Source organism: Aeromonas cavernicola (genome assembly GCF_002795305.1).
Taxonomy (GTDB): Bacteria; Pseudomonadota; Gammaproteobacteria; order Enterobacterales; family Aeromonadaceae; genus Aeromonas; species Aeromonas cavernicola.
Genome location: NZ_PGGC01000060.1, coordinates 1 through 57,293 on the forward strand (window position 1 = coordinate 1; position 57,293 = coordinate 57,293).

General features: G+C 56.7%; 51 protein-coding genes (1 of these 51 running past the window's edge). 17 read left to right on the forward strand and 34 right to left on the reverse strand.

The genetic code is table 11. The annotated features are described in order from the left end of the window. On the reverse strand, positions 1-734 hold a 734-nt coding region (locus CUC53_RS06675), incomplete at its 3' end, for a helix-turn-helix transcriptional regulator (RefSeq protein WP_167386709.1). A 118-nt stretch (positions 735-852) separates the two neighbouring features. Between CUC53_RS06675 and CUC53_RS06680 the strand changes: the two genes are divergently transcribed. Together CUC53_RS06680 and CUC53_RS06685 are read left to right on the forward strand one after the other, a co-directional pair. After that, positions 853-2,232, forward strand: coding sequence for an MATE family efflux transporter (locus CUC53_RS06680; RefSeq protein ID WP_100293432.1), 1,380 nt, complete (start codon positions 853-855; stop codon positions 2,230-2,232). 141 nt (positions 2,233-2,373) lie between these two features. Next, entirely contained in the window at positions 2,374-2,622 is a 249-nt protein-coding gene (locus CUC53_RS06685) for a DUF2498 family protein (protein ID WP_100293433.1), read from the forward strand. Between the two features lie 56 nt (positions 2,623-2,678). Here the strand turns inward: CUC53_RS06685 and gshB are convergent, their stop codons facing one another. The 5 genes from gshB to metK all read right to left on the reverse strand — a co-directional run bounded on the left by gshB (position 2,679) and on the right by metK (position 7,236). Continuing rightward, positions 2,679-3,632 (reverse strand): glutathione synthase, encoded by a 954-nt coding sequence (gshB, locus tag CUC53_RS06690; RefSeq protein ID WP_100293434.1) that lies wholly within the window; start codon positions 3,630-3,632, stop codon positions 2,679-2,681. A 197-nt stretch (positions 3,633-3,829) separates the two neighbouring features. After that, positions 3,830-4,561 (reverse strand): 16S rRNA (uracil(1498)-N(3))-methyltransferase, encoded by a 732-nt coding sequence (gene rsmE / locus CUC53_RS06695; RefSeq protein ID WP_100293435.1) that lies wholly within the window; start codon positions 4,559-4,561, stop codon positions 3,830-3,832. Positions 4,562-4,624: 63 nt separating this feature from the next. Next, on the reverse strand, positions 4,625-5,317 hold the full coding sequence (locus tag CUC53_RS06700) for an endonuclease (RefSeq protein WP_100293436.1): 693 nt from the start codon (positions 5,315-5,317) through the stop codon (positions 4,625-4,627). 76 nt (positions 5,318-5,393) lie between these two features. Next, positions 5,394-5,939, reverse strand: a complete 546-nt coding sequence (locus tag CUC53_RS06705; protein WP_100293437.1) for a SprT family zinc-dependent metalloprotease — start codon at positions 5,937-5,939, stop codon at positions 5,394-5,396. A gap of 145 nt (positions 5,940-6,084) precedes the next feature. After that, positions 6,085-7,236 carry a methionine adenosyltransferase gene (gene metK, locus CUC53_RS06710; RefSeq protein WP_100293438.1) on the reverse strand — a complete coding sequence of 384 codons (1,152 nt, stop codon included), beginning with the start codon at positions 7,234-7,236 and terminating at the stop codon, positions 6,085-6,087. 361 nt (positions 7,237-7,597) lie between these two features. Between metK and tkt the strand changes: the two genes are divergently transcribed. Next, positions 7,598-9,589, forward strand: a complete 1,992-nt coding sequence (gene tkt / locus CUC53_RS06715) for a transketolase (RefSeq protein ID WP_100293439.1) — start codon at positions 7,598-7,600, stop codon at positions 9,587-9,589. 275 nt (positions 9,590-9,864) lie between these two features. Beyond that, the gene (locus CUC53_RS06720) at positions 9,865-10,374 is read left to right on the forward strand and encodes a hypothetical protein (RefSeq protein WP_100293440.1); all 510 of its coding nucleotides are present in this window, start codon (positions 9,865-9,867) and stop codon (positions 10,372-10,374) included. A 104-nt stretch (positions 10,375-10,478) separates the two neighbouring features. Here CUC53_RS06720 and CUC53_RS06725 read toward each other — a convergent pair whose 3' ends face one another. From CUC53_RS06725 to CUC53_RS06745, 5 genes are all read right to left on the reverse strand, one after another. Beyond that, positions 10,479-10,829, reverse strand: coding sequence for a DUF3147 family protein (locus CUC53_RS06725; RefSeq protein ID WP_100293489.1), 351 nt, complete (start codon positions 10,827-10,829; stop codon positions 10,479-10,481). 250 nt (positions 10,830-11,079) lie between these two features. Continuing rightward, positions 11,080-12,240, reverse strand: a complete 1,161-nt coding sequence (locus CUC53_RS06730; RefSeq protein WP_100293441.1) for a hypothetical protein — start codon at positions 12,238-12,240, stop codon at positions 11,080-11,082. Then, positions 12,240-12,611 carry a GtrA family protein gene (locus tag CUC53_RS06735; RefSeq protein WP_100293442.1) on the reverse strand — a complete coding sequence of 124 codons (372 nt, stop codon included), beginning with the start codon at positions 12,609-12,611 and terminating at the stop codon, positions 12,240-12,242. The genes CUC53_RS06730 and CUC53_RS06735 overlap by 1 nt, the downstream gene beginning before the upstream one ends. After that, complete coding sequence (locus tag CUC53_RS06740; RefSeq protein WP_100293443.1) at positions 12,608-13,624, reverse strand: glycosyltransferase family 2 protein; 1,017 nt, start codon at positions 13,622-13,624, stop codon at positions 12,608-12,610. Before CUC53_RS06740 ends, CUC53_RS06735 begins: the two co-directional genes overlap by 4 nt. A 58-nt stretch (positions 13,625-13,682) precedes the next feature. After that, the gene (locus CUC53_RS06745) at positions 13,683-14,228 is read right to left on the reverse strand and encodes a hypothetical protein (RefSeq protein WP_100293444.1); all 546 of its coding nucleotides are present in this window, start codon (positions 14,226-14,228) and stop codon (positions 13,683-13,685) included. A 298-nt stretch (positions 14,229-14,526) separates the two neighbouring features. Between CUC53_RS06745 and CUC53_RS06750 the strand changes: the two genes are divergently transcribed. Next, complete coding sequence (locus CUC53_RS06750; RefSeq protein ID WP_100293445.1) at positions 14,527-15,303, forward strand: substrate-binding periplasmic protein; 777 nt, start codon at positions 14,527-14,529, stop codon at positions 15,301-15,303. Between the two features lie 65 nt (positions 15,304-15,368). Continuing rightward, positions 15,369-16,847, forward strand: coding sequence for a L,D-transpeptidase family protein (locus tag CUC53_RS06755; protein ID WP_100293446.1), 1,479 nt, complete (start codon positions 15,369-15,371; stop codon positions 16,845-16,847). 266 nt (positions 16,848-17,113) lie between these two features. Here the strand turns inward: CUC53_RS06755 and CUC53_RS06760 are convergent, their stop codons facing one another. Continuing rightward, on the reverse strand, positions 17,114-18,070 hold the full coding sequence (locus CUC53_RS06760; protein ID WP_100293447.1) for a GGDEF domain-containing protein: 957 nt from the start codon (positions 18,068-18,070) through the stop codon (positions 17,114-17,116). Positions 18,071-18,252: 182 nt separating this feature from the next. Here CUC53_RS06760 and yjeH point away from each other — a divergent pair, with 182 nt between their 5' ends. Continuing rightward, positions 18,253-19,530, forward strand: a complete 1,278-nt coding sequence (gene yjeH / locus CUC53_RS06765) for an L-methionine/branched-chain amino acid transporter (protein ID WP_100293490.1) — start codon at positions 18,253-18,255, stop codon at positions 19,528-19,530. A 63-nt stretch (positions 19,531-19,593) separates the two neighbouring features. Here yjeH and CUC53_RS06770 read toward each other — a convergent pair whose 3' ends face one another. Then, positions 19,594-21,627 carry a M13 family metallopeptidase gene (locus CUC53_RS06770; RefSeq protein ID WP_100293448.1) on the reverse strand — a complete coding sequence of 678 codons (2,034 nt, stop codon included), beginning with the start codon at positions 21,625-21,627 and terminating at the stop codon, positions 19,594-19,596. 181 nt (positions 21,628-21,808) lie between these two features. On the opposite strand from CUC53_RS06770, the gene tilS reads away from it, so the two are divergent. Next, entirely contained in the window at positions 21,809-23,179 is a 1,371-nt protein-coding gene (gene tilS / locus CUC53_RS06775) for a tRNA lysidine(34) synthetase TilS (RefSeq protein ID WP_100293449.1), read from the forward strand. A gap of 20 nt (positions 23,180-23,199) precedes the next feature. Here the strand turns inward: tilS and CUC53_RS06780 are convergent, their stop codons facing one another. Together CUC53_RS06780 and CUC53_RS06785 are read right to left on the reverse strand one after the other, a co-directional pair. Further along, complete coding sequence (locus tag CUC53_RS06780; protein ID WP_100293450.1) at positions 23,200-24,087, reverse strand: DMT family transporter; 888 nt, start codon at positions 24,085-24,087, stop codon at positions 23,200-23,202. Positions 24,088-24,301: 214 nt separating this feature from the next. Further along, a complete protein-coding gene (locus CUC53_RS06785) occupies positions 24,302-24,673 on the reverse strand; it encodes a DUF1622 domain-containing protein (RefSeq protein WP_157798211.1) in 372 nt (123 codons plus the stop codon). A gap of 386 nt (positions 24,674-25,059) precedes the next feature. Between CUC53_RS06785 and azu the strand changes: the two genes are divergently transcribed. Then, positions 25,060-25,500, forward strand: coding sequence for an azurin (gene azu / locus CUC53_RS06790; RefSeq protein ID WP_100293451.1), 441 nt, complete (start codon positions 25,060-25,062; stop codon positions 25,498-25,500). Positions 25,501-25,584: 84 nt separating this feature from the next. Here azu and CUC53_RS06795 read toward each other — a convergent pair whose 3' ends face one another. The 9 genes from CUC53_RS06795 to CUC53_RS06835 all read right to left on the reverse strand — a co-directional run bounded on the left by CUC53_RS06795 (position 25,585) and on the right by CUC53_RS06835 (position 34,178). After that, positions 25,585-26,142, reverse strand: a complete 558-nt coding sequence (locus CUC53_RS06795) for a HutD family protein (RefSeq protein WP_100293452.1) — start codon at positions 26,140-26,142, stop codon at positions 25,585-25,587. 102 nt (positions 26,143-26,244) lie between these two features. Further along, positions 26,245-26,889 (reverse strand): YceH family protein, encoded by a 645-nt coding sequence (locus CUC53_RS06800; protein WP_100293453.1) that lies wholly within the window; start codon positions 26,887-26,889, stop codon positions 26,245-26,247. Positions 26,890-27,139: 250 nt separating this feature from the next. Beyond that, positions 27,140-27,355, reverse strand: coding sequence for an HP1242/YdcH family protein (locus tag CUC53_RS06805; protein WP_100293454.1), 216 nt, complete (start codon positions 27,353-27,355; stop codon positions 27,140-27,142). Between the two features lie 268 nt (positions 27,356-27,623). Further along, positions 27,624-28,229 (reverse strand): hypothetical protein, encoded by a 606-nt coding sequence (locus CUC53_RS06810; RefSeq protein WP_100293455.1) that lies wholly within the window; start codon positions 28,227-28,229, stop codon positions 27,624-27,626. Positions 28,230-28,240: 11 nt separating this feature from the next. Further along, the gene (locus CUC53_RS06815; RefSeq protein ID WP_100293456.1) at positions 28,241-29,587 is read right to left on the reverse strand and encodes an MATE family efflux transporter; all 1,347 of its coding nucleotides are present in this window, start codon (positions 29,585-29,587) and stop codon (positions 28,241-28,243) included. 107 nt (positions 29,588-29,694) lie between these two features. Further along, positions 29,695-31,518, reverse strand: coding sequence for a SulP family inorganic anion transporter (locus CUC53_RS06820; protein WP_100293457.1), 1,824 nt, complete (start codon positions 31,516-31,518; stop codon positions 29,695-29,697). Between the two features lie 129 nt (positions 31,519-31,647). Further along, positions 31,648-31,908, reverse strand: coding sequence for a GNAT family N-acetyltransferase (locus tag CUC53_RS06825; protein WP_100293458.1), 261 nt, complete (start codon positions 31,906-31,908; stop codon positions 31,648-31,650). 192 nt (positions 31,909-32,100) lie between these two features. Beyond that, positions 32,101-32,718, reverse strand: a complete 618-nt coding sequence (locus CUC53_RS06830; RefSeq protein WP_236757883.1) for a TetR/AcrR family transcriptional regulator — start codon at positions 32,716-32,718, stop codon at positions 32,101-32,103. 14 nt (positions 32,719-32,732) lie between these two features. Beyond that, positions 32,733-34,178, reverse strand: a complete 1,446-nt coding sequence (locus CUC53_RS06835) for a coniferyl aldehyde dehydrogenase (protein WP_100293459.1) — start codon at positions 34,176-34,178, stop codon at positions 32,733-32,735. 200 nt (positions 34,179-34,378) lie between these two features. Between CUC53_RS06835 and CUC53_RS06840 the strand changes: the two genes are divergently transcribed. Beyond that, positions 34,379-34,672 (forward strand): hypothetical protein, encoded by a 294-nt coding sequence (locus CUC53_RS06840; protein WP_100293460.1) that lies wholly within the window; start codon positions 34,379-34,381, stop codon positions 34,670-34,672. 207 nt (positions 34,673-34,879) lie between these two features. Beyond that, positions 34,880-36,592 (forward strand): amidohydrolase, encoded by a 1,713-nt coding sequence (locus CUC53_RS06845; protein WP_201796729.1) that lies wholly within the window; start codon positions 34,880-34,882, stop codon positions 36,590-36,592. A gap of 225 nt (positions 36,593-36,817) precedes the next feature. Here the strand turns inward: CUC53_RS06845 and CUC53_RS06850 are convergent, their stop codons facing one another. From CUC53_RS06850 to CUC53_RS06870, 5 genes are all read right to left on the reverse strand, one after another. Next, entirely contained in the window at positions 36,818-37,921 is a 1,104-nt protein-coding gene (locus tag CUC53_RS06850; protein ID WP_100293461.1) for an ElyC/SanA/YdcF family protein, read from the reverse strand. 330 nt (positions 37,922-38,251) lie between these two features. Then, positions 38,252-38,647, reverse strand: a complete 396-nt coding sequence (gene rnk, locus CUC53_RS06855; protein WP_100293494.1) for a nucleoside diphosphate kinase regulator — start codon at positions 38,645-38,647, stop codon at positions 38,252-38,254. A 356-nt stretch (positions 38,648-39,003) separates the two neighbouring features. Then, the gene (locus tag CUC53_RS06860) at positions 39,004-39,690 is read right to left on the reverse strand and encodes a hypothetical protein (RefSeq protein WP_100293495.1); all 687 of its coding nucleotides are present in this window, start codon (positions 39,688-39,690) and stop codon (positions 39,004-39,006) included. 58 nt (positions 39,691-39,748) lie between these two features. Continuing rightward, positions 39,749-41,140 carry an alkaline phosphatase gene (locus CUC53_RS06865; RefSeq protein ID WP_100293462.1) on the reverse strand — a complete coding sequence of 464 codons (1,392 nt, stop codon included), beginning with the start codon at positions 41,138-41,140 and terminating at the stop codon, positions 39,749-39,751. An 11-nt stretch (positions 41,141-41,151) separates the two neighbouring features. Then, the gene (locus CUC53_RS06870) at positions 41,152-42,552 is read right to left on the reverse strand and encodes an alkaline phosphatase (RefSeq protein WP_100293463.1); all 1,401 of its coding nucleotides are present in this window, start codon (positions 42,550-42,552) and stop codon (positions 41,152-41,154) included. 378 nt (positions 42,553-42,930) lie between these two features. Between CUC53_RS06870 and ylqF the strand changes: the two genes are divergently transcribed. Further along, the gene (ylqF, locus tag CUC53_RS06875; RefSeq protein ID WP_100293464.1) at positions 42,931-43,875 is read left to right on the forward strand and encodes a ribosome biogenesis GTPase YlqF; all 945 of its coding nucleotides are present in this window, start codon (positions 42,931-42,933) and stop codon (positions 43,873-43,875) included. Between the two features lie 196 nt (positions 43,876-44,071). Here ylqF and serA read toward each other — a convergent pair whose 3' ends face one another. The 3 genes from serA to CUC53_RS06890 all read right to left on the reverse strand — a co-directional run bounded on the left by serA (position 44,072) and on the right by CUC53_RS06890 (position 46,893). Then, on the reverse strand, positions 44,072-45,304 hold the full coding sequence (gene serA, locus CUC53_RS06880; protein ID WP_100293465.1) for a phosphoglycerate dehydrogenase: 1,233 nt from the start codon (positions 45,302-45,304) through the stop codon (positions 44,072-44,074). Between the two features lie 206 nt (positions 45,305-45,510). Next, positions 45,511-46,164 carry a ribose-5-phosphate isomerase RpiA gene (gene rpiA / locus CUC53_RS06885; protein WP_100293466.1) on the reverse strand — a complete coding sequence of 218 codons (654 nt, stop codon included), beginning with the start codon at positions 46,162-46,164 and terminating at the stop codon, positions 45,511-45,513. Between the two features lie 132 nt (positions 46,165-46,296). Further along, positions 46,297-46,893 (reverse strand): 5-formyltetrahydrofolate cyclo-ligase, encoded by a 597-nt coding sequence (locus CUC53_RS06890; RefSeq protein WP_100293467.1) that lies wholly within the window; start codon positions 46,891-46,893, stop codon positions 46,297-46,299. A gap of 304 nt (positions 46,894-47,197) precedes the next feature. Between CUC53_RS06890 and dapB the strand changes: the two genes are divergently transcribed. The 5 genes from dapB to CUC53_RS06915 all read left to right on the forward strand — a co-directional run bounded on the left by dapB (position 47,198) and on the right by CUC53_RS06915 (position 56,616). Then, positions 47,198-48,010 (forward strand): 4-hydroxy-tetrahydrodipicolinate reductase, encoded by an 813-nt coding sequence (gene dapB, locus CUC53_RS06895; protein ID WP_100293468.1) that lies wholly within the window; start codon positions 47,198-47,200, stop codon positions 48,008-48,010. A 653-nt stretch (positions 48,011-48,663) separates the two neighbouring features. Next, positions 48,664-49,815, forward strand: a complete 1,152-nt coding sequence (gene carA / locus CUC53_RS06900; protein WP_100293469.1) for a glutamine-hydrolyzing carbamoyl-phosphate synthase small subunit — start codon at positions 48,664-48,666, stop codon at positions 49,813-49,815. Between the two features lie 16 nt (positions 49,816-49,831). Continuing rightward, positions 49,832-53,056 carry a carbamoyl-phosphate synthase large subunit gene (carB, locus tag CUC53_RS06905; protein ID WP_100293470.1) on the forward strand — a complete coding sequence of 1,075 codons (3,225 nt, stop codon included), beginning with the start codon at positions 49,832-49,834 and terminating at the stop codon, positions 53,054-53,056. A gap of 537 nt (positions 53,057-53,593) precedes the next feature. Then, a complete protein-coding gene (gene leuA / locus CUC53_RS06910; RefSeq protein ID WP_100293471.1) occupies positions 53,594-55,252 on the forward strand; it encodes a 2-isopropylmalate synthase in 1,659 nt (552 codons plus the stop codon). Positions 55,253-55,428: 176 nt separating this feature from the next. Next, positions 55,429-56,616 (forward strand): DUF1615 domain-containing protein, encoded by a 1,188-nt coding sequence (locus CUC53_RS06915; protein ID WP_100293472.1) that lies wholly within the window; start codon positions 55,429-55,431, stop codon positions 56,614-56,616. Positions 56,617-56,838: 222 nt separating this feature from the next. Here CUC53_RS06915 and CUC53_RS18830 read toward each other — a convergent pair whose 3' ends face one another. After that, positions 56,839-57,231, reverse strand: coding sequence for a hypothetical protein (locus CUC53_RS18830; protein WP_157798212.1), 393 nt, complete (start codon positions 57,229-57,231; stop codon positions 56,839-56,841). Continuing rightward, positions 57,206-57,293 carry the 3' portion of a hypothetical protein gene (locus tag CUC53_RS06920; RefSeq protein ID WP_100293473.1) on the reverse strand. Its footprint extends 734 nt past the window's final position, so 88 of the gene's 822 nt are visible here — the last part of the coding sequence; its start codon lies off the right edge, out of view — the gene reads right to left on this strand; it ends in the stop codon at positions 57,206-57,208. The genes CUC53_RS18830 and CUC53_RS06920 overlap by 26 nt, the downstream gene beginning before the upstream one ends.

Below are 57,293 nucleotides of genomic sequence, written 5' to 3' on the forward strand. Positions count from 1 at the left end.
GCCGCCAGCTCGCTAAGTGGCCAGTTGGTGTAGAGCAATAATTGGCGGGCCTTGTTCATTCTCAGCTCGGTCACCTTTGCCATTGGCCCCATGCCAAGGCATTGCTGACAGAGTCGGTGCAGATGGGGCACCGAGCAGGCCATTTGGCTGGCCAGTCGGGCCACACACCAAGGCTCATCGAGCCGCGCCTCGACTTTGCGAAACAGCGCCTGCAGGCGCCGCGTTGGGGTACCGCGCACCTCTCCTTGTAGGGTGCGCTCTAGCAGCGCCAACAACAGGCTGAGCAGTTGCGGCTGCAGGGGCGAGCGTCCCCCCTCTGCGTGTATCAGGCTGAGCAGGTGGTAGAGCTGATCGCCCTCATCCCCTTGCCAGATCCGATGCCCCAAGCGGTGCAGATGGCGCCAGCGTGGCACATCGTCCAGCAGTACCCAACTAATCTGCCACTGATCACCCACCAACGTGAGCCCACCGGGCACCGCTGCGGGCAGAAACACCAGCGATTTGGCGGCAATCGGCAGCTCCCCACTCTCCGTGAGCAGCGCCCCACCTTGGTCATGGCTCATCAGCAGAATGTGAAACTCGGGGCGGTTACGGCGGATCAGGTAGTGATCGCGTAAGGTCGACAGCCCAGTGAGAAAAATACCCGCCTCACCGAGCAGCGGCAGCCCTTCGCGCCCGAGCATCCGCTCCTCGCAGGTGGGGGCAATCTCTAGGCATTCACTGATAAACGCCATAGCACCTCAATAAGATAGTTTTGCACAATAAAGTCGAGATCCACTCACAGCGAAGCCTACTGCTATTTCCCCTATCATAGCGATGAAAACTCAATTTTTATCCATTCGGTTAACAGAAATGAATTATTGGCAGGCGATTTTAAAACAAACCACCGATCGCGAGTTCATGGCCCGTTTGTGGCGGCTGGCGCTGCCAGTGTCATTGCAGTCCATGATGTTTTCGCTGCTTGGCCTTATCGACATCATGATGGTGAGCCAGCTCGGCACCACTGAGGTGGCGGCGGTCGGGCTGGGTAACCGGGTGTTCTTCTTTAACCTGCTGGTGATCGCTGGGTTGGCTGGCGGGGTCTCGGTGTTGGCGGCGCAATACTTCGGGCGGGGCGAACTGGCTGGGGTGCGCCGCTCGTTGGCGTTGGCACTGGTGGGCGCGCTGCTGGTCAGCCTACCCTTTGCGCTGCTCTATGTGCTGGCGCCGGGCAGCGTGCTCGGCTTTGCCAGTGACGATCCGGCGCTGCGACTGCTGGCGGATCAATTCTTGATGATCACCGGCGCCACCATCCTCTGTACCGCCATCGTGGTGCCGCTAGAGTCAGCCCTGCGCTCGGTCGGCAATGCCGCGGCGCCAACCCGCATCGGTGTTATCGCCATCATCGCTAACGTCATCCTCAACTATGCCCTGATCTTCGGCCACTTCGGCTGCGAGGCGATGGGGGTCGCCGGTTCGGCGTGGGGCACGACGCTGTCACGTTTGCTGCAAACCGTCCTGTTGCTGATCTACGTGCAGCGTTATGAGGCGCGCCTGATCCCGCGTAAGGCTGACTGGTTGGCCGCTTTTCGGGGCAAGGAGGTGAAGCGCTTTACCCTGATTGCCCTGCCGCTGCTGTTTCATGATGGGCTCTGGGCTTTCGGCATGTTGATCTATGGCTTTCTGTTTGCCCATTTAGGCACCGATTCGCTTGCCATCATGACCACCCTAGGCACCCTTGAGAGCATCTTGATTTCGCTCTTCTTCGGGCTGGCGGTCGCCTGCTCCACCCTGCTGGGTCATCGGCTCGGGGCCGAGGAGTACGACGCCGCGTGGCAACACTCCCAGCTCTTTTTGCTGCTCGCCCCCATCGGCGCCCTGCTGGTGGGGATCGCGGTCTGGCTGCTGCAAACCAACCTGTTGCAGTGGGTCGGCAATTTGCCCGCCGAGCTGATGACCGAAGCGGGACAGGTGCTCGCTATCATGTGCCTTGGCATGTTGCTCAAGGTGTTCAATATGGTGGGGATTGTCGGGGTGCTGCGCTCTGGTGGCGATGTCAACTACACCATTTTTATCGACATCGTGGGCATGTGGTGCATCGGCTTGCCCCTTGCTTGGGGCGCGGTCAGCGTGCTTGGCTGGCCACTCTCTTGGGTGGTGGCGGTGGTGCTATTAGAGGAGCTGAGCAAGCTGCTGCTGGTGCAGCGCCGGATCCGGCAACGGCGCTGGTTGAAAAACCTGGTGATGGGCTAATGGCCGTTAACATGGCGTCATATCAATGACAGCAAATCCTCTCCTGCAGTATGCTAGCCCTCTACTCAAGCAGAGCCCATGAGTTCAAGTAGAGCCCATGAGCCCGCCTTGGCTCAGTTGTGGATTAAAAAGGAGCCACCGATGCAACCACAAAAAACCGTGATCAGCGAAACCGCCCTGCTGGCGATCGCCAACCAGATCATCACCGAACATGAGGACTTCATCCATGGGATGCGGGCCGATTCGGTGGTGCAAAAGGGCGATATTTTGGTGTTTAAAGGGGAGTTTTTCTTGGCCGAAGATGGTACCCCGACCGGCAAGACCATGGCGGTCTTCAATATGTTTAAACTGTTGGCCCAGCAGCTCTCTGGCACCTATCAACTCAGCTGATGTGCCCGCCACTGCCGCCCCAATTAGGCGAGCGGCAGTGGCAGTGATCGCGTCGCTTACCCTTTGGCCAGCCGCCGCTCAATGGCATCCATCAACATGCCAGTGATGTGCACGTCAAAGGCCGCTTCAATCTCGCGGATGCAGGTCGGGCTGGTGACGTTAATCTCGGTCAGCCGATCGCCGATGATGTCGAGACCGACGAAGATGAGCCCCTTCGCTTTCAGGGTCGGGCCCACCGCACGGGCGATGGCCCAGTCGGCTTCGCTCAGGGGGCGCGCTTCACCACGGCCACCGGCCGCCAGATTGCCACGGGTCTCCCCCTGCGCCGGAATGCGGGCGAGGCAGTAGGGAACCGGTTCACCGTCCACCACCAGCACCCGCTTGTCGCCCTCCTTGATGGCGGGCAGATAGGTCTGCGCCATGCAGTACTGGCTGCCGTGGGCTGTCAGGGTCTCGATAATCACGCCGACGTTGGCGTCATCCTCCTTCATGCGGAAGATGGAGGCGCCGCCCATGCCGTCCAGCGGCTTGAGGATCACATCCTTATGCTGGGCGTGGAAGGCGCGCAGTTTGTCGGCGCGGCGGGTCACCAGCGTGGTCGGGGTGTGCTCGGCAAACCAAGCGGTGTAGAGCTTCTCGTTGGCGTCGCGCAGGCTCTGCGGCTTGTTGACGATAAGGCAACCCTCATCTTCGGCCCGCTCCAGCATGTAGGTGGCGTAGATAAATTCGGTGTCGAACGGCGGATCCTTGCGCATCAGGATCACATCCAGCTCAGAGAGCGGCTGATCCACCACCTCGCCTAGGGTGAACCAGTTGGAATAGTCCTGCTTGACGGTGAGCGGGCGCATGGTGCCAAAGGCGCGACCAGCTTCCATGTAGAGATCCTGCATCTCCAAATAGAACAGCTCATAGCCGCGCTGTTGCGCCTCTTCGAGCATGGCAAAGCTGGAATCTTTCTTAATGTTGATGGTCGAGATGGGGTCCATCACGATGCCGAGTTTAATGGTCATCCGAATATCCTTCTGGTAGCTCGATTGCGAGTGAGATTCTTAAAACCTGTTCAAAGTCTGTTGCGAGAGGTCATCAGCAAGGTAAAGAGCAGCGCAGGAACCGGAGCGTATAGACATACGTGAGACCTCCCGGTTACCAATAAGCGAGCAGCGCATGAGCCTTGATCACGACCTGGCAGTAAGACATTGGACTGGTTTCAAGCGAGATCGCCAAAGCGGCACTGCAGCGCAGTTATCGCAGTCAGGGCGGCGGTTTCGGTGCGCAGCACCCGCGGCCCCAGCAGCATCTCTTTAAACTCTTCCTGCACGGTACGGGCGATCTCATCGCCGGACAATCCCCCTTCCGGGCCAATCAGCAGCCGTACCCCATGCTCGGGAACGGGCAGGGTGTTGATGCTGTACGGGGCGCGTGGGTGCAGATTGAGCTTGAGCTCTTGGGTCGGTTCGGCCAACCAAGCATCCAGCTCCATCGGCATGCGCACCTCGGGCACCACGTTGCGGCCGCACTGTTCGCAGGCGCTGATCACCACTTTTTGCCACTGCTCGCGTTTTTTCTCCAGCCGATCGGCCGGCAGCTTGACGCCGCAGCGCTCGGAGAAGAGTGGGGTGATGCAGGTGACGCCCAGTTCCACCGATTTCTGGATGGTGAAGTCCATCTTGTCGCCACGGCTGATCACCTGACCGAGGTGGATGGCCAGCGGTGACTCCACCGATTGGGTATCGCAGCTATCGATGGTCACTTCCACCGACTTTTTGCCCACATTAGCGATGGTTGCGGGGTACTGGTTGCCGTCGCCGTTGAACAGCTCAAGCTGCTGGCCCGGCTGCATCCGCAGTACTCGGCCGATATGGTTGGCGCCGTCTTCCGACAGGGCGAGGGTTTGGCCCACCTGCAGAGTGGCCGGTTCATAGATACGTGGAATGCGCATGGCTCAGTGTCAGTCTCTGGTTCAAGAGGAGGGATTTTAAATCCCTTGTGTCCATAGATGGGGTTATCGGCACTGCTTTTCAATAAAGGGGTTGCTATTGCCCTGCAGTTTAGTGATGCGGCGGTTGCGCTCGCACTCCCAACCCTCTGCCGGGTACTGTCTGTCCCAAGCGTCGAACAGTTTACGCTGTTGCGCCGCCAGACGCAGCCCATACTGCTGGCTCATATAGAGATAGGCGCGGGCAATCTGGCCCCGCACAGGCCCCTTGGGCGGCTGCACTCGGCGATCCTTGAAATCCACCAGCATCTGGCACTGGCCGTACTGATCGGGGGTGCCATTCCAGTCGGAGAAGCGGTAGTTGGCCCGATCGCCATTCACTTCGCCGATGGCGGGGAACAGGTTGTGCATGTCCCCCTCCATCTGGTTGAACTCCGGGCTCACCTTCTCGCAGTTCTTGCGACCTCCATCCTGCCAGCATTGGAGCTGGTGGCCGAACTCCCAAGCGGGCACTACGTGTTCCCACTCGATGCGGGCGGCGCGTTTGGCTTGTTTGCGCGGCTGATAGCCGCAGCTGGCGAGATCCGGGCTCATCTGTTTGCCCTGATAGTCAATGTCGCAGCCGCAGTAGAAGCTGGTGACGGTGGGCTGGCTGCGATAGAGCTTAACGAGCTCTTGCTTGGCTTCACGAAAGGTCTGGGCATGGAGGGGGAGGCTAACCAGCAGGGTTAATGCAATAGATGATAACGGGCGAAACATGACAATCCTTGATAATCAGAGCGTGGCGAATAAACGAAGGTGCGCACCCTAGCACAAGGGTGCGACACCGCGTGACTTAATCGAGCGAGGGGGCAGCGAGATCGATGGGCTCCAGTGCCGCTTGGCAGCGGCGACAGTGATAGCGGGCCTCGCCACGGGCCACCTTGTTGTGGCGGCGCAGCGACAGTTGATGCTGTTGGCAGAGGCAGCGATAGGGCATGGTTGGCTGGGCCAGTACCGCCAGATCGAAGCGATGGGTGGTGTTGGGCTCAAGGCCAAATACCTCCCGCATTACCGACTGCCACTGACGGCCATGGGGCAAGACCCGAACCCTGCTACGCCCTTGTCCCTGATATTCCCCCCACAGGGCATGCACCAGCAGATGGGCTACTTCATGGGGCACCACTTCGGCCAAAAACGCCTGCTGATTAGCCTGATAGAGGGTGGGATTAAAGCGCAGCTCCCAGGTTTGTAGCCGCGCCGCACCTGCTGCCCGACCCCGCATATTGCAGTAGATTTTCGGGCGGGCAAAGGTGCGGCCAAGGCGCGCCTGCGCTTGGACAAAACAGGCGTCAACGCGCTGCACGAGTTGGGATTCAAGTTGCGATGAGAGGGACGGCATCAAGGCTAATGTCTGGGTCAGATGGCAGAGGAGAGGTTAAGCAAGTGCTGGTGCGCAAGTCAAACAGTGGTCAGCAATGAACAGGGTAAGCAAAAAGGGGAGCTCGGCTCCCCTTTGTGTCACCCACCGTGGGTTATCACCAACCTTACAGGCCTGCGGCGCTGCGCAGCAGTTCGGCCTTGTCGGTGGCTTCCCATGGAAATTCGGGACGACCGAAATGGCCATAAGCGGCGGTGGCTTGGTAGATCGGGCGCTTGAGATCGAGCATCTCGATCAGGCCATAGGGGCGCAGTTCGAAGTGCTCGCGTACCAGCTTGACCAGCAGCGCTTCAGCCACCTTGCCGGTGCCAAAAGTCTCAACGCTGATGGAGGTAGGCTCGGCCACGCCGATGGCGTAGGAGACTTGCACTTCACAGCGATCGGCCAAGCCAGCGGCCACGATGTTCTTGGCCACGTAGCGGGCGGCGTAGGCCGCAGAGCGGTCAACCTTGGACGGATCTTTACCGGAGAAGGCGCCGCCACCATGACGGGCCATGCCGCCGTAGGTATCGACGATGATCTTACGACCGGTCAGACCGCAGTCACCCATTGGGCCGCCGATAACGAAACGGCCGGTCGGGTTGATGAAATATTTGGTCTCTTTGGTGATCCACTCTTGTGGCAGCACCGGCTTGATGATCTCTTCGCGCACTGCTTCCACCAGATCCTTGTGGCTGATGGAGTCGCAGTGCTGGGTAGAGAGCACCACTGCATCCACCCCTAAGATCTTGCCTGCGTCGTCGTAGGCGAAGGTCAGCTGGCTTTTGGCATCTGGGCGCAGCCACGGCAGGGTGCCGTTCTTGCGCACCTCGGCCTGACGCTTGACCAGCAGGTGAGAGTAGGTGATAGGAGCGGGCATCAGCACGTCAGTTTCATTGGTGGCGTAGCCGAACATCAGGCCCTGGTCACCGGCGCCCTGCTCCAGCGGATCGCTGCGGTCAACCCCTTGGTTGATGTCTGGGGACTGCTTGCCGATGGCGTTCAGTACGGCGCAGGAGTCGGCATCGAAACCCATGTCGGAGTGGGTGTAGCCGATGTCACGCACGGTATCGCGCACGATCTCTTCGATATCGACCCACGCGGAGGTGGTCACTTCACCGGCCACCATCACCATACCGGTCTTGACCAAGGTCTCGCAGGCAACACGGGCTTTAATATCTTGCTTGAGAATGGCGTCCAGGACCGCATCGGAGATCTGGTCCGCAATCTTGTCGGGATGGCCTTCGGAGACCGACTCGGAAGTAAACAGCTTTGCCATGGTGAGACTCTCAGCTTGTCTGGGGCTATCGCGCACGCAATAACCGAAAAAGTTAGGATGGGCGGTAGATGTATCTACATCTGGACGTCCATATTAATTAGCCCCCCCCCTTATTGCCAGCACTATTTATAAAGCACCGTTAAATGGCGCTTTTTTGGGCGGTGAGCCATCGTCGCTGGCTGATTTCAGTCTACGTCATCAATGTGCTGCTGTGAGAAATGGCGGCCATAACGGCAAGAAAAGCGACTCGCCTCGCAAAGCAACTTTATTCGCCCAGATAACATTTGCACCCCGCGCCCCCTGCTGGAACAATATGCGCCTTCAATCAGGCCATTAAATGAAGCAATCGCAGGAGATTCCGATGCCTTCTCGTAAAGAGCTTGCCAATGCCATTCGCGCATTGAGCATGGATGCCGTTCAACAAGCCAACTCCGGTCACCCGGGCGCCCCGATGGGGATGGCGGACATCGCCGAAGTGCTGTGGCGCAGCCACCTCAAACACAACCCAAACAACCCCAAGTGGGCTGACCGCGACCGCTTTATTCTCTCTAACGGCCACGGCTCCATGCTGCTGTACTCCCTGCTGCATCTCTCTGGTTACGACCTCTCTATCGACGATCTGAAAAACTTCCGTCAGCTGCACTCGCGCACCCCAGGTCACCCCGAGTACGGCTATGCGCCGGGCGTGGAGACCACTACTGGTCCGCTGGGTCAGGGCATCACCAACGCCGTGGGCATGGCGATCGCCGAAAAAGCCATGGCTGAGCAGTTCAACCAGCCGGGTCACGACATCGTTGACCACTACACCTACGCCTTTATGGGCGACGGCTGCCTGATGGAAGGGATCTCCCACGAGGCGTGCTCGCTGGCCGGTACCCTGCAACTGGGTAAATTGATTGCGTTTTGGGATGACAACGGTATCTCCATCGACGGTCACGTTGAAGGCTGGTTTACCGACAATACCCCCAAGCGTTTCGAAGCCTACGGTTGGCACGTGATTGCGGATGTTGACGGCCACAGCCCAGACGCGCTCAATGCCGCCATCGAAGCCGCCAAAGCCGAGACCGGCAAGCCGACTCTGATTTGCTGCCGCACCATCATCGGTTACGGTTCACCGAACAAGTCCGGTTCCCACGACTGCCACGGTGCCCCGCTGGGTAAAGACGAAATTGCGGCAACCCGCGCTTTCCTCAAGTGGGACCACGCGCCGTTCGTGATCCCGGCCGATATCGCTGGCGAGTGGAATGGCCGCGAAAAGGGCGCTGCGCTGGAAGCTGACTGGGTGGCCAAGTTCGCTGCCTATGAAGCCGCTCACCCGACCCTGGCTGCCGAATTCAAACGCCGTAGCACAGGCGAACTGCCAGCCAACTGGGCTGCTGAATCCGCCAAGATCATCGAAACCCTGCAAGCGAATCCTGCCAAGATTGCGACCCGTAAAGCGTCCCAAAACGCGCTGGAAGCGTTCGGCAAGCTGCTGCCGGAGTTCATGGGCGGCTCTGCCGACCTCGCACCGTCTAACCTGACCATGTGGTCCGGTTCCAAGTCCCTGACCAACGACGATGCCTCCGGCAACTACATCCACTACGGCGTGCGTGAGTTCGGCATGTCCGCCATCATGAACGGTATCGCCCTGCACGGTGGTTTCATCCCCTACGGCGCCACCTTCCTGATGTTTATGGAGTACGCCCGTAACGCCCTGCGCATGGCCGCCCTGATGAAGCAGCGCGCCATCTTCGTTTATACCCACGACTCCATCGGTCTGGGTGAAGATGGCCCGACTCACCAGCCGGTTGAGCAGATCGCCTCCCTGCGTCTGACCCCGAACATGAGCACCTGGCGCCCCTGTGATCAGGTGGAATCTGCCATCGCCTGGAAACACGCCATCGAGCGCACCGACGGCCCGACCTCGCTGATCTTCTCGCGGCAGAACCTGGCCCAGATGGACCGCAGCGCCCAGCAGCTGGCTGACACCGCCAAGGGGGGTTACGTGCTGAAGGATTGCGCTGGCAAGCCGGAACTGATCCTGATCGCCACCGGTTCCGAAGTGGAACTGGCCGTTGCCGCCTATGAGCAGCTGACAGCCAAGGGCCGTGCCGTGCGGGTGGTCTCTCTGCCGTCTACCGACGTGTTCGACGCCCAGTCTGCCGAGTACAAAGAGTCCGTCCTGCCGGCCTCCGTCACCAAACGCGTGGCTATCGAAGCGGGTATTGCTGACTACTGGTACAAGTACGTCGGTTTTGGCGGCAAGATCATCGGTATGACCACCTTCGGTGAGTCTGCTCCGGCCGAGCTGCTGTTCAAGGAATTCGGCTTTACCGTGGAAAACGTGGTTGCAACCGCAGAGTCCCTATAATCGCTGACCATTGGGCCAGCTTGGCCCAATAGCTAGAAAATAAAACGCCCCCCATCGCAAGATGAGGGGCGTTTTATTTTAAGAAATTTGTTGTGGATAGTAATGAATCATACTGCCTTAATTGTTAATATGTTTTTTTGAAATTAATTAAACGCAAATAAACTATATTTTTGAAATTTTATGTATATTAAAATTGACAATGAATATATGGATAGGGAATTAAATTTCTTATCAGATTTTATTTTATGGCGTTCAGCTATAGATAAGGAGAAAAAATGAGTTCTAATAGTAAACTGGATGCGATAGGGAAAAATCAATCTGCCTATATGTTAGAAACAGCATCAGATTATCTACGTGCTGCCAAGGTAATTTGGTTGCAACCAAATTTACAGACTGTTGCTATGGTCAATGCTGCAATTGCGATAGAGATAATATTGAAGAGTTTTATATCTCAACCCACTAATAACATGCGTAAAGGTACAGTTGGTGAACAGTATGAGATAAAGCAAAAAGTCCATCTCTTTAATGAAATAGCGGCAAAAATTGACAGAGATATATATGACAAATTGAATTTCTCTCGTTATTGTTCGTTTTTTGAAAAGAATAAGGCTTTATTTGTTGAAAGTCGTTATCCTTATGAGCCATCATCTCGAGGTGGTTTTAATGATGAGGCAATACGTGTTGGTATTGAGATATTCAATGCCACCATGAGATGGTATAAGGAAACCGGTAATGAGGACCCTTGGGTAAAAGCATATCCCGATGTGGCGGGTGGTCCTGTTTAATATACGCAACGTTCTTTAATTTTATGCCGTAAAAATAATCACCCTTCCTGTTACCTAAAAAGAGGCCAGCTACCAGCTGGTTTCTATTTTATTCGCAACCGATATTACATCAAGGCGATACCAAATTTACTGAGTAATTTTGACCACATTATAAATAAAACGATAGTGAGTGCGCAGCAACCCATTAGCGCCAACCAAAAACCATAACGCTGATATAGTAAAGGGAATATCAGGAACATGGGGAGGGTGGGGACGACATACCAGAATGTATACCACGCATGGTTAGCAATTTTCTGAGGATGTTGCCCTTCTAACTTCATCCACACTAATACCAGTAGCGTAACGATGGGGAGTGCGGCCAGTAACCCGCCTAATTTATCACTGCGTTTGGCAACTTCAGAGATCAGTACAACCATTGCGGCAGTTATCATGTATTTAAAGATCAGCCAAATCATAGCTATTCCCATCGGTCTTGATAAGTTATACCTCGTTATTATGACTCAGAGGTGAGAGTAATGACCTGCCATCGAACATTTTTAATGACGTTAAATAGATGGCTAAATATCAATCAACCCTCTATAGCAATTTATGTTTAATAATAAAGACGCGGCAGTGGATAAAAAGAGACCGGCCATCAGCCGGTCTCTTTTTTAATATTACCTGCTTACTGAGTTATACGCAGCCATGGCATAACGATTTTGCATATCAGACAGTAAAGAACTTGAAGTTGACGAATGCCACCGCAATAAAGGAGGCGGTCATGCCGCTGATCCCCAATATCGCTGGGCGAATAGCAGGCCAGCGATGGGCCAGCAAAATGATGGCCAGCAGGGTGGGGTAAAGGCCAAACATGTAACGGGGCATCGCGTTTAAACCGGTCATCAGCGGAATGGTGCAGCAGATGAACATCAGTGTGGCCTCTGCCCAGCGTTTTTGGCTGAACAGATAGAGATTGAGGCACCAGCCAAACATCACCATGATCGAGAGATAGGCTTTGCGTCCCCCCAGTTCAAACCCGCTTAACCACCAGTCGATGGGGCTGTCCATGTAGCGACCCCATGCCACCTGAATGTGTTTAAACGCTAAGGCGTCGCCCGTCAGGTGATAGAGATAAAACATGTAGGCAAATAGACCGAATGGGATGATCCACAAGGTCAGCACCACCTTGAAAGCCCGCTCGGTGAAGCGGAAAAACTCACGCCAGCCATAGGCTTGCAGCGCCAGGATCAACACCGGAAAGACCATCATGACCCCGAGGTTGCGCGTGGCAGAGAGGCCAACCCCCAATACCGCGACCCATAACCACTGCTCCCGATAGGCAAACAGAAACATGCCGAGCATGAGCGCCATAAACATCGGCTCGGTATAGCCGGAGACGAAATAGGCGGAAAAAGGGGAAAATGCCAGTAACCAGACCCCAAATCGTGCGGTGTCATCGCCCAGTTTGAGTTGGCGCAGCACTAACAGCAGCAGCGGCAGGGAGGCAAAAAAGCCGATATTCGCCACCAGCATCAGGCCGATCAGGCTCTCTACATTGAGTAAATGAGAGAGGGCACCCGATAAGATCGGATAAAGCGGCATAAAGGCCCAGTTGGCCGCATTGCCCTTGCTGAGCCAGCGGGGGTAGAGATCGTAGCCATTTTCGATGATGCGCTGGAACCAGACGCAATCGAATTGACAGTAGGCCTGCAACGGCCCGATGTCGGTGGCGCCATAGAGTTGCACGCCGAAATAGCCCATGCCATACAGGGCGACGCGGCTCAACACGAAGGCGGCAACGATCATCAGCCAGTCGCGGCCGCTAATGGCCAGCGAGGGGCGGTAGGGGCCGGTGTTGCCTGTGGGCAGGGTGGTGATGTCATTCATTAGGCAAATACCCAGACGCGAGAAAGAAGATAAGTGAGTACGGTGACGGCTAACGACGCTATCACCACTGGCAGCAGGCCTGCAAAACCAGCCAGCAGCAGGCCGCTTAAGATCAGGTTACGCACCGCCAGTGAACCGAGCGCCACCAGCAGAAATTTGCCGACAGCGCCCTGTTTCTGAAAGGTGATGTAGCGATGGCCAAAAAAGGAGAACCAGAACGCAATGGCAAACGCCAGCGTAGTGACCAGATGTTCAGAGATGGTTGGCCAGGTGTGAAACAGGGCGATAGAGGTGCCAAGATCGACGAGGGTCGCCCCCCCGCCGACAAATCCAAAACGAACCAATCGCCAGAATTCCTCGCGGGAGATCATTGCGGCGCCTGCTCCTGCTTATCTTGTTGGGTATTAGCCGCAGGCTGCTGATCTGGCGCTGAGTTAGCATATTGGCCATAGATCCCTTCGATGAGGTAGACCGGACGCTGTTTCACTTCCACGAACATCCGCCCGATGTATTCACCGATAATCCCCAGCGACAGCAGTTGGATACCGCCCAGAAACAGTACCACCGACATCAATGAGGCATAACCGGGCACATCAATGCCGAAGAACACCACTTGGGTGACAATCTTAAGAATGTAAAGGAAGGCCACCAAGGAGACGCCGACGCCGACGTAGCTCCAGACGCGCAGCGGCCAGCTGGAGAAGCTAAGCAGGCCGTCGAGGGCGAAGTTCCATAGTTTCCAGTAGTTAAACTTGGTTTCGCCAGCATGGCGAGCGGGGCGCTCGTAGGGGACACCCACCGCACGGAAGCCAGCCCAGGCAAACAGCCCTTTCATGAAGCGGTTACGCTCTGGCAGCAGTTTGATGGCCTCGACGACGCGGCGATCGATCAGGCGAAAGTCCCCAGCGTTCTCTGGCAGCTTGGTGCTGGTGGAGAGGGCGTTGAAGAAGCGGTAAAAGCCACCGGCAGTAAGGCGCTTCATCGGGGTGTCAGCGCTGCGATCGACGCGGATGCCATAGACGGTGTCGTAGTCACCGGTCTGCCACAGTTTGACGAACTCTAAGATCAGGGCGGGGGGATCTTGTAGATCCACGTCCATCGGGACGATGGCATCCCCTTTGGCTTGATGGAGACCGGCGGTCAGGGCCGCTTCTTTACCGAAGTTGCGAGCGAGGTTGACCAAGGTCACGCGCGGATCGCGGGCGATGGCCTGCTCGACCACTTCGCGGGTACGGTCACGGCTGCCATCGTTGACGAACACGATCTCAAGTTGATCTTTCAGTGGCGCCAATTCGGTGTCGATCGCGTTGATAAAAGCGTCGATGCTCTCTTCTTCGTTATAAACGGGAACGACTAAAGAGAGTCGGAAATGAGAATGCGACATGAGAACGTCCTTATTTTTGAAAAGTAATGAGAAAAAGGGCTGACAAGATGACATTGCTTTACTGGGCGACCGTTAACCGTAGCGATTGCACATTGAGCGGAGTGGGGGCCGATAGCGCCAGATAGTTGGGCTGTTTGGGATCGGCGGTCAGCGAGGCGGCGGGCAGGTGGAGCAGGATCTCGTTCATGCCAGCTTTGGCCAGCTTGACGGTCGTGGTGAAATCTGCGCCCAGCGCAACATTGAGCAGCGCCCCAGCTTCAGGGCTGTTGATCCGAGCTTGGACCGTGAGCTGATCCGGATTGGCCAACTGTTTAGGCAATACGAAATAGACTCCGCCCTTGCCACTGAGCTCTGTCCCTTCTGCGCTCGGCTTCTTGGCCCAGCCCTCACTTGACAGAAAACGGCTTGGTTTGGTCAGGTTAAGCTCATTGCCTGATTGATAGGTCATGCTGGAGTTATGTTCCCAAAAGCGGGTTTTACCTTCCAAGTAATAGAGCTTGTAAGCCAGACTGACATTGGGGTGTGCAGCGAGATAGAGGGTATAGAGGTAAAAACCACTTAACGCCAAGATTGCGGTTAGAAAACCAAGCTTTTTATAGGTCATATTACTCTCAGTGTGCCTGACAAAACGGGTAGGCGTATTTCGGTGCGTATGCTAATCCAATTGCAAAAAAAGCATAGTGGATCACAAAAATAAATTCGGTCATATATTAACCCCTTTACGCTTGCCTGCCAAACCGTGCGGTCAGCGAGGGGTTGGCGCTCCAGCTGGTTCGTGGCATGCCGATGAGGTTAGGGTTGGCTTCGATTGAGTTTTTTCCTGCTGCGTCATGATCTTACATTTGCGGTTTTTTTGGGCCTCGCCTTATGATGGCGACATCTTTCTGCCAAGGATGACTGTCATGAAGCGGCTCTTCTGCGGTTTACTGTTTGTCTTGTCGGTTCCCCACGCCATCAGTGGGTCTCTTTGCCCTGTGCCATTGCAAATCGGTTTTGATAATTGGCCCCCTTACCATTACTACCGCGCTGATTCTCGCCAGCCGGTGCAGGGGGTTGCGGTGGAAACCCTCAATGCGGTATTGGCGAAGCTAGGTTGCCACGCTCACTATGTGGAGCTGCCTTGGCGACGGGTCTTGCATGAAATTGAGCTAGGTAAACTTGATGTCGCTATGGAAGTTTCTTTCAACAATGATCGAGCTCGTTATGCTCGTTTTTCTGAGTCGTATAATCCCGGTATGACCACTTTGTGGACGCGAAAAGAGTACCCCAATGGTAAAAAAGAGCTGGCAAGCTGGCTGGCGAGCGGCAACATTCTTGGGGTTACCAAAGACTATGTTTATGCTGACGATGTAATAGCACTGCTGTCACGTTATGCAGAACAAGTGAGTGTGGTTAATAGTGATCGGCAAAATTACGGCAAGTTGATGCTGGGCCGGATCGACGGCTTTTTGGGTGATATGCTCGCCACCTCTTGGGGAGTAATGAATGAGGGGCTCAGTGGGCAAATCGTTCCGCACAAGATGGTGATCTATGAGTTACCGACCCACTTTCTGTTCAGTAAGCGCCATTTTTCCCTCGAGTTTATGCGCCAGTTTGACCATGCCTTGGCCACATTTAAAACGACTCCCGAGTATCAGCGTATTTGGCAGCGTTATTCGTTAACGAAGGTGAACGGGTAACGCGACCGCGATTAACGCACCACTGTTAGTATGACTAAACGGGTATCCATCAAGCTGAGGTGTTCATGAAGACGAGGTATTGGTTTGCGTTAGTCGCAGCGGTCTGGTTTGCGCCTTTCCCTGCCTGGTGCGTGCAGGCTGCCCAGACGCAGGGGGTGACAAGTTCAGCTCAGCAAGATTGGTATCAAGGCCGCGATAGCGCGCAGGCTCGTGCAGAGTTAGAGCAGCAATTACAAGAGGTGGCACTGGCACGGCTGCACCCTGAGTTTTTGCGGCTGTGGCGTCAGCTACACACTACCCCCGTAGACGTAAGATCTCCCCTCTATGATGAAGTCTTTGCCAAATTAGCGCGGTTTCAGCAGGCGTGGCGGGCCATGGGTTTGGTTGCACGTGAACAGATGAAAACCGTCAAAATTGATCTGGCTAAGCCGCTAATGAGCGATGTGCAGGGGACTGATTTGCTGGCGCAACTGGTGGCATTACGCCCCCAAGTAGCCGAGTATGAGGCGGTCAGGGCCAAGGTAAAGAACCTCCTGAGTATGCCGATGGCCAGCACATGGCCAACCCTAACCCTACCCACGTTGCGACCGGGTGACACCCATCCTGAGCTAGGGCTTATCCGCACTATGCTCAATGAGCTTGGCGATGGTGCGCCAACCGACGATGACCCCCGCTACGATGCTGATACTGAACTTGCGGTAAAGGCGTTTCAACGTCGCCATGGGTTGACCGTGGATGGCATTATTGGTCGGCAAACTCGCTCTTGGCTCAATACGGGACCCAAGGTGCGTGCCAGCTTATTACTGCGCAACCTCTGGCGTCGTGATGTGGTGGAACAACTGGCGACGCCGCGTTACGTATTGGTCAATATTCCCGATTATCGGCTGAGTGTGGTGAATGCAGGCAGTGAAGTGTTTGTGAGTCGAGTGATTGTGGGCAAAGAACAACGGGCCACGCCGATCCTTGCCAGTGAAATCCGCTCTATCGTGCTCAATCCGCCATGGCATGTGCCACGTTCTATCTTGAATAACGACATTCTACCGAGGTTGGCACGAGATCCGGGCTACTTAGGGCGGGAGCAGTTCGAGGTCATTGACGGGTCAGGCAACACCATGCAGTTTAGTGACGATGGCTGGCATCAGGCCTTGGCAGCGGGGTTCCCTTATCGCTTGCGGCAAAAACCAGGGGATCATAACGCACTGGGCCGCTACAAATTTGATCTGCCCAACAACGATGCGATTTATTTGCACTCGACTCCCCGTAAGTCATTGTTTGAAAAAGGGGCTCGTGCATTTAGTTCGGGCTGTATCAGGGTTGAACGCGCAGATGAACTGGCGACCCTGCTGTTGGCAGACTCTCGTTATCAACCCGACAAGGTCACCGCGATCTTGACCCAAGGCAACACCAAGTGGCTCTCCTTGCTGACGCCGGTCCCGGTATTTACCGTCTACTGGAGTAGCTGGCTTGATGAGGAGGGGCAACAGCAATTACGTAACGATATTTATGGGTTTGATCACCCGAGTGTCAGCGCTAGCTTGTTGTAACCAGCGCTGCGCTATGCTCCCTGACGCTACTAAGAGGTAGGGCTTGATAGTGGTGTCGGGGGAGCGGTGGATAGTGCGAGCGGTAGTGGGATCGATGGCGGGATGATGGCACGCTGACGTTGATCCTTCGCGGTCCCAGCAAGGTGAGGCTGGCCCCGTGCAGATGCTATTAAAGCGGGCAACGTGGCCAGACGTAATTAAGGAGGAGGGAGTCAAGCGCTGGAGTAGCCGTGTGTCATTCGGTTTGAAGTGGGTTCAGTTGCGCATCATCGCTGCTGTTTACACATATACATCTGCTCGTCAGCCAAGCGCAGCAAGGTTTCCAGATGGGGTGGTTTCACGGGGTTGTAGTCAACCATCCCAAGCGAGCAGGCGAGTTGATAGGGTTTGCCGCTGTTGGCATTGAATTGCTCTAGGGCTTGGGCGACCCGCGCTTGGATATGTGTCTTATGTTGCTGCCCTGCACCAGGTAGTAGCACCACAAATTCATCTCCCCCCAGACGGGCCAAAATATCGGCATCTCTGAACACCGAGCAGAGTAACCCTGCCATGTTGCGCAAGGCGTCATCCCCTATTTCATGGCCAAACTGATCGTTAATCGCTTTGAAATGGTTAAGGTCAAGAAACAGCAAGGAAGAGGGATGCTGGGCGCGATAAGCATATTGCAGGCTCTTTTCTGCTAGCAGCATAAAGCCCCGTCGGTTGGTGATCCCCGTTAACTCATCAAGGGTTGCCAGTTGGATGGCACATAACTCGCTTTCCACCATGGATGCTAAGTCGGCCAGTAACAGCCGATCCCGTTCATTCAGCGATCTGGCTTTGTTATCAATAAGGCATAAGGTGCCAAGCTTTAACCCTTTCCCTACTTCTAGTGGATGACCGGCATAAAAGCGTATAAAGGGGGCATCAGTGACCAGCGGATTATCTGCAAAGCGCGGGTCTTGGGTGGCATCTTCGACCACAAACAAGCTATCACCGAGGATCGCGTGACCACAAAAGGAGATATCCCTAGGTGTCTCCAGCACCGGCAAGCCGCAGCAGGATTTAAACCACTGGCGGTTCTCATCGACTAGCGAGATCAAGGCAATAGGCACCCCAAACATGTTGCGGGCCATACGGGTAATGCGATCGAAACGCTCTTCCGCTGAGCTGTCGAGAATGGCTAGCCGTCTGAGAGCATCAAGGCGTTGTTGTTCGTTATCTGGGGTAGTGGGTACTTGCATGAGGGGCTCCCTATGGTCGAAGTGTTCTACTTCTACCATATCTGCTCTCGTTTGACACACTCTTGCCATGCTAGGGGGAGGCAGTTTCTCGCCACGCCTTTGGTTATCCGCCACCCAGGGGTTAACAAACAGCCAGGCTAGGCCTAACATGGCGGGATGCATTGGCTGCAGGGCAACAGGGTATGGCGCAATTAAAAAAGGATCTTGGACTGTGGCAGGGGATGGGGCTATTGGCTACGTCACTGCTGGGCACCGGGATTTTTGTGGTGCCTGCGACGGCTGCGTCGCTGGCGGGGGATGCCTCATTGTGGGCGTGGTTGTTGCTGATCGGACTGGTATTACCGATCGCCTTTACCTTTGCACGGCTGGGGCGCCGCTATCCCCACGCTGGCGGTGCGCCGCATCTGATTGGCCTCGCGTTTGGTAAAGGGGCTGAGCGCTTCTCGGCCTTCCTCTTTCTGGCGGTGTTACCGGTGGGCTTGCCGGCAGCGTTGCTGATCGCGGCCGGTTTCTGGCAGGCCTTGTTTGAGATGGGACCGTGGACATTATGGGCGATCCAGCTGTTCACCTTGCTGGGGGTCTTGCTGCTCGGGGTGCGGGGCGCTCGCTCTTCTGGCAATTTACAGCTGTTGATCGCGCTGGCGATTTTAGGGCTGACCCTGCTTATTTGGTTCAAGGGGGAGCTGAGTTGGCGCGAGGGGGCCGTACCGCTACCTGATGTTGCCCAGTGGCCTGCCATGGCGACGGCATTGGCGGTGATGTTTTGGTGTTTCGTTGGGCTAGAGGCGTTTGCCCACATGGGGGAGGAGTTCAAGCAGCCAGAGCGCGATTATCCGGTGGCCTTGCTGGGCGGCGTACTGCTGGCGGGGCTTATCTACTGGGTCCACTCGCTGGTGGTGCTCAAATATGGGCTTTATGGCGAGGCGGCGGATAATGCGACGGCCATGCCGACCCTGCTGGCGTTGCTGTTTGGGCCGACCGCTAAGTGGTTGGTGGCGATCTTGGGCTATCTCTCCTGCTTTGCCAGCATCAACATCTATCTGCAAGGGTTTGCGCGCCTGATTTGGAGCATGGCCCGCGAGGGCAAGTTGCCGCCAAGTTTGGCCCAGCTCTCTGCGCGGGGGGCGCCACTCGCGGCGCTGGGGCTGGTATTGGGGATTTGTGTTGTCGCCGGTTCGCTCAGTCTATGGTTGCAACTGCCCCTTGATGAGCTGATCCGCTATGCCAATGGTAACTTTGTGTTGGTCTATCTGCTCTGCATGGCGGCGGGTTGGCGGCTACTCAGTGGGATAGGCAAGGGACTGGCGGGGCTTAGCGTGTTGCTCTGCCTCTTGGTGCTGGTAGCGTTGTCTTATCAACTGCTCTATGCCGTGTTGTTAGGGGCGGGATATGGTGGCGTCAGCCTGTTGCGGCGTTATCTGCGTCGTCAGCGCCAGCAGACCTTGGGCTCTGCCACCTGATAAGTCGTACCACCTATCACCAAAGCCCTGTGGAACAGGGCTTTTTAGTTTGGTTGGTGGCTATTACCAAATTTTCACCCGCTTCTGGGGCGGCAGATAGAGCTTGTTGTCCGGCTGAATATTGAACGCCTTGTAGAAGGCCGGAATATTGGGCACCACCCCGTTGACCCGGTACTCAGGGGGCGAGTGGGGGTCGGAGCGCAGCAACATCTGCATCAGCTCGGGGCGATACATCCCCTTCCACACCTGCGCCCAGCCGAGGAAAAAGCGCTGCTCGCCGGTAAAACCATCCAGCACTGCTGGCTCCTTGCCATCTTGTGATAGCTCGTAGGCCTTGTGGGCGATGGTGAGCCCACCCAGATCGCCGATGTTCTCGCCCAAGGTGAACTGGCCGTTGACGAACTGGCCATTGATGGGCTCGAAGCGGTTGTACTGGGCCACCAGCCGGCTGGTACGGAAGCGAAACTCCTTGAGATCCTTGGGCGTCCACCAGTTACGCATCATGCCGTCACCGTCGGATTTGGCCCCTTGGTCATCAAAACCATGGCCCATTTCGTGGCCGATGATCCCGCCGATGGCACCGTAGTTGACCGCATCATCCGCTGTCATGTCGAAGAAGGGAGGCTGCAAAATGGCCGCTGGGAAGACGATTTCGTTATTGCTCGGGTTGTAGTAAGCGTTCACCGTTTGCGGGGGCATGTGCCACTCGTCCCGATCAACCGGCTTGGCAAGGCGTGCCAGATTATCGGCGTATTCAAACGCCCGAGCACGCTGGAGGTTGCCGACCAGATCCTCGGGCTTGATGGCGATGGCGCTGTAATCTTGCCACTTATCGGGGTAGCCAATTTTGGGGCGGAACTTAGCCAGCTTCTCAAGGGCCTGTGCCTTGGTCTCTGGCGACATCCAGTCGAGCTCCTCGATGCTCTGGCCGTAGGCGGTGCGCAGGTTTTCTACCAGTTGCTCCATTCGGGCTTTGGCCGCGGGCGGGAAGTAGCGTGCTACATAGAGCTGACCCACCGCTTCGCCCAGATGCTCGTTCAGCACCCCGAGTGCCCGCTCCCAGCTAGCGCGCTGTTTGGGCGTGCCGCTCAAGGTGGTGCCGTAGAAGGCGAAGTTAGCGCCGTCGGTATCGCCATCAAGATAGGGGGCATAGTCGCTGAGCAGTTGCCACTTGAGGTAGGCCTGCCAGTCGGCAATGGGGGTCTTGGCCATCAGCTGATCCAGCGCGCTTAAGTAGGTTGGCTGACCGATGATGAGATCCGCCTGGGCAGCAATGCCCGCTTCGTTCAGATAAGCCTGCCAGTCGAGGTGGGGGGCAAGGCGCGTCAGTTCGTTGAGGGGGCGCTTGTTGTAGTTCTTCTCCCGATCCCGCAGAGCGACCTTATCCCACTGCAGGGTGGCGAGCTGGGTTTCGAGGGCCAGAATCCGCTTGGCCTTGCCGCTTGGATCAGGCTCCCCTAGGCGGCTCAACATGCCCGCGATATGTTGCTGATACTGCTGGCGCAGCGCGCGACTGTTGGCATCTTGCTTGAGGTAGTAGTCGCGATCCGGCAATCCCAGCCCCCCTTGATAGAGGTAGACCGCATAGCGGTCGGGGGCTTTGGCATCGGCACTGATGCCGACACCAAATGGGGCGCTGCCGCCGCTACGACCTGCCTGGGCGAACGCGCGGGCCAAGGACGCCTGATCGGTTATCTGGTCTAGTTTGGCCAGCATGGGGGCCAGCGGGGTGAGCCCTTTGGCATCGCGGCCTGCCTGATCCAGATAGCTGGCGTAGAGATCGCGGATCTGCTGGGTTGGCGTGCCGCTGGTGGCCTCTGGTTCGGCAAGAGCCTCGACCAACACCCGCAGGTCAGCGAGGGATTTATCCCGCAGCATATAAAAAGCACCATCCGCGGGGCGATCATCGGGGATCTTGGCGGTGGCGAGCCACTGGCCATTGACGTAGCGGAAGAAGTCGTCGCCCGGCTTGATACTGGTATCCATGTTGGCCAGTGCCAGCCCAGAGAGGGGGGCGGAGGAGTGCGGTGCTTGACTGCAGCCTGCCAGCAGGGCCAAGCCGATCAGGCCAGCCAGTATGCTTATCTTGTTGTTCATTGTGCTCTGATTCCGATTCACGTTGGGTGCGTCTTTGCCAAGCATCCTCAGGGGGAGGTGCGTTGGGGTTTGCGCGGGCGAGCCCTACTCTAGGGTGGGTGGTTGCCTCAGTGCAAGGGGCAGGGGCGAGCTTGCGGCGCGCGACTCTGCTAATATCGGCCGATCCGTTTTGGGGAAGCCTATGATTGTTCATCTTTATGATCGCTTTTGTCAGACTCTGCCAGCACCAGAAGGTTCCACCCGACTGCTAGTGGCCTTCAGCGGTGGCCTCGACTCCACCCTGCTGCTGGTGCTGGCGGCGCAGTTTGCCCATGCCCATCAACTGGTGCTGCGAGCCCTGCATGTGCATCACGGGCTGAGCCCCCATGCCGATGAGTGGGTGGCTCATTGCGAGTCGGTCTGCCAGCAGTTGGCGGTGCCGCTCCTCGTCGAGCGAGTGCAGTTGGCGCGGGGCAATGGCGAGAGTGTGGAAGCGCAAGCGAGAGCGGCTCGCTATCAATGCTTAACGGCGCACATGGCGGCAGGGGAGTGGCTACTCACCGCTCACCATCAAGACGATCAGCTGGAGACCCTGCTGCTGGCGCTCAAGCGCGGCGCAGGCGTGCGTGGTTTGGCAGGCATGGTGCCAAGTCAGCCCTTTGCCGCTGGCCTGTTGCTGCGTCCGCTGCTCGATATGAGCCGCGCCGAACTGGCCAAGGCGGCCGCGACCCTGCCCTATGGTTGGGTGGAGGATGAGAGCAATCAGGACGTGAGCTATGACCGAAATTTTTTGCGCCAGCAGCTGATTCCCCAGCTCAAGGCGCGCTGGCCTGCCATGGCCCGTACCGCCGCCCGCAGCATGGCGCTGTGCGCTGAACAAGAGACGTTATTGCAAGAGATCGCAGAGCAGGACTGGCAGCAGATCCGTGACGGCGATCGCGCAGTGGCTGGGGCGCTACCCATTGCTCCGCTGCAGTTACTCTCTCCTGCTCGGCGCAACAATGTGCTGCGCTATTGGCTGCGCCATCAGGGTGCGGTGATGCCCTCGCGCGAGCTGCTGAGTCGGTTATGGCAAGAGGTCGCCCTTGCTGGGGCTGATGCTAACCCGCAACTGGAGATGCAAGGGCGAGTTTGGCGCCGCTTTGCGGGGCGGCTCTATTGGCTTGAGGCTGCCCCTGAGGTTGGGGAGGTGGTGCTGCCGCTGCGTGTCGGCGATCGGCTGCTATTACCCGCTGCGCTGGGGTTGCTATCACTGCAGCGCCAGCAACACGGAGCCGAGCTTCGGCTGCCGTTGGCGAACGAACCGCTGTCGGTACGATTTCAGGTGGCACCCGGCACCATGCTCAAGCCGGCGGGGCGCAGTGGCAGCCGGCGCTTAAAAAAGTTGCTGCAGGAGTATGGGGTGCCCCCTTGGCTACGGGGGCGCTTGCCGATCCTCTATTACGGCGAGCAGGTGGCCGCGGTAGTGGGGCTGTTTGTCTGCGCCGAGTTCTTACCCTCGGGGGAAGGGGTGAGTTGCTGCTGGCAAGCAACCCACGGCGATCTGCGCGTGGCGGAATCGGCAGACTCATAACCGGGTTGGCCAGCCACGACTCACTGCTTACTGGGCTTGGCGTTGAGTTTGGCGGGGCTGGCGCCTAAGCCCAGCAAGGCTCCGCCAATGATTAACGCACCAGCCAGCCAATGGCGAGAGGTGAGCTGCTCACCATTGAGCCCGACCAGTAGCAAGGTGCTCAGCAGCGGCGTGAGATAGGAGAGAGCGCCGATCCGACGTGGATCGCCCTCGCGCAGCGCCAAATACCACGTCACAAATGCCGCCCCCATGGGGCCAAGGGCTAACCCGACGATCAACCACCAGTCAGCGCGGGGGATTTGGGCCAATGGTAGGGGCCCTTCTACGGCCCATGCCAGCAACAGCGCCAATATGCCCGCAGGCAGACAGGCCGCAGCAGTGACCACTGCCGGCGCTGGGGGCAAGCGGCGCGCCAGCACCGAATAGAGTCCCCAGATAATGGCCGCGCTAAGGGCCAGTAAGTAGCCGGGTAAATAGGCTTGCTGCAGTTGTAATTGGCCATTGACCATCACCAACATCGATCCCGCTAAGCCAAGCGCCCCCGCCAGCAGATGGCGAGGCTGCAAAGGGTGACTGGGGAGCAGCAAAGGGGTGAACAGGATGATACACAGCGGCCACAGGTAATTGATGAGATTGGCTTCTAAGACTGGGGCGTGGCGAAAGCTCATAAACAGCAGCAGGTGATAAAGCAGCAAGGTGGTGATCGTCACCAGCCAAGTCACCGGACGGGCCCGCCATTGCCGCCACAATGGCAGGGCGCCGAGGCCACAGAAAAACAGCACCAAGCCCACCAAGACGAGGGGGGATACGCTGGTTACCCGAGAGGTGAGCGCCGCCAGAGAGGCCCACAACACTATCGTTAACAGGGCAAAGCCAGTCGACTTGTCCCACCATCCGTTCGCTTGCATCCCACTCTCCTTTCCCGCTCGCTGGGTTCGCGCCGATGAGTCTGGTATTTGGCATCGACGCCGCCCATGATCCGTGCCGCTGTTATCTGGAGGCGGGAGTGTATCTGCGGGCGATCCATCACTCAAGCAGATGCCACCCGCTCAGGGCCAATCAGGCGCCACCTGCTGCACTATGTGGCGATCCGCGGTGAGTGATGATCGCCGCAGCGATGGATTATGACTGACGCGGGCCCGTGGCCGTGGGGTGGTGCTCAGTTTGCTCGGCTAACTCCTTGCCAAGGAAGTAATTGAGGAAGGTGCGGATCACCGCAATAATCGCCAGACGGATCAGCTCCTCCTTACTCGGCGCCACCGTAGTGGCCAGGATGTCAGCGGCGAGTTGGAACTCCAGCGCTAAGATCAGCCAACTGCCAAAGCAGAGGCGGATCTGCGGAAAACCGGGCTGATGATCTCGGACCCGCGCCGCCAGCCAGAGGGTCTTGCCCAGCCCAATCACCACACAGGCCACGGAGATGACCTCCAGCAGCAGCTGGCACAGCTCGACCCCGTGCATCATTGTTTCTTTCAGACTTGCTATCTCAATCACAGAGAGCACCTCCTTAAGGGCAAAGAGGACACTATTAACATATTGATTGGGAAAGGCCAAATCAGTCTCGGTTAATCATTTTAAATTCAATCAGATAGAGCCATTGTCAAACTAGAGATATGGTGTGGATCTGGGCGGTGAGCTTGAGAGAGGAGAGAGGCCCTCGCCAACCCAGAGTGAACTGGTGGCACATTATCCGCGTATTAAGGTCGGTAGCCGTGATAGGGGATAACGATTGTGGTGAGCCAGCCCGCAGCTTTTGGCTAAACAGCTAGTCCGATCGCGCTATTTGGGTAAGATGACCAGGTCATTGACAGCATCGTGACCAATACCGTTTATGGCGAGGTGTTTGCGTTGCTATTTATTACTAATCAAAGGAGAACGTGATGAAAAAGGTGATGACTCTGTTGTTGCTAAGTGGTTTGGCGGCGCCGGCACTGGCTGATGAGTGTGCATTGGTGATCGAAGGCAATGACGCCATGCAGTACAACCTCAAAGAGATGAGTGTGCCTGCGACCTGTAAGGAGGTGACCATCACCTTGAATCACACCGGCAAGTTGCCTGTCACGACGATGGGCCACAACTGGGCACTATCGAGCACTGCTGATTATCAGGCGGTAGCGACGGCGGGGATCACTGCTGGGGCTGACAATGCCTACTTGCCTAAAGATGATCCTCGCGTCTTGGCATACACCAAGCTGATTGGCGGCGGGGAGAGTACCAGCGTTACCTTCAAGACCGAGGGGCTGGCTGGTAAAGATCTGACCTTTTTCTGCTCGTTCCCAGGCCATTTCGCCATGATGAAAGGATCGTTCAAAGTCGGTTAATGCCGGCGCGTTACGCAGCCGAATTGATCTGCGAAAAGCCGGGCTTGCCCGGCTTTGTGGTTTTTATCGGTGAGCGCTGGGCCGCTAGCGTGGGGATAAGGTAAAAAATACGACGGTTGTTTGCTGTTGACATTGCAACGGGATGCTTGGCTCACCGCTCACGACCAAGGTGTCATCGGGGACGAGCGTGTGGTGCTGCACCGTGAGTTGGCCGCTGACGAGGTAGCAAAGATAGGTTTTCTCTGCCGTAAGGGTGAGCGTGAGCGGGCCGGCGAGGCGCAATACCCGCACATTGGCTTGCCAGCGGTCAGGGTGGTAGATAAGACCTAGGTCAATCACCTCTTTTTTGAGCAGTGCGCAGTGGGTCTCCTCATCGCCACTGAAATGGGCCGCTTCCAACGTGGCGTAAGGATGGCCGTTGAGCACGAAGCCTGCGCCACTGAGCGCCAGCAAAATCCGCTGGTAGCCCGCAAAATGGGAGAACCGGCCCGCCTCTTTGATTGGCGCTGAGCTCAGGCGGTAGTCAAAGTCGAGTTTGTCCAAGCTGGCGCTGGGCGGGGAGATCAGGATCTGGGTTGTGGTGCCCTGCTTATTTTTCCAAGGCATCGGTTGGTAGTCTGACTTGCTGAGCAGGGTGAACACGGCTATCTCCTTGGGATAAACGTCACAGAGAGCAGGATGGCTTGGCCGCTGCTCTCTGATCATCAGCGTGCTGGCAAAGAGGGCATGTCACTCTTGGCCATTCTAATTCGACATGGCGAAACGGGCTTCGAGGGCGGCGAGCCGGTTGGCAAGATCGCTCACGGTCTGTTCCAGCTCACTGAATCGATCGGCGGCAGGGGAGGCATAGGCGATGGTGCTATCTTGCAGCGCCTCAACATCGACCTCGCCACTGAACAGGTGAGCATAACGGGATTCACGCTTGCCTGCTTCACGGGGGAGTTTCACCACATAAGGCCCACGTTCATTGAGGGTCTGGAGTACTGCATCCACTTCGGTGACATCATCAAAACTGCACAGGCGGTTGGTGCGTGAGCGCAGCTCCCCCGGTGTTTGCGGGCCGCGCAGCAGCAGCTCGCAGAGAATACCCAGCTCGCGGGGATCAAATTTCAGTTCGCCAAACTCGGTATTGCAGAAGCGGTGTTGATAGCGGGGTACCCGAGCGTTAAAGCCTGCGGTGTTGACCACCAACCGTTTGCGAATTAACTCATCGATGACGGCGCGGATATCAAGCTCAGAGAGCTCCAGAACCGGTTCGCGGTTGCTCTTTTGATTACAGGCATTGAGCAGTGCGTTGAGGGAAAGGGGGTATTGATCTGGAGTGCAGATCTCTTTTTCAATCAGGCAGCCAATCACGCGGGCTTCTAATGGGCCTAGCACTAATTCCATGTTTTACTCCCTGCTAAAAGACGTCAAGAGGCTCTATCTTAGCCATGGTTGCGGTTGCGTCTAGCACCAGCGCCTGTTTTTGCGACGCTATCAAGGGGTTGGTGAAAGGTTCACCACTGGTAGGGTGGGCGGTAATGAGCCCGCAGCGACGCCACACCCTCATGGCAAGTTAATGGCAACAAAAAGCCCGGCGCAGTTGGCCGGGCTGGTGGGGTAAATTGCTTACCCCAGTAGGTAATAGCTAAGGCGTCTATTGTGGATGATGTTTGAGGATGTCGTATATCTCCTCTTTCAGTTTAAGTTTCTGTTTTTTCAGATCCTTCACCTCGGAGCTGTAATCGCTGGCGTGATGCTTTTCCAGTTTTCTAATCTCCACATCCAGGTTGTTATGCAAGTCAAACTTCTTCTGGAAATGGGCATCACGGCTCTTCAGTTTAGAGATGAGATCTCTGTACTCTGGGAACATGTAATGGAACCTCCTTAGTGTCGTTTGCTGATGCCTGTAACATCAAACTACCCCTTAGTAGTCAGGAGGAATGTGATCCCGCTCCAATTTGGCGATAAAGATTGGCAAGATAGTCGTGTTATTTTTTAACTCTTTGAATAAGAACAAATAATTTTTAATTGATAGCAAGTTGCTGCTAAAAAATGGGCGCTAGTTCACGATTCAGCCCGCTGACGCTTGGCGCTAACATAAAAAAATGGGGCCGTCCGGCCCCATTGTTATCCCATGCTTATTTGCTGGGCTTTTCACTCTTCTTTTTCTTCTCCGGCAGGGGTTTACCTTCGCGGTGAATCACCTTACCGGCTTCAAATCCGATCTGGGCGGCGAGCTCTTCTAGGTCACCAGCATTGGCCTGATCACCGATGGCATAGCGATAGTTGGTGATGGAGAGCTTGTCGGCGACCGGTGTGCCCGCCACGATAGGCTCGCGCCAGCCTTGGCCGATGTGGGCGACCAAGGTGCCATTCATCAGCAGCTCACCGACGATCTCTTGGGTCGGGGTTCCCTTGCCGTAGGTCAGTCCTTGTGGATGTTTTTTGCCGACCAGCGGCTCACTGCTAGCGGGCATCAGCTTAGTGCGGATCAGCCATTTTGGGTTCTTGGTGTTCCCCACCGCTTTACCTGTTTGGTACTCATTGATCTTGATGGTTTTGATCATCTGCGCCATGAACGCTTTGGTCAGCGCTTTTTGGGCGGAGTTGGTCTCATCAATGGCGATAGGCGCGACGTACCACGTCTGGGGGGCCACCGCCTTGGCGGTGACGGCGTGGGTGTTCTGCGCCAGTGTCAGCGGGCTGAGTAGTAAGGCAGTGAGCAAGAGTCCGATTTTCTTCATGGTGATTCCACTTATGTTTCAACAAGAATTTTGTTTTGCCAACGACGACTGCGCCAGCGCCAGAACATGGCCAGACCCCGAACCCATTCATCACAGGCAAGGGCTAGCCAGATGCCAACCAGTCCATAGCCCTGCATGATACCGAGGAAATAGGAGAGTGGCACGGCAATTCCCCACATCGAGAGCAGCGCCATGTAGAGAGGAAAACGGGCATCGCCGGTGGCGCGCAGGGCATTGATCACCACCAAATTAAAGGTGCGGCCGGGCTCAAGCAGCAGGCTGATCAGAAACAGCTGCGCGACCAGGGTAATGATATCGGCATCGTTGGTGAACAGGCTGATGATCGCCCGACCATTGAGGGCGGCCAGCAGCGCAATCACCGAGGTGACGATAAAGCCGATTTTGAGGCTTTTCATCAGCTGGTTATAGGCTTGCTCAAAACGACGTGCCCCCGCCAGATGGCCGATGATGATCTCGTTGCCAAGGCCGATAGAGAGGCCAAACAGCAGGATAAATAAGCAGATTTGGAAGAAGTAAGATTGGGTTGCTAACGCCTTGTCGCCGAGCAGGCCGACAAACGCAGTGACCACCATAAATTGCAGCATCCAAGAGAGGTTCTCACCTGCGGCGGGGAGGCCAATATGCAGCACCTTGTCCAGCATGGCTTTGCTGGGGCGGAGGATAAGCCTTAGCTGCAAGTGAATACCGGTATAACGAGCGACCAACCCGATCAGCAGCAGCACCCCGATCAACCGGCCCGCCACGGTGCTGATCGCCACCCCAGCAACCCCTAGGGTGGGCAGACCAAACCAGCCGTAAAGCAGCAGCAAGTTACCGACGAAGGTGATGAGGTTGACGATCAGGGTCACATACATGGCCTGCCTCGTGTGGCCATGGGCCCGCAGGGTGGCCGCCAAACAGAGGGCCGCGGCTTCCGGCAACAAGCACAGACCAATGATCTGCAAATAGAGGGTGCCGTCGTTCATCAAATTGGCGGGCAGGTTCATCAGCGCCAGCATGGCACTCGCGCCCGCCATGACCCCGATCGCCGCCACCAGACCAATGAGTAAGTTAAAACTGATGGCAGTGTGGACCACTCGTTGGCTAGTCACCTTATCGCCAGCCCCCAAATATTGGGTAATCACGACGCTGGTGCCGATGCTGACAAAGCTAAATAAGGTGATCGCCAGATCAAAGACCTGATTGCCGACTGCCAGCGCCGCGACCCCTTGGTAGGAGACATGTCCCACCATAAAGGTATTGAGGGCACCGGTCAGAAAGTGCAGCGCGAGATCGATAAACAGCGGCCAAGTGAGCGCAAATAGCGTACCAGGGCCGCAATGGGGTTGCGATTGCATGGTGTATCCAACAGCTATGACGGCACGGGGAGAAGCCATCTGGCCGGGCATTTAACACCAAGAGCGGGACTGACGCAATCAGAGGCCGGGGTGACTCCCGGCCTTGTTTAGGCTGGGACCGAACCGGCCTCTTGCTCACTGGGGCGCGCTAAGTTGGCAGCGTCTGGCAGCGTCGTGTCTTGTGGCCAAGGGATTGGCGTGACAGCGCTAGCAGGGGTGAGCGCCTCGTCATGTTTAAACAGCGGTTCGCGATAGCAGCGGGTCATGCGCAGTGCCTGATACATGTCGGGGTAGAGGAGGATGCCCTCATCGCCGACTCGGATCCCCGCCTGCTTGAGCCAGTGGGTCATCTGGCCGTGACGCCCCGCCATGACCATATGAATACCACGCCGTTTTAGGTCCTTGTGCAACTCACCAATCATGGTCATCACGCTGATATCTTGATGGGTGAAACAGGCCACTGCATCGATTACCAGGCACTTGGGGCTGTGTGGGTCTTGCACCAGCAGCGCCAATACCCGCCGTTTGAAGTAAGGCGCATTAAAGTAGGTGAGCGGTGAATTGAAGCGATAAACCAAGATGCCGGGAATGGCTTTGGCCTGTTCGTTATCACCCAAGGTGCGTACCACGCCCTCTTCATCCATCCCCAGCAGTTGATCGGTGGGGCGCATCACGTTGCGTAGGAACTGAAATAGCCCCAATAGCACAGCGAGAGTAATCCCGGGAATTACCCCCATGGTCAGCACGCTGACAAAGGTGATTAACGCCAGCCAGAAGGCGGAGCGATCTGAGTGGCGCAGCGCCAACAGGCCGCGAAAGTCGGTCAGTGAGAGCGAGGCCATCACCAGCACCACCCCAAGGGCGGCAGTGGGGATAAATTGCAGCGGTGCCGTGAGGTAAAAGGTAATAAAGGCGATCACCGCGGCGGCGATGATGGAGACCAGCTGGCTTTTGCCGCCGTTGGCGTCGTTGACCGCGGTGCGCGAATCCGCCCCGCTGATGGCAAACCCTTGGGAGACCGCAGAGGCGAGGTTGGCCATGCCGAGGGCGCGAAACTCTTTATCCGCATCGATTTCGTAACCGTTTTTGGCAGCAAAGCTGCGGGCGGTCAGCATCATCGAGACAAAGCTGACCATGGCCAAGTTTAACGCCGGCAATACCAGATCACGCATCAAACCGGGGGGAAACTGTGGCACCTGAAAGGCAGGCAGGCCTGAGCCCACTTTCCCCAAGGTGGCAATGTGAAACTGATTCAGATCCAGTCCCCATACCAGACCGGCAGTGATCACCATGGCCACCATGGAGGAGGGCCAGGAGGGCTTAAACCGCTTGGCCAACAGCAGGGTGACCAACGCAATCAGGCTCATCGCCAAGGTCGGTAGATGAGTCTGGGTAAGGTAGTGAATGGCGTTGGCGAGCCGTTCGATCAGGTAGCGTTCGGTGAAGGTAAAGCCAAAGATTTTAGACAGCTGACCCACCATGATGGTGATGGCTACGCCGTTAAGCAGCCCCATCAAGATCGGGCGGGAGAGGAAATCGGCTAGCACCCCTAACTTAAAGCGGCTGGCAATCAGGCACCAGCAGCCGGTCATGGCGGTCATGGTCATCACCAGTTGCCAGTGGCGGGTGGCATCTCCAGCGGCGAGCGGGGTTACCACGGCGGCAATCACCGCGCATGTCGCGGCATCTGGCCCGACGATCAGTTGGCGCGAGGTGCCAAACAGAGCGTAAACCAGCATCGGCAGCATACAGGAATAGAGGCCAACAATGGCGCCTACCCCAGTCAGTTCGGCATATGCAATGGCGACCGGCAGCGCCACGGCTGCGACCGACAGTCCGGCACGCAGGTCGGGCATCAGCCAGGCGCGCTGGTATTGCAGCAGGGCCGCTAGACCGGGCAGCCAGCGTTCGAGAGAAAAGAGATCGCGCATTATTTAACCCATTGAGTTACTTACAGCTTTTACCCTAGTGTGCCCAAGGTTATCGAAATATTGCAATCAGGTTATGGTCCACCATGAGCACGATCAGAGATATCGGCAGGTTGGGTCGAACTGAGATGGTCAGCCGTTGTTATTTCTACTTAGCCAGACGTCGATATAGCGACAGCTCGGTACGATGGTGAGTCCTGCGGATTGCGTCCACTCAAAGAAGGCGCGGGCCAGTTGATCTGCCAGCCCTTGCGCCCGTAGCTCGGGAGGAACAAAGGTGCTGTAGGCATCGACGGTGTGAGCGTCGAGACGCCGGTAGCGTAGCCTTGCTTCTTGGCCGGCGATGAGGCAGACAAATTGCTGGTGATCGACTTGATGGATGATGTTGCTCATATGGTGGCTTCTCGTGTGGTTCTATTGCCCCACCATACCTGCTTGCCCGCCAAGGGAATAGCCCTTAGCTGGGGCTTACCTAAGAGCAGGTCATCGCCGATCCGGCTCGCTGCCTTGCTGGTGACAGATAGCCCCTCACCACCCTATTGCAACGGGTCAGTTGCCCGCCAGTGGTGGGTAGCGAGCACCTGCTTACTCGCCACCTTCTCTCCCTGCGGCAATAGCACCCCAGAACAGCGTAAAAGCACAGGCTTGCCAGTGGCCATCTTGGCCCCGCTCCGGTTGCTCGACAAACAGTGCGGCGCAGGCGAGAAACTGCCCCTGACACACCTCAAGCAGCAGTGGCATGGGGGCGGGAGTGATCTCGCCGCTGGCTTGCCCCTGTGCTAACAACGCAGGCAGAAAAGGCAGGGTATCGCTGAGGATCTGGCCGCGAGCTGAGCGGGCCAGCAGGGGAGAGTGGAACAAGCCCAGCACATATTTGAGCTCGTTAGGGTGTGTCAGCATCCAGCTCATCGCCTGCTGCCAGTAGTGGTGAGCCTGCTCGCGCAACGACAGAGAGGACGGGGCGGCACATATCTCCGCCCCTAATCTGGTTTTGATGTCGTGATAGAGGGCAAAGATCAGAGCCTCTTTGTTGGGAAAGTGGTGAAACAGGGTGCCGTTGGCAACCCCAGCTGCCTTGGCGATACGGGCGGTAGCGGCCCCTTGCAGACCATCCTCCGCGCACAGGGCAAGGGCCGCATCCAGCAGCAACCGACGTTTATCGGTCATGGCGGGTGGGGCGTTGTCTGGTGCTAAATGGGTCATATCATGCTGCTCCATCAACGTAGCAAGAAGGCCATCATCAGTTTTTGGAACCAGCGCTGGTAGGGCGGGTGAACCAAGCCGCCAGTGCTGAACTTGCCCCGAGTGAGCACGGTTTTCGCCTTGGAGAAGGTCAGAAATCCCTCATGGCCGTGGTAGTGGCCCATGCCGGAAGCGCCAATGCCGCCAAAAGGGGCATCGTCAGCGGCGACGTGCAACAGACAGTCGTTGATCGCCATGCCGCCAGCGTGAGTTTCGTTCGTCACCCGCGTTTGCAACTCGGGATCGAAGCTCATCAGGTAGAGAGCAAGTGGGCGGGGCCGCTCAGTGATATAGGCAAGGGCTTGGTCAAGGGAGTCGTAAGGGATGATCGGTAGCAGTGGGCCGAAGATCTCTTGCTGCATGACTTGGCAGTGGGCGGGCACCTCAGTGAGCAGATGGGGGGCGAGCAGGCGCTGGCTGTCATCTCTGGCTGGGCTGCCACAGGGGTGGATCTGGGCCCCCGCCTGTTTGGCTTCCTCCAGCCAGCTGATGAGGCGCTGATATTGGCGATCGTTGATGATGGCGCTGTAATCGGCACTGGCCAGTCCTTGGGGGTAGCAGCGGGTGAAGTGGCTGCGATAGGCGTCAATAAAGGGCTCGACCTCGCTGCGGGGCAGTAACACATAGTCAGGGGCCACGCAGATCTGCCCAGCGTTGAGGCTCTTACCGAAGATCATCCGCGCGACGGCGGTGGCAACGGGCATGTCGGGGGCGATCAGGCAAGGGCTCTTGCCGCCAAGCTCTAGGGTCAGTGGCGTGAGCTGTGGCGCGGCGGCGGCCATCACCTGCTTGCCCACCATGGTCGAGCCGGTAAACAGCAAGTGATCGAACGGGAGTGCGCTGAAAGCGGCCGCGATCTGGGCATCTCCTTCGATGATGGTGATCTCCTGCTCGTCAAACACGCTGGTGAGCAGGGTGCGCAACACCGCGTTAGTGTGAGGGGTGAACTCGGAGAGCTTCAGCATCACCCGATTACCCGCCGCGAGTGCGGTGATCAGCGGGCCGAGGCTCAACATCACCGGAAAATTCCACGGCACTATGATACCCACCACCCCGAGCGGCTGATAGTGGACCGCGACCTTAGCCGGTGCGAGCAGCAGCCCAGCATGGCGGCGCTGGGGCCGCATCCAGCGTTTGAGTCGTTGCTGGGTGTAGTTGATCTGCATGATGCAGGGCAGTACATCGGCAATCAGGCTGTCGTCGTGGCTGCGCTGGCCATAATCGGCGGCCAGCGCATGACACAAGGGTGTTTTATGGGCCAACAGGGCCTGCTTGAGTTTGGCCAGTTGGGCACGGCGCTCTGCTAGCGTGGGCATCGGGTGGGCATGGTAAGCCTGTTTGAGGCGTGCCAGTTGATCCGGCAGGGCCAGCTTCTGGGCGAGGATCTCATCGGGACTAGGTTGCTGCTGTGCTGCGTCCATGGTCTGCTCCGTGGGTAAAAAAACCGACTGATTAGTCGGTCAGAATCTAGGTGAGAATGAACCTGCTGTAAAGCCTTGCTATCGATCGAACCAGAATGGGCGCTATCTGTGCGACTGCGCACAGTTTTAACGCGGCAAGGTTGGTTAGCTATCCAATAAGAGGTATTTGATGGGGATGCGCTGATATGAGGAGATGCTAAATGAGTGCCGAATTAAATTGCTTATTAACCCGCCTTAACGATGTCGTGGAGCGAATGCCCGACTGTTTTAATACCTATGAATTTGCCCAGAAGTTGGCCCTGCACTACCAGCCCGAATTCTTTGCCGCTGGCCACTCTCTGGCCCAGCATGAGGGGAAGACCCTGCGGATACTGCACCAGAAAATCGCAGAGGCGCTGGCCAGCAGTGAGGGGGTGATTGAAGGGGCCCTGCTGCCCTGTGTGACCCCTTGGGGCGAGAAAGCGAGTTCACCTCGCTGGCATCGTAAATTTTGAGCCACCCCGTAAACCGCTAACGTTGACCTGTTAACCGTCAGCGTTGCTGTTTATTTGACTTCCTTGACCAGGAGTGTGCCATGTTTAGAAGCAGTAGGGAGGCTGATCTATGCCGTGTTACTACTCGCCTTGAGTTGGCATAACAAAGTTGTCTAGGGAAGACGGTGGCCCTGATTCAGACCACTGATAAGTAATTAAGGAGTCAATATGAAGCGGCTGATGTTAATAGGCTTATGTGGCATGTGTGGTGTCATTACTCAGGTAGCCGCTGCAAACCATGGCGGTGTGGCGGATGCCATCTACTATGGTGGCGACATCGTCACCATCGACGATAAGCAGCCCACGGTGGAAGCGCTGGCCATCAAAGAGGGGGTGATTGTCGCCGTGGGGGCGCGCAGTGAGATTGAACAGCTAAAAGGCACGCAAACGCAGATGGTCGATTTGCATGGCCACACCCTGCTGCCTGGGTTTATGGATGCCCATAGCCACTACATAAACGCCTTAACAGTGGCTAACCAGTTGAAGTTATACGCCCCACCGGCAGGGCCTGGTAAGGATGTAGCCAGTATCTTGGCTGAGCTCAAGCAGTTTGTCGCTACTCAGCAGATCCCTAAGGGCACCTTAATCCAAGCGTATGGTTATGATGACAACGCCATGTCCAATGGTCGTCTGCTCAATCGAGATGATCTTGATGCTGCGCTCCCCGATCATCCGGTGATTGTGCACCACGTCTCGATGCATGGCGGAGTGCTAAATAGTCTGGCGTTGGCCAAATTTAAGATAACTGCCCAGACCGTGACCCCTGAGGGGGGCATCATAGTGCGAAAAAGCGGCACTAATGAGCCGTATGGCCTGATCATGGAGACTGCCTTTTTGCCCATTTTTGGTGGACTGCCAAAGCCACAAACCGATCAAGAGATCGTGGCGGCGACCCAAGCTGGACAGCAACTCTATGCCAAGGCAGGGATCACCACGGCCCATGAAGGGGCCTCTCATGCGGTAGACATCGCGCTGATGCAAAAAGCCGCTCGCTTGGGGGCCAACATTATCGATGTGGTCGCCTTTACCTTTATGACCGATATGGAACAGGTGTTAGCGGAGAATCCACCTGCATCGTTTGGCAAATATGTTGATCGCCTCAAGTTAGGTGGGATTAAAGTCACCATTGATGGTTCGCCGCAAGGCAAAACCGCCCTGTTTAGTACCCCTTATTTGACCGGTGGGCCGAGTGGCGAACCAGACTGGCGTGGTGAGCCGACCATTCCGGCGGCCTTAGTGAACAAGGTTGTTAAGCATGTTTACGACCTCGGGCTGCCGCTCAATCTACATGCCAACGGGGACGCCGCCATCGACATGTTTTTGGCTGCCCATGAGTTTGCCGCGCCAACGAGCCTGGATAAAGATCGTCGTACCACCGTGATCCATTCCCAGTTTGTCCGCCCAGATCAGCTCGATAAGTATGCCAAATACAACATCATTCCTTCGATGTATACCCTGCATACCTACTACTTTGCTGAAGCCCACAAGGCCAATCGTGGCTTACAACAGGCGCAATATATCAACCCGATGCGTGATGCCATTGACCGTGGGCTGCCCGTGACCAACCACACCGATTTCGTGGTGGCTCCGCTTGATCAGCTTTTTATGCTGTGGTCGGCGGTCAATCGGCAATCACGGGGAGGGGAGGTATTTGGTGCTGATCAGCGCATTAGCCCGCTTGAAGGCTTAAAAGCGATGACGATCAACGTGGCCCATCAGTACCGTGAAGAAGATCGTAAAGGCACCCTGACCGTGGGTAAGTTGGCCGACATGGTGATCTTGGATAACAACCCCCTTAAGGTGGCGCCAATGGCCATTAAGGAGATACAGGTGCTGGAGACCATCAAAGAGGGCACCACCATTTATCGCTACGGTCAGTGAGTAGCGGAGTGTTATCAGCCGAGGTGCGATGGCGAATAACCAGAGGGAGGCGATGCCTCCCTCTGGTTATTTCACCGTTAGCATTGTCCCATTAGGTTAGGTCGCTCACCATGTTGGCCCTACGTCGTGCTCGACATCCTCACCTCCTGCCTGTGCGCTGCGGTTTCTGTGCGTGATGGGAGTCCGCTCCGGTGTGTATTACCGAGGGGAGCTCTGCGATGGTTATCAGCGCTCTAGCAGCGGTGCAGAGCGATAGCTCCACAGACCATAAGTGCGCAGCGCATCGCGGTAGATGCCGAGCAGTTCACTGTCACTGGGGGTTGCCAACTCTGCTAGCGGCTTGTCGGGATAGCTGACACTCGCCACTTGGATCTTGGCGGGGCCGATTTGATCGCAGGCGATTTCAAGCAAGGTTTGGCCCCGCCGTACATGGCTGGCAGAGCTGACCAGGACCGCATAATCAATTTGGTGACGAGCAAGGGCATAAGCACTGTACAGGGCATTTTCCACGGTGCTGGTGGCGTAGTTCTCTTCGATCAGGCGATCCCGAGCAATACCATGCTGGACCAGCCAGTCCGCCATCAGCTTGCCCTCGGTCTGGCGATTTTGCGGCACACCACCGCTCACAATGATCAATGCCTCTGGGTCCGCCTTGGCCAGCTCGAGCGTGGTCTGGAGCCGGCCCAGCAGGATCTTATCCATAGAGCCGTCAGGATTGAGGGCATAGCCCAAGGTGACGATGGCCCGCTTCCCTTCCTTTATCGCGTTAACTTGATCCTCGGTTAGCGCCGTTTGCAGCGGGGCCTTGGTCACGCGCTGCACGCGGGCAATGATCTCTTCGAGATCGGCCGCTCGGCCACTGTTGCGATTGGCGACGTTGGCCAGATAGGTCAGTGAGGCCGGCTGATTACCACGGACCAGCTGCCAAATCGCCAGATAGCTGTTGATATCCAGATCATCAGGGGCCATGGCTTGGGCCTGTTCCAGCAAGGAGATGGCTCGGCTGAGGTTACCGTTATAGATCTGAGCATTGGCAGCGGAGATCAACAGATCGGTGCGATAAGGCTCCAGTTGATAGGCAGCCAGCAGCCTTTCAGTGACCAGCTCCATATTACTGGGCATCTTAGCGGTAAATCCCGCGTGGGAAATTTTGGCGGGGGATTTGTAAATCTGCAGCGCCTCCCCCAGCAGCAGATCAACTGCTTGGCGTTTGCTGATAAGAGGGTTGAGGTCACTGCTGACCTGCATCGAACTTTCCGCCGCCAGCGTGGTGAGCGGCGCCAGTGCCAGTAGGCTGCTTAAGGTGAAGGCAATAAGAGCAGGTTTCATCAGTGATCCCTCATATAGGCTGCGATGTGGTGGTAACGAATATCAGCAATATTGTTATTTATCAACAGATTGGAGTGTAACAGGAACGACAGGTACAAACTGTGAGCTCACCCAGTACCAGATGACGAAATATCGCACGGATGGCCCAGGTATCGCGGCCTCATTGCCTAATAGATTGGCCCACTGACTCGCAGGCCGAGAAGAACAAGGGTTATCTCTATCGTTAATATGCCCGAGCCAATCGCAGGGATGGGCTCGGGCGTGGTGGGGAGCCGCCGTGGTGGGGGAGGGGCGCAGTGCGGCGGTTAAACCATGCTTGGCCAGCCAGAGTTAACGGTGCAGCTCGCCAGCACGCTCAGGTTGATAGACCACTTCCAGAATCTCGACCTGGATCTTGCGGCCAGCAGGGCCGGGCCACGCGATGCTATCGCCGACTTTCAAACCCAGTAGTGCGCTACCCACGGGGGCCAGCACCGAGATTTTGGACTCATCCCCTTGGGCATCTTTCGGGTAGACCAGCGTCAGGCAAAATTCATTGCCATTGTTGGGCATCTTAAAACGCACGGTGCTGTTCATGGTCACCACGTCCGGCGGTATGTCGGCCGGTTCACGCATCTCGGCGCGATCAAGCTCCTCTTGCAGGGCCTGATGCTGCGGATGGTTGCCCAGCAGCTGTTCGATGCGATCTAGGTCGAGGCTGGAGATCACCAGATGAGGTCGTTGCATAACAGATTCCTTATCAAAGAGTTGCGCAACCAGCATGTCGATCATGCCGGTCGCAGAGGTGTCGAATAAAAAAACGTTCGAAAACACGAAGCCCCCTATCTACTCGCGATCTGGGGCGAGGAAGGAGGCTCAACTGGGTGTGAGCGGGTGTGATAAAATCGTGAGCGCTTTCATGGGGATAACATAACCATTCCCGCTAGCCTTGGCAACCTGCTTGGGGGCGACCTGGTGCACGCCATGACTGGTCTGAGGTCCGGTCTAGCTATCGCGAGATGCGATAGCGCCAAATGGCTTCAATACGGCGCCGCGATAACAAGGCTTGCCTGACTTGGGCAAAGACCTGCAGGCAAAAACACTCAGTCAAAAAAGTCGCGCAAATCCAAGGTTTGATAGTCCGTTAACTGTAACCAAGGCAGCTCGCTCGGTTGCGCTTGCAGGGTCACGGTCATCCGGTAGCTGCGATAGCCATCCAAGCTGGCGGACTCCACCACCAGCGGGATCTGCCATTGGTCTGACCAAAGCACCCGTGTACGTTGCTTGCCTGCCTGCTGTTGATACCAACGAGCCCCCGCTGGGGCGGCCTCATCTAATGGGGTCATCTGTTGCAGTAGCGCGGGGTTAATCAGATAACGAATCCGTTGCCAGTCGGGGGTAAAGGCCACTTGGCCATACTCCTCTGCGGGCACCTCGACCAATTGTCGGTGCCACTGGTCGGCATAACGCAGCTGTACCTCCCCAGCCTCACTGTGGGTGACCCAGCGTGCGGCCATCTGATGGGTAAAGTGTTTGTGGCCAGGTTTGGCATCATGGGCCGCGTGGTAGGCCCGCGCCAGCACAATGGGAATGAGCCGTTGGCTCCAGACCTGGGCGCCCACACGCAGCCATTTTTCACGCCACTCCTGCTGTTTCACGACGCCGTCGCTGCCGGTCACGCTGTCCACGTAGTGGATCCGAGCTGCCAGATCCGGCGGGGTCGGGGCGGCATGCAGTTCCATCACCAGCAGGGCGCTTAGCAGCCATAACCATAGTTGGGGTCTTATCATCATCTGTCGCTCTTTGGGTGAGCAGGGGCCCAGCGTTGCCGTGCTGGGCCCTCGCACCTTACAGGCCGAGCGCCTCCCGTAACTTGGTAAAGACGTGGGTGTTATCCAGCGTGCCCTTGAAGCGGTTGCTACCGGCCCCATCGGCAAACAACATCACATCGCCGCCACCGTGGGTCTCTGAGCCCAATTTGACGCCGGTCTCCTGTTTGTAGTCGTCGGCCATCACCTGATCGCTGGTGAGGGTCGCTCTGACATCAGAGCGGTTAGGGCCGTTACCAAACACCAAGGTGGTAAAGGGTTTGCCATCCACATCGTTTTGGGTCGAACCATCGCTGTTTTTCACCAGATCCAGCACCGGATTGCCCTTGGCGGAGTAGCCGTTAATGGTCATGGTGTGGTCGTGGTCGGCGGTGACCACAATCAAGGTGTCGGCCAGATTGACCTTAGCCAGCGCCGTTTTAACGGCATTATCCAGCGCCACGGCATCGGTGAGTGAGCGCTTGGCGTTAGTGGCGTGCAGGGCGTGGTCGATGCGCCCCCCTTCTACCATCAGGAAGTAGCCTTGGCTGTTTTGGCTGAGTAGGTCGATCGCCTTGGCGGTCATCTCAGAGAGCGACGGCTGGCTGCTGGCGGCGCCCTTAGCGACCCGATCCAGCTCGTAATCGAGGTGTGAGGTGGTGCTAAATAGGCCGAGTACCTTGCCGCCGGTGACGGTCGCCAGTTCATCCTTGGTGGTGACATAGCGATAGCCCTGCGCCTTGAGCTCAGCGGTTAAGTCGCGGCCATCAGCGCGCCCCTTCTTATTGCTGGTGCTATAGGGCGTCCAGTGGTTAGCACCGCCCCCCATCAACACATCGACCCCATCTTGCAGTGCCGGGTTAAAGCCTGCGCCGCCGGGCACTGCCTGCTCGGCGATAGCGTAGGCGGCATCACGATGGCAGATGTGGGCATAGGTGGCTGCTGGGGTGGCGTGGGTCAGCTCGGTGGTGGTGACGGCGCCGACCGACTTACCCGCTGCCTTGGCCAGTTCAAGAAGGGTGGACACTGGCTTGCCGTTGTCGCTGGCGCAGTTGTTGACGCCCTTGTTGCCGTTAACATCCTTTCCGGGCGCGACCGCTTTGGTGTCGCTGCTCATGGCGATCACCTCGTTATTCATCTTGACGCCGGTGGTGTAGGCCGCCATGGAGGGCGCCGAGTCAGTGGTCTGGGCATCGTTGGAGAAGGTCTTGATGCGAGCGCTGTAGGGCAGCTTCATCATCTCCAGATTACCCTCTTCGCCGGTCTTGAACAGGCGAGCGGCGGTGAGCACGGTGGGCCCCATACCATCGCCAATAAACAGAATGACGTTTTTAGCGTTGCCAGCGTGTGCTTGGCTAACGGAGCCCAGCGCGCAGAGCAGGGCGGTGCATATTAAGGACTTGGTCAGGGTGGTTGGCATGATTAGTTTCATCAATGGGTTCCTTACAGCTTGGCGACGGCTTTGAGCTTGGCGAAAACAGCGGTGTTATCGAGGGAGCCATGGAAACGGTCGGCCCCTTGGCCGATGGCACTGAGGAAGACATCCGTGCCACCGTGGGTTTCGTTGCCGATCTCACCCACCTTGACCACCACCTCTTGGTGATAGTCATTGGCCGAGACGGTGGCATCATCGAGCGGAGCGACGCTGCTGCGTGGGCCATCCACTCGGTTGTAGCCATTACCAAAGCCAAGGATGGTGTAGGGCATCCCATCACTGTCCTTGCTCGGCTCGCCAGTTTCATAGTTTTTCACCAGCCCCAGTACGCCGGGATTGGTGGCGGTGGTTTTGCCGGTGCGTTTGGCATAGCCATTGAGAACTAGGGTGTGGTCATGGTCGGCGGTGACCACGATCAGGGTGTTTTTCAGCTCAGGATCGCTCTTTTTCACCTCATCAATGGTCGCTTTGATGGCGTTGTCAAAGGCTAAGGTGTCGTGCAGGGCCCGCTTGGCGTTGGTGTCGTGCAGAGCGTGGTCGATCCGTCCCCCTTCGACCATCAGGAAGTAGCCTTTTTTGTTGCTTTTAAGCTGTTTGATGGCAGCCAAGGTCATCTGGGTGAGCGAGGGCTCACTGGCGGGGCGATCAAGGTCATATTTGAGGTGACTCGAACTAAACAGCCCCAGCAATGGCTTGCCGCTGGCCGCTTTACTCAGCTCATCGGCGTTGCTGACAAATTGGTAGCCGTTGGCCTTCATTTCGTTGATCAGGTTGCGGCCATCCTCCCGCTTGCCTTTGTCGGCTAGCGGCAGAAAGTGGCGGCTGCCGCCGCCGAGCACCACATCCACCCCTTTTTTCAGGGCAGGATTAAAGCCTGCCCCGCCTTGGACCAGCTGGACGGCAATCTCATTTTCCAAGTCGCGGTTGCACAGATGGGCATAGGTAGCAGCAGGGGTTGCGTGAGTCACTCGGGTGGTGGTGACGATACCAGTGCCGCGTCCTGCCGCCTTGGCCAGCTCCAGCAAGGTGGTGGCCGGTTTGCCGGCACTCTTGCTGCAATCGCTCTCATACGTAGCATCGCTGTTCATGCTGATGACGCCGTTGTTGCTCTTGACCCCAGTCATATAGGCCGACATGGAGGGGGCTGAGTCAGTCACTTGCGCATCGTGGGAAAACGTCTTGATAAAGGCGGTCTCAGGCAGGGTATCTATGGTGAGGCTGCCCTCTTCCCCCACGCCATAGATGCGGGCGGCGGTCAGGGTATTGAGGCCCATGCCATCACCGAGGAAAAAGATCACGTTAGTGGGCTGAGAGTTGCCGGGTTTGGTGGCATCGTTATCGTTCTTTGAATTGCAGCCGCTCGCCAATATGGCGCTGATCATCACGGCAATACCTGCCAGTTTGTTCATTAAGGTTCGCTCCTTGTAAAACCTGAGCGCAGCCTAGAGTGGGCGTATGACGTTTTTAATGACAAAAAATGACAATTCAGTGAACGGCGCTCACTCGGTGGCTAAAGGCGACGTGACAGGGTAATAACCTTCATCATCAAATACTTATCTGCCATGGCGGCGCGTTACAGACGGCCATGGCCAACAAGATTGAGTGGGATAGGGTGGCTTGGTGGTTTGGCCTGTGCTCGCTAGAATGCCTGTCAAATCGAGCAAAAGCAGGTAAACTGCGCCCCTTTCGAGCGCGGCTTGCCTGGTCGCTCCAGCGTCTATCTGCACGCGCCTACGGCTATCCCTCGCGCCCCGTGCCAGCGCCCATGCCAACAGAGAGTAACGGATATGTCCATCAACTGGTTCCCCGGTCATATGCACAAGGCCCGCAAAGAGATTGCCGAGGTCATGCCCCAGGTCGATGTCATCATCGAGATGCTCGACGCCCGCATCCCCTTTTCGAGCGAAAACCCGCTGGTGCCCGAGCTGCGCGCAGATACCCCAGTGATCAAGGTGCTGAACAAGGCGGATCTTGCTGACCCCGAGATCACCGCGCTATGGGTGGCCCATATGGAGCAAGAAAAAGGGATCAAGGCGCTGCCGCTGACCCAGCAGGAGCCGGAGAAGATCAAGCAACTGTTGACCCTCTGCCACGAGATGCTGCCGGAGCGCAATTTCGAGCTGCGCGGTGTGCGGGCGATGATCATGGGCATTCCCAACGTGGGCAAATCGACCCTGATCAACACCTTAGCGGGGCGCACCATTGCCAAGACCGGCAACGAAGCGGGGGTCACCAAGTCGCAGCAGCGGATCAAACTCGATAATCATGTGATTTTGACCGATACCCCCGGATTTCTTTGGCCCAAGCTCAACCCACCGTCTTGTGGTTATCGCTTAGCCATCACCGCCGCGATCAAAGACACCGTGTATGACTATGCCGACATTGCCATGTTTGCCGCTGACTACTTCCTCAAGGCTTATCCTGAGCGGCTCAAAACGCGCTACCAGATCGATGAGTTGCCAGAGACCGAGCTCGAACTATTGGAATTGATTGCCCGCCAACGCGCCTTTATGCGCAAGGGCGGCTTGGCGGATCTGCACAAGGCCTCTGAGATCTTGGTCAACGAGTTTCGCAGCGGGTTGCTTGGGCGTATCTCGTTAGAAACCCCTGACATGGTGGCTGATGAGATCGTGGCGGCACAGGCCGACGCGGCGCAAAAAGCCCAAGAGAAAGCCGAGCGAGAGGCCGAGCGCCAAGCGCGGGCCCGCCGCAAATACGCGAAAAAACGCTAAACCAAACGACGTAGCGCGGCCTGTTCTATCAGCAAGCCGCCACACGCCTTCCCTCGCTCAGCAAGCGGCCTATTGGGTCGCTTGTGCTATCTGGGCTGAGCAGCCGATAAAACGGGCCATTCGCTATCCACTGGCCACCATAAAAAAGCCCGCCATGGCGGCGGGCTGGTAACTGGTCGGCGTTAGACTTCTGCCATCAATGGAGAATACGCGCCCGAATGGTGCCGTTGATCTCTTTGAGCTTGGCCAGTGCCTTCTCGCTGTGCTCGGTCTCCACATCAATGACCACATAACCAATCTGACTGCTGGTTTGCAGATATTGACCGGAGATGTTGATCCCCTCCTCGGCGAAGATCTGGTTGATCTGGTTCATCACGCCGGGCTGGTTACGGTGAATGTGCAGCAAGCGGCTGGAGCCTTTATGGCCAGGCAGGGAGACCTCTGGGAAGTTAACCGCAGACAGGGTCGAGCCGTTGTCAGAGTATTTCACCAGCTTATTGGCCACTTCCAGACCGATGTTCTCTTGTGCCTCTTGGGTCGAGCCACCGATATGGGGGGTCAGGATCACGTTGTCGAGGCCGCGCAGAGGGGTTAAGAACTCTTCATCGTTAGAGGTTGGCTCAACCGGGAACACATCAATCGCCGCGCCGGAGAGGTGGCCACTTTTGATCACATCGGCCAAGGCGTCGATATCGACCACGGTGCCGCGAGAGGCGTTGATAAAGATGGCGCCCGGTTTCATCATCCGCAGCTGTTCGGCACCAATAAGATCCTTGGTAGAGGGGGTCTCTGGCACGTGCAAACTGATGACATCAGACATATTGAGCAGCTCGGCCAGGGTCGGTACCTGGGTGGCATTGCCCAAGGAGAGCTTGTTCTCGATGTCGTAGTAGTAGACCTTCATGCCGATGCTCTCGGCGATGATGCCAAGCTGAGTACCGATGTGGCCATAACCGATGATGCCGAGTTTTTTGCCCCGGGCTTCTACCGCGCGATTGGCCAGTTTTTCCCACACCCCACGGTGGCATTTGGCGTTCTTCTCTGGAATACCGCGGATCAGCAGCAAGATTTCACCCAGCACCAGTTCAGCAACAGAGCGGGTGTTAGAGAAGGGGGCGTTAAATACGGGAATACCGCGCAGCTGGGCGGCGTCAAGGTTAACTTGGTTGGTGCCAATGCAGAAACAGCCGATGGCCACCAACTTACTGGCGGCATCCAGCACTTTTTCGGTCAGCTGGGTACGGGAGCGCAGGCCAACAAAATGCACGTCACGAATACGTTCGATCAACGCCTCTTCAGAGAGCGAGGTCTTGAGATACTCCACACTGGTGTAACCTGCAGCGCGAAAGGTCTCTACTGTATTCGGGTGCACACCCTCCAGTAGCAGTACCTTAATTTTGTCCTTGTCCAGTGAAAACTTGGCGGTCATGACGATCCCTCTGTGTATGAATATGTGTGCAAGCATGTTGTGCGAAGAAGAGCGTAAAGTAGCAAAAACGTTTGGCAGAGGGAATATTTGTGACGAAAGCCAATTTTTTTTAAGTTTTCAACGATAGTTATAAATGAGAGGGTGTAAGGTATTGAGGTATAAATAAAAACGGCGTCATAAGACGCCGTCATCATCACCGAGCAATATTATTGGCTGACGACCCCATCTGGGGTGCCAATCAACACAACATCAGCGCCACGGTGGGCGAACAGACCGTTGGTTACCACGCCAACAATGCTGTTGAGCTTTACTTCCAGCCCTTTGGCGTCGGTGATGGCCATCCCCTTCACATCCAGAATATAGTTGCCATTATCGGTCACCACGCCTTCGCGCCAGACCGGATTGCCACCTAATTTTCTGATCTCGCGGGCCACGTATTCACGGGCCATGGGGATCACTTCAACCGGCAACGGGAAGTGGCCCAGCACAGGGACTGTCTTGGTGTTATCGATGATACAGATAAATTTATCTGCCACGGCCGCAACGATTTTCTCGCGGGTCAGGGCTGCGCCGCCGCCTTTGATCATGTCGCGGGTTGCGTTGATCTCATCGGCACCATCGACATAGACAGAGAGGGTGTCAATGTCGTTGAGATCATACACCCTGATCCCCAGCCCCTTGAGGCGCTCAGTGGATGCAACTGAACTGGATACCGCCCCCTTGATCTCATCCTTCATGGTCGCTAACGCGTCGATGAAGTGGTTAACGGTCGAGCCAGTGCCCACCCCGACCAAGGTGCCGGGAACTACATACTTGAGCGCAGCCCAACCGGCCGCCTTCTTCATTTCATCTTGAGTCATGATCGATCCTTTGGCTAAAAGCGGGCGCATTATACAACCATCGGCAGCGGAGCGACCACAGGGCTCACGTCGCGCGCTAAAAATGTAAATCGTTTGCTAGTTTAGGGGACACAGGCCCATGGCGGGGAGCTGTCAGCTAAATTGCCAGCAGCGCAAAGGCGTGATGAGCTGTGGCAGCGGCACATCCCACTCCTCTTGCGGGACCGCATCCACCTGCTGGCAGTCGTGAGCAATACCCAGTGGTTTGGGGCCGAGCCGGTGCTGATGCCAGCAGGCCAGCGTCCGGTCATAGTAGCCGCCCCCCATGCCAAGGCGATTACCTGCGCTATCAAACGCGACCAGCGGGGTGCAGATCAGATCAAGCGCACTGTGTGGTACCACCTGCAACACATCCAACTCCGGCTCTTCGATGCCATAGCGGTTGCGCACCATCGGGCTGGTGGCGGTATAGCGTAAAAAGAGCAGATGACCGGGGGTAAAGGGGTGTAGCACCGGCAGGTAGACCTCTTTACGTTGCGCCCATAGCCAATGAATGGTGGGCAGCGGATTGAGCTCGCCATCGTTGGCCAGATAGAAGGCGATACGCTTAGCAGCCTGCACATCGGGGTGCTGTTTGAATTGGGTGACCAATTGCTGAGCGGCCAGCTGTTGCTCGCTATGACTCAGGGCGCGTCTGCGCTGGCGCATCAGGCCGCGCAGGGCGTGTCGGTCGGGCTGGGTATCTTGCATAGCATCTCCTGTGATAGCGAACACGGCAAAGGCGCGGTTACCTTAACAAGCCCACCGAGGGATGAACAGGGAGCAGCGAGATGGTGCAGGGTGACTCCTTTGGGGAGGTGAGGGGCGGGTAAGGATTGGCGGGACTATCTCAGTGGCTTGGTGAGGGCGGCGATAGCATGCGTGTCAATGGACTCTCTGTTTGGCCGCAGTCTGTTTGGCCACAGTGCGTGCGCTTGGCTATCCCATGCTTTTCAAAGGGGGCGTGGGCTGGTAAAACGGTCATTTTCCTTAACTGCACAGACAAGAGGGTGGAATGGACAATCCGATCCGGGTAGCCGTGATGGGCTGTAATGGCCGTATGGGCAAGGTGCTGCTAGAGGCCATCACCAATACCGATGGGGTAGTGGTTGGCGCGGCGCTGGAGCGGCCGGGCTCGGCGGTGATCGGGCTTGATGCCGGTGAGCTGGGCGGCCTAGGCCATCTGGGGGTGGCCATCAGCGACAGCCTCGACAAGGTGCGTGATACGTTTGATCTCATCATCGACTTCACCCGCCCCGAGGTGACCTTAGCCAATCTGGCCTTTGCGCTGGCCCACCACAAGCTGATGGTGATCGGTACTACCGGTTTTGACGAGGCAGGCAAGGCCGCCTTGACAGAAGCTGGCAAGCAGATTGGCATCGTGTTCGCCTCCAACTACTCGGTCGGGGTCAATTTGGTGTTCAAACTGCTAGAACAGGCTGCCAAGGTGATGGGGGATTACACCGACATCGAAATCATCGAAGGCCACCATCGCCATAAGGTGGATGCGCCCTCTGGCACCGCGCTCTCCATGGGGGAAGTGGTAGCGAAAACGCTGGGCCGTGACCTCAAGGATTGTGCCGTCTATGGCCGCGAGGGGATCACCGGCGAGCGGGATCGCAACACCATCGGCTTTGCCACCATCCGCGCTGGCGATTTGGTGGGGGAGCACACGGTGATGTTTGCCGATATCGGCGAGCGGGTTGAGATCAGCCACAAGGCGTCCAGCCGCCTCACCTTCGCCAACGGTGCGGTACGCGCGGCTAAATGGTTGGCAAGCCAACAGGCTGGGTTATTCGACATGCAGGATGTGCTCAGTCTGAAATAACCCACTGTCAGCAACTAATTTTTTTACCATGCAATAAAGCCCTTAAGTTAAAGGGCTTTTTTTTATTTTTTGTTTAAATGATGGTTTTTTTGTTTTTTTATAGCGAACTATCTAAAAATCCCTATCAATTGCTCGGTAGCGTAGCCGAAGACACTTATCATGGGTGAGGATGTTTAAAAAATAATCTAAAAAGAGCGCCGCTAGCCCATGAGTCAGATTTTTTTCAGATCATTAACTATTCTTGGTGGTAAAAACGATTTTTCATCTTAATCTTTTTTAAAACGGCAAAAAAGCCCCGAAAATCACCAATAAATTTAAATAAATATTTTTGTAATATTTTGTTTTTAAAGGGTTATATTTCTATTTTTGTTTTTTTATTTGGTCTTTGTGGTATGAGCTTGTTTAGTTTGGTTTTTAGGCAGGTGGCAACGTGCTTAGCTACTTTTTGTTGCATATAAAATCATTATGTGTGATTTTTTATGTGGAGAGAGCGGTTTTTGGTAGTGATAAAACCATTGAAACCCTCCTTTTTTTAAGTAGAATGCGCCCAATTTGCCAGAAATCTGCCGAGTTTGAGTCCTGTCATCGACGGGAACGAACTCGCAACACCCAGGTAAATTGCTGAATTTAAAGCTAAATAACTGGAGGTTGTCTTGAATCACACTGCATTGCTAGTGCTGGAAGATGGAACTGTGTTTAAAGGCGTGTCGATAGGCGCCGAGGGATGTTCCGTTGGTGAAGTGGTGTTTAACACGTCGATGACGGGTTATCAGGAAATTCTCACCGACCCCTCATACTCCCGTCAGATCGTCACCCTCACTTACCCCCATATAGGCAACACCGGCACCAACAGCGAAGATGAAGAGTCCAGCCAAATCCATGCTCAGGGCTTGATCATCCGGGACCTTCCGATACTGGCCTCCAATTTCCGCAATCAGCAATCCCTCTCCGATTACCTCAAGTCTCAGAATATCGTTGGCATCGCCGACATCGACACCCGCAAACTGACCCGCATCCTGCGCGAAAAAGGCGCTCAGGCGGGCTGCATTTATGCCGGTAGAGAGGTGATTGGGACTCAGGCTGACGAGGCATTTGCCCTCGAACAGGCCCGCGCTTTCCCCGGTTTGAAGGGGATGGATCTGGCCAAAGAGGTCACCGTCGCCGACGCCTATCACTGGGCAGAAGGCAGCTGGCAGCTTGGCAAGGGGCACCTCACCCCAGATGCCGATCAACTCAAATACCACGTGGTTGCCTATGACTTTGGCGTCAAGCGCAACATCCTGCGGATGCTGGTGGACCGTGGCTGCCGGCTGACCGTGGTGCCCGCCCAGACCCCCGCTGCCGAGGTGTTGGCGCTGAACCCTGATGGCATCTTCCTCTCCAACGGCCCCGGTGACCCCGCGCCGTGTGACTACGCCATCGAAGCGATTGAGGCCTTTCTCAACACCAATACCCCGGTGTTTGGCATCTGTCTGGGGCACCAGCTGCTGGGGCTCGCCTCCGGCGCCAAGACCGTCAAGATGAAGTTTGGCCACCACGGTGCCAACCACCCGGTCAAGAGCCTCGACGACAACACCGTGATGATCACCGCCCAAAACCACGGTTTTGCGGTGGACGAGAACAGCCTGCCAGCTTGCCTGCGCGCCACCCACGTCTCGCTGTTTGATGGCTCTTTGCAGGGTATCCATCGCACCGATCGCCCAGCTTTCAGCTTTCAGGGCCACCCCGAAGCGAGCCCAGGCCCACACGACTGTGCCGCTCTTTTTGACCACTTTATTGAATTGATTAAGCAGTATCGCGCCTAAGAGGAATCGAGAAGCCATGCCAAAACGTAACGACCTACAGAGCATTCTGATCCTCGGTGCTGGCCCCATTGTCATCGGTCAGGCCTGTGAATTTGACTACTCCGGTGCCCAAGCATGTAAAGCCCTCAAAGAGGAGGGCTACCGCGTCATCTTGGTGAACTCCAACCCCGCCACCATCATGACCGACCCGGAGATGGCTGACGCCACCTATATCGAACCCATCACTTGGGAAGTGGTGCGCGAGATCATCAAAAAAGAGCGTCCAGATGCGATCCTGCCCACCATGGGCGGTCAGACCGCGCTCAACTGCGCACTGGATTTAGAAAAGCACGGTGTGCTGGCGGAATTTGGGGTCGAGATGATCGGCGCCACCGCCGATGCCATCGACAAGGCCGAAGATCGCTCCCGCTTTGACAAGGCGATGAGCAGCATTGGCCTGGAGTGCCCGCGTGCCGGCATCGCCCACAACATGGAAGAAGCGTGGGGCGTGCAGCAGATGGTCGGCTTCCCTTGCATCATCCGTCCCTCCTTTACCATGGGCGGCTCGGGCGGTGGCATTGCCTACAACACCGAAGAGTTCGTTGAGATCTGCGAGCGCGGTCTGGACTTGTCGCCGACCAAAGAGCTGCTGATCGACGAGTCGCTGATCGGCTGGAAAGAGTACGAAATGGAAGTGGTGCGGGATCGCAACGACAACTGCATCATCGTCTGCGCCATCGAAAACTTCGATCCCATGGGGATCCACACCGGTGACTCCATCACGGTCGCACCAGCCCAGACGCTGACCGACAAGGAGTATCAGATCATGCGCAACGCCTCCATGGCGGTGCTGCGCGAGATCGGGGTCGAGACCGGTGGCTCCAACGTCCAGTTTGGGATTAACCCGAAAGATGGCCGGATGGTCATCATCGAGATGAACCCACGGGTGTCGCGCTCCTCGGCGCTCGCCTCCAAGGCGACCGGCTTCCCGATTGCTAAGATCGCCGCCAAGCTCGCTATCGGTTACACCCTCGACGAGCTGATGAACGACATCACCGGCGGTCGTACTCCGGCCTCCTTCGAGCCAGCCATCGACTACGTGGTCACCAAGGTGCCGCGTTTTAACTTCGAAAAATTCGCTGGTGCTAATGATCGCCTGACCACTCAGATGAAATCGGTCGGCGAAGTGATGGCCATCGGCCGTAACTTCCAAGAGTCGCTGCACAAGGCACTACGCAGCCTCGAAACTGGCAAAACCGGCTTCGATCCCATGGTGGATCTCAATGCCCCTGACGCGCTGACCCGCATTCGTCACGAACTGCAAGATGCGGGTTGTGACCGGATTTGGTACATCGCCGATGCGTTTCGCGCCGGCCTCTCCATGGATGGCATCTTCCGCCTAACCAAGATTGATCCTTGGTTCTTGGTGCAGATTGAGGATCTGGTGAAGCTGGAAGAGCAGGTGAAAGAGCGCGGCATGGCCGGTCTCGATGCCGACTTCCTACGCGCCCTCAAGCGCAAAGGCTTTGCCGATGCGCGGCTGGCCAAGATCCTCGGCGTAGCCGAAGGGGAAATGCGCAAACTGCGGGCCCGCCACAACATCTTCCCGGTCTACAAACGGGTCGATACCTGCGCGGCCGAGTTCGCCACTAACACCGCTTACATGTATTCGAGCTATGACGAAGAGTGCGAAGCGGCGCCGAGCAACCGTGACAAGATCATGATCATCGGCGGTGGCCCTAACCGTATCGGGCAGGGTATCGAGTTCGACTACTGCTGCGTGCACGCTGCGCTGGCCCTGCGCGAAGATGGTTACGAGACCATCATGGTCAACTGCAACCCAGAGACCGTCTCCACCGATTACGACACCTCGGATCGCCTTTATTTTGAGCCGGTGACCCTGGAAGACGTACTGGAAATCGTCCGCGTCGAGCAGCCCAAGGGCGTTATCGTCCAATACGGTGGCCAGACTCCGCTCAAGCTGGCGCGCGCGTTGGAAGCGAATGGGGTGCCGGTGATTGGCACCAGCCCGGATGCCATCGACCGCGCCGAAGATCGTGAGCGCTTCCAGTCTGCGGTTGAGCGCTTAGGGCTAAAGCAGCCGGAAAATGGCACCGTCACCGCACTGGAGCAGGCGGTTGTGCTGGCCGAGCGGATTACCTACCCACTGGTGGTACGCCCGTCCTACGTGTTGGGTGGCCGCGCCATGGAGATCGTCTATGACGAGACCGACTTGCGTCGCTACTTGGCCGAGGCGGTGAGCGTCTCCAACGAATCTCCTGTGCTGCTCGACAGATTCCTAGACGATGCCATCGAAGTGGACGTAGACGCCATCTGCGACGGCGTGGATGTGGTGATCGGCGGTATCATGGAGCACATTGAGCAGGCGGGCATTCACTCCGGCGACTCAGCGTGCTCTTTGCCACCTTATACCCTCTCCAAGGCGATTCAGGATGAGATGCGCGAGCAGGTGCGCAAATTGGCACTGGAGCTTGGGGTGGTCGGTCTGATGAACGTCCAGTTTGCGGTCAAGAACAATGAGATTTATCTCATTGAAGTGAACCCGCGCGCCGCTCGGACCGTGCCGTTTGTCTCCAAGGCCACCGGCGCCCCGCTGGCCAAGATCGCTGCGCGGGTGATGGCGGGTCAAAGCCTCAAAGATCAGGGCTTTACCACAGAGATCATCCCGCCCTACTACTCGGTCAAAGAGGTGGTGCTGCCGTTTGCCAAGTTCCCAGGGGTGGATCCACTGCTGGGGCCTGAGATGCGCTCGACCGGCGAGGTGATGGGGGTCGGCAGTAGCTTTGCCGAGGCCTACGCCAAGGCCCAGCTGGGGGCCAGCCACGCTGTTCCGAAAGAGGGCCGCGCCCTGCTGTCGGTTCGACACAGCGACAAGGAGCGGGTGATCAATCTAGCCGCTAAGTTGTTGGAGCTCGGTTATGAGCTGGATGCGACCCATGGCACCGCTGTTGCACTAGGGGAGGGCAGCATTAACCCACGGCTGGTCAACAAGGTACATGAAGGGCGCCCACACATTCTCGATCGGATCAAAAACGGCGAGTACACCTATATCGTCAACACCGCCGAAGGGCGGGTAGCGATTCAGGATTCCAGACAGCTGCGTCGTGGCGCCCTGCAGCACAAGGTAGCCTATACCACCACCTTGAATGCGGCGTTTGCCACCTGCATGGCCATCAGCGTAGATGCCACTGCCCAGGTGCGTTCGGTGCAAGAGCTGCATCAGCAAGTAAAGGGCAAATAACGTAGCGATCACCCCTTGCCCCGTGATCCCCACAAACCAGCCTGTTGGCGTGCCAACAGGCTGGTTTTTTTGTGATGCCATTGCGCGTAGCCGAGTGCAATGGCAAGAGAGGATAGCAGGGCTTCAAGCTGACCTAGTGGTGAAAGTCACCACATAAGTAGCTAAATTAGAATAATAATTGCGACATTAAGGCTAATGGTTGCAATCTTTGCAATTACTCACCCCGCTTGCCTTTATATACTGATAACCACTACCTAAGGTCGTCTGCGCCCGCTGCTGCGGGGTGCGAGGATCAGGGCCAGTGGCGCACCCCGCCCGTTTGGCCGGTCGCGGTTTATCGACAGCGATCATTGGAAATGGTGCTTGGGTTACCGCCCGAGTTACCGTCAGGGCTAGCGTTACCGCGCAGCCCGCTCCCCCTCTTAACTCATCAGCTCAGTTGCCCCTTGTTTGCCGTGCTGAGTTTGCCGTGCTGACGTGCGGTGACAGTGTAGTCTGGCCCAGTAACACCACCTATTTCATCCAGGGAATCTGAATATGAGTTTCGATCATCGCAAATATCGCCGCGCTCCGGTCATCGCACTGGCGGATCGTCAATGGCCTAACCGCGTGTTGGAGCGGGCGCCGCAGTGGTGCGCCGTGGATCTGCGCGATGGCAATCAGGCGCTGGTCGAACCGATGACGGTCGCGCAGAAGCTGCAAATGTGGGCGCTGATGATCCATGTTGGTTTCAAGCATATTGAGGTGGGCTTTCCGGCAGCCTCCCAGCCCGATTTTGACTTTGTCCGTGAGCTTATCGAACGAGACCTGATCCCGGCCGATGTCACTATTCAGGTATTGGTGCAGGCTCGCGAAGATCTGATTGCCCGCACCTTTGAGGCGCTGCAAGGGGCTAAACAGGCGATAGTCCACGTCTATAACTCGGTCAACCCGACGCAACGTCACTATGTGTTCAATACCGACAAGGCCGGGGTCAAAGCCATCGCGGTGCAAGGGGCGCGTTGGGTGCGTGATTACGCCGCCCGTTACCCGCACACCGCGTGGAGCTTTCAATACTCGCCAGAGAGTTTTAGCAGCACCGAAGTGGACTTTGCGGTGGAGGTGTGTGACGCGGTGATCGATGAGTGGCGCAGCGCAGCCCGCCCGATGATCCTCAATTTGCCTGCCACCGTTGAGGTGAGCACCCCCAACGTGTTTGCGGATCAGGTGGAGTGGTTTTGCCGCAACCTGAAGGCTCGCCCTGAGGTGAGCATCTCGATTCATACCCACAATGATCGGGGCTGCGGGGTGGCGGCGGCCGAGTTGGCGGTGCTGGCCGGCGCCGATCGCATAGAAGGCACCCTGCTTGGTAACGGTGAGCGTACGGGCAACATGGATATCGTCACCATGGCCATGAACCTCTACAGCCAAGGGGTTGATCCCGAGCTTAATCTGGCCGACATGGATGCCATCGTCGCCACCGTCGGCGCCTGCACCCAAATCGCCCTCCATCCCCGCCATCCTTATGCTGGCGAGCTGGTCTACACCGCCTTTTCTGGTAGCCACCAAGATGCGATCCGTAAATCGTTGGCGGCGAAAAAACCAGACCATTACTGGGATGTGGCCTATCTGCCCATCGACCCGGCCGATCTGGGCCGCAGCTATGAGGCGGTGATCCGGATCAACAGTCAGTCCGGCAAGGGGGGTGTCACCTACCTGCTGGAGCGTGATCTTGGCTTGCAATTGCCGCGCTGGCTGCAAATTGATTTCAGCCGGCGGGTGCAGGCGCAGGCTGAAGCCAACAGCAGCGAGGTGAGCCCAGAGCAGATCTGTGCGCTGTTCGAGCAGCACTACCTTGCCCCCGCGCATGGTTATCGCATCGGACGTTTTCAGCTCGGTCATGACGGTCAGGAGAGCCTGAGCGTTGAGCTGCAAACCCCAGCGGGCTTGTTGCAGCTGACTGGCGAGGGGGAGGGGGCGATCACGGCGCTGGTCAATGGCTGGCAGCGTCAGACCGGGATGCAGGTCGATGTGCTTGATTACTCAGAGCACGCCTTAAGTGTGGGCACCGAATCGCGCGCCGCCGCTTATGTGCTGCTCAGTGTCGAGGGGACACGGGTCTGTGGGGTGGCGATTGGCCGTGATGTGGTCAATGCCTCCTTGCAGGCGGTGATCAATGGATCCGCTCAGGTACTCACTGGCCACCACCGCGCTTAAGCCACCCAAGGTTACCCCGCGGCTTTGCTGGGGTGGCAGCGCTCCAGTACGCTGACGTCGGCGGGCGCCAAGGGCATGGCGGCCTTCTGCTGCCCTGCCCAATCCTCTACAATGGCGGCCTGTCTGCGTCTGGGGCTCTTCCCCCGCCGCTTCCCATTCTCTTGCGGGGAACTGCCATGCGTGCTGTTTGTCTTCACCCTTACTTCGCCCCTCTGTTACTACTGGGGTTGCTGGCAGGGTGTGCCAGTGACCCCACGGCTGGGACGAGATCAGCCGCCCCCTCATCGGCATCAGCGCCTCAGGCATCCGTGACCCCCAAGGCAGCTAAGGCTGCTCCCGCCATGCAGCCGCGCCCGCCAACAGAGATGACCAGCCGCATCGTCCGTTTTTTACCGAAACAGGTGGTGGATAAACGGGGGTGGGCGAGCGATGTCGTCACCGCGCTCACCAGTCAAGGGCTGACCGTCAATGATCACAACGTCTGTAGCGTGTTAGCGGTGGCGGAGCAGGAAGCCACCTATCAGGCCGACCCCGTGGTGCCCAATTTAAGCAACATCGCCTGGCAGGAGATCAACGCTCGCGCTGGCAAACTGCTGATCCCCGAGCTGATGGTGCGGGCGGCGCTCTCCATCAACTCGCCCACCGGCAAAAGCTACGCCGAGCGGATCGATGCCTTGCGCACCGAACGGGAGATGAGCGAGATCTTCGAAGACATGATCGGGATGTTGCCGCTCGGCAAGAGCCTGTTTGGTAGCCTCAACCCAGTACGTACAGGAGGGCCGATGCAGGTGAGTGTCGCCTTTGCCGAGGCCAATGCCGCCGGCTACCCCTATCCCATCACTACCTCAATTCGCCACGAGGTCTTTACCCGCCGTGGCGGCATCTGGTTTGGCACCAAACATATCTTTGGCTATCCCGCCGATTACCCCGATACCCTCTACCGCTTTGCTGACTTCAACGCTGGCTGGTATGCCAGCCGCAACGCCGCTTTTCAAGCCGCCGTCAGCCGTTTGAGTGGTAAAACTCTGGCGCTGGACGGGGATTTGATCCGCTATGACTCGGATCTGCCGAGTAACACCGAGCTGGCCGTCTACACCTTGGCTGACCGAGTCAAGATGAGCAAAGCGGCCATCCACCAGAGCCTGCGCCAAGGAGATAGCGCCGAGTTTGGTCAAAGTGACCTTTTTTTGCGGGTCTTGACCTTGGCTGACCAACAAGCAGGCAAGCGACAACCCCGCGCCATCCTGCCCGGCATTGTGCTGAAAAGCCCGAAAATCACCCGTAACCTGACCACCGCTTGGTTTGCCAAACGGGTGGATGACCGAGAGCAACGCTGCGTACGGCGTATGGCGAGCATTCGCTAAGAAGCAACAAGGACGGCCCATTGGCCGCCCTTGTTATTGCTGTGAAGAGTAAGGGGTATTAAGTGATCGCTTCGACACGGTTTCTGATATTGATAATGCCTCTGCAGCGTGGGTATCCACTGCATCCCCAAAACGGATTGCCTCGGTTATTCCCACGTTTATCATCAGGTAAGTTTTCACAAAAATGAGAGGTATTGAAACTTTGCTAGGTCATTTTTTAATTCAAAGTCTGGCATGACCTCTTGACCATTTATTTAAATAGGTCTTAAGAAAAAGTGAAATAGCTAATGCCCCAAGATATGATAGTGCGAGTAACCCACCCCATAATGGGTTACGCCCAAATGAGTCAAAAATAAAGTAAATGAAAATTAAAAATGAAATAACTCCCCACTTTAAACCACACCTACTGACTCCTATAATAAAAAGGAGCGGCATTGCAATGAAAAAACTTAATAACCATATCGTATAATAAAGTGTTCTGCCGCTTGAAAAAACGGATGTATAGCTTGTATAAATTAAAAATCCCAATTCTCTAATAAAAAGAAAGGATAACGCGGATATCACACCGATTAAAAATGGAATAATTAATTTAACGACTCCAAGTCGCATAATCATCCGCCTCTCTGACTGTAATGGGGGTTGCCAATTCATTTGGGTTGATTCTATTTATGTGCTCA

Excerpts from the sequence above, each read along its gene's own strand:
- CUC53_RS06780 (WP_100293450.1), bottom strand. The coding sequence starts at position 24,087 with ATGCAAGCGAACGGATGGTGGGACAAGTCGACTGGCTTTGCCCTGTTA.
- CUC53_RS06840 (WP_100293460.1), top strand. The coding sequence starts at position 34,379 with ATGAGTGCCGAATTAAATTGCTTATTAACCCGCCTTAACGATGTCGTG.
- CUC53_RS06735 (WP_100293442.1), bottom strand. The coding sequence starts at position 12,611 with ATGATCTCCCGCGAGGAATTCTGGCGATTGGTTCGTTTTGGATTTGTC.
- CUC53_RS06745 (WP_100293444.1), bottom strand. The coding sequence starts at position 14,228 with ATGACCTATAAAAAGCTTGGTTTTCTAACCGCAATCTTGGCGTTAAGT.
- CUC53_RS06835 (WP_100293459.1), bottom strand. The coding sequence starts at position 34,178 with ATGGACGCAGCACAGCAGCAACCTAGTCCCGATGAGATCCTCGCCCAG.
- metK (WP_100293438.1), bottom strand. The coding sequence starts at position 7,236 with ATGGCAAAGCTGTTTACTTCCGAGTCGGTCTCCGAAGGCCATCCCGAC.
- CUC53_RS06720 (WP_100293440.1), top strand. The coding sequence starts at position 9,865 with ATGAGTTCTAATAGTAAACTGGATGCGATAGGGAAAAATCAATCTGCC.
- CUC53_RS06805 (WP_100293454.1), bottom strand. The coding sequence starts at position 27,355 with ATGTTCCCAGAGTACAGAGATCTCATCTCTAAACTGAAGAGCCGTGAT.
- CUC53_RS06770 (WP_100293448.1), bottom strand. The coding sequence starts at position 21,627 with ATGAACAACAAGATAAGCATACTGGCTGGCCTGATCGGCTTGGCCCTG.
- CUC53_RS06830 (WP_236757883.1), bottom strand. The coding sequence starts at position 32,718 with ATGACCCATTTAGCACCAGACAACGCCCCACCCGCCATGACCGATAAA.
- CUC53_RS06890 (WP_100293467.1), bottom strand. The coding sequence starts at position 46,893 with ATGCAAGATACCCAGCCCGACCGACACGCCCTGCGCGGCCTGATGCGC.
- rnk (WP_100293494.1), bottom strand. The coding sequence starts at position 38,647 with ATGCAACGACCTCATCTGGTGATCTCCAGCCTCGACCTAGATCGCATC.
- CUC53_RS06850 (WP_100293461.1), bottom strand. The coding sequence starts at position 37,921 with ATGAAACCTGCTCTTATTGCCTTCACCTTAAGCAGCCTACTGGCACTG.
- CUC53_RS06800 (WP_100293453.1), bottom strand. The coding sequence starts at position 26,889 with ATGGAATTAGTGCTAGGCCCATTAGAAGCCCGCGTGATTGGCTGCCTG.
- CUC53_RS06680 (WP_100293432.1), top strand. The coding sequence starts at position 853 with ATGAATTATTGGCAGGCGATTTTAAAACAAACCACCGATCGCGAGTTC.
- CUC53_RS06740 (WP_100293443.1), bottom strand. The coding sequence starts at position 13,624 with ATGTCGCATTCTCATTTCCGACTCTCTTTAGTCGTTCCCGTTTATAAC.
- CUC53_RS06755 (WP_100293446.1), top strand. The coding sequence starts at position 15,369 with ATGAAGACGAGGTATTGGTTTGCGTTAGTCGCAGCGGTCTGGTTTGCG.
- tkt (WP_100293439.1), top strand. The coding sequence starts at position 7,598 with ATGCCTTCTCGTAAAGAGCTTGCCAATGCCATTCGCGCATTGAGCATG.
- CUC53_RS06845 (WP_201796729.1), top strand. The coding sequence starts at position 34,880 with ATGAAGCGGCTGATGTTAATAGGCTTATGTGGCATGTGTGGTGTCATT.
- CUC53_RS06700 (WP_100293436.1), bottom strand. The coding sequence starts at position 5,317 with ATGTTTCGCCCGTTATCATCTATTGCATTAACCCTGCTGGTTAGCCTC.
- CUC53_RS06820 (WP_100293457.1), bottom strand. The coding sequence starts at position 31,518 with ATGCGCGATCTCTTTTCTCTCGAACGCTGGCTGCCCGGTCTAGCGGCC.
- rsmE (WP_100293435.1), bottom strand. The coding sequence starts at position 4,561 with ATGCGCATTCCACGTATCTATGAACCGGCCACTCTGCAGGTGGGCCAA.
- dapB (WP_100293468.1), top strand. The coding sequence starts at position 47,198 with ATGGACAATCCGATCCGGGTAGCCGTGATGGGCTGTAATGGCCGTATG.
- carB (WP_100293470.1), top strand. The coding sequence starts at position 49,832 with ATGCCAAAACGTAACGACCTACAGAGCATTCTGATCCTCGGTGCTGGC.
- CUC53_RS06750 (WP_100293445.1), top strand. The coding sequence starts at position 14,527 with ATGAAGCGGCTCTTCTGCGGTTTACTGTTTGTCTTGTCGGTTCCCCAC.
- CUC53_RS06705 (WP_100293437.1), bottom strand. The coding sequence starts at position 5,939 with ATGCCGTCCCTCTCATCGCAACTTGAATCCCAACTCGTGCAGCGCGTT.
- CUC53_RS06825 (WP_100293458.1), bottom strand. The coding sequence starts at position 31,908 with ATGAGCAACATCATCCATCAAGTCGATCACCAGCAATTTGTCTGCCTC.
- CUC53_RS06915 (WP_100293472.1), top strand. The coding sequence starts at position 55,429 with ATGCGTGCTGTTTGTCTTCACCCTTACTTCGCCCCTCTGTTACTACTG.
- CUC53_RS06725 (WP_100293489.1), bottom strand. The coding sequence starts at position 10,829 with ATGATTTGGCTGATCTTTAAATACATGATAACTGCCGCAATGGTTGTA.
- leuA (WP_100293471.1), top strand. The coding sequence starts at position 53,594 with ATGAGTTTCGATCATCGCAAATATCGCCGCGCTCCGGTCATCGCACTG.
- CUC53_RS06870 (WP_100293463.1), bottom strand. The coding sequence starts at position 42,552 with ATGAACAAACTGGCAGGTATTGCCGTGATGATCAGCGCCATATTGGCG.
- CUC53_RS06760 (WP_100293447.1), bottom strand. The coding sequence starts at position 18,070 with ATGCAAGTACCCACTACCCCAGATAACGAACAACAACGCCTTGATGCT.
- tilS (WP_100293449.1), top strand. The coding sequence starts at position 21,809 with ATGATTGTTCATCTTTATGATCGCTTTTGTCAGACTCTGCCAGCACCA.
- CUC53_RS06865 (WP_100293462.1), bottom strand. The coding sequence starts at position 41,140 with ATGAAACTAATCATGCCAACCACCCTGACCAAGTCCTTAATATGCACC.
- ylqF (WP_100293464.1), top strand. The coding sequence starts at position 42,931 with ATGTCCATCAACTGGTTCCCCGGTCATATGCACAAGGCCCGCAAAGAG.
- rpiA (WP_100293466.1), bottom strand. The coding sequence starts at position 46,164 with ATGACTCAAGATGAAATGAAGAAGGCGGCCGGTTGGGCTGCGCTCAAG.
- CUC53_RS06815 (WP_100293456.1), bottom strand. The coding sequence starts at position 29,587 with ATGCAATCGCAACCCCATTGCGGCCCTGGTACGCTATTTGCGCTCACT.
- yjeH (WP_100293490.1), top strand. The coding sequence starts at position 18,253 with ATGGCGCAATTAAAAAAGGATCTTGGACTGTGGCAGGGGATGGGGCTA.
- serA (WP_100293465.1), bottom strand. The coding sequence starts at position 45,304 with ATGACCGCCAAGTTTTCACTGGACAAGGACAAAATTAAGGTACTGCTA.
- CUC53_RS06810 (WP_100293455.1), bottom strand. The coding sequence starts at position 28,229 with ATGAAGAAAATCGGACTCTTGCTCACTGCCTTACTACTCAGCCCGCTG.
- CUC53_RS06730 (WP_100293441.1), bottom strand. The coding sequence starts at position 12,240 with ATGAATGACATCACCACCCTGCCCACAGGCAACACCGGCCCCTACCGC.
- gshB (WP_100293434.1), bottom strand. The coding sequence starts at position 3,632 with ATGACCATTAAACTCGGCATCGTGATGGACCCCATCTCGACCATCAAC.
- CUC53_RS06685 (WP_100293433.1), top strand. The coding sequence starts at position 2,374 with ATGCAACCACAAAAAACCGTGATCAGCGAAACCGCCCTGCTGGCGATC.
- azu (WP_100293451.1), top strand. The coding sequence starts at position 25,060 with ATGAAAAAGGTGATGACTCTGTTGTTGCTAAGTGGTTTGGCGGCGCCG.
- CUC53_RS18830 (WP_157798212.1), bottom strand. The coding sequence starts at position 57,231 with ATGATTATGCGACTTGGAGTCGTTAAATTAATTATTCCATTTTTAATC.
- CUC53_RS06860 (WP_100293495.1), bottom strand. The coding sequence starts at position 39,690 with ATGATAAGACCCCAACTATGGTTATGGCTGCTAAGCGCCCTGCTGGTG.